Consider the following 56584-nt stretch of genomic DNA (forward strand, 5'->3'; position numbering starts at 1 on the left):
GACCTGGTGCGCCAGTTCGCCGGCCAGGCGACCGGAGCCGGCATCGCCCGCGACGCCTACTGGGGCGAGCTCATCACGAACAGCCTGCCGAAGGCGGTCATGGGCACGGTCGTCGATCGGCTGCGCAGCGTCTTCATCAAGCAGTTCGCGGTGCGCGGCGGTGCGGGAATCATCGGCAAGGCGATCCCGTTCGGCATCGGCGCCGCCATCGGCGGCATCGGCAACAACGTGCTCGGCCGGCGGGTGCTCGCCCAGTCGAGGCTCGCCTTCGGGCAGGCGCCGGCGGTGCTCCCGTTCGAGCTGGAGCCCGGGGATCGCGACACCATGTTGCGAGCGACGGGCGCACGGATGTCTCGAGCCGCTTCGGCCGTCGGACGTGCGGCACGTGCTCCGTTCAGGCGGGCGATCGGAGCCGGCCGCGGCCGCAACGGTTCCGAGGTCGTCGCCGAGGTCGACGTCGATGAGGTCGCTGCCGACGGGAACACCGCACGAGCCGAGAACGCGCGAGCGGATCGTGCCGACGCATCGGATCCCGACCGCCGCCTCGAATAGCGCCCCCGCCCGCCCGGAAAGTTTCGCTATATTCAGAATGTGCTGAAACTAGATCAGGCGCTCCCGCGCCCGGGAGCGACCCTGCGGTTCACGAGGATCGACGGCCCCCTCTGCCCGGTCGTGCTCGTGCATGGCGCGGGAATGGACCACTCCATGTTCGCCGCGCAGGCGACCGCCCTGATCGAGGCAGGCCACGCAGTGGTGACCTACGACCAGCGCGGGCACGGCGCCTCCCCGCTCGAATCGGGCACGCGATTCACGGCGACCGCCGCGCTCGATGACCTCGCAGCGCTCGTCGATCACCTCGAGCTCGACCAGCCGGCGCTGGTCGGGCATTCCCTCGGCGGCAACGTGGCCCAGGCACTCGTGCGCCGCGAACCGGAACGGATCGGCGCACTCGTCGTCATCGACTCGACCTGGAACACCGGACCACTCACCCGAGGTGAACGAATCGCGCTGCGCCTCGCCGCCCCGGCTCTCGCGGTCGTACCCGCCTCACGGCTCCCCGGGATGCTCGCTCGCGCCTCCGCCGTGACGCCCGACGCGATCACCGCGGCAGAGGCGGTCTTCGCGCGCATGCCGAAGCAGGTCTTCCTCGACGTCTGGCGCGCCACCGTGGCGTTCGTCGAGCCCGACCCGGGCTCTCGCGTGCCGATCCGCCTCTCACTCATCCGCGGTGAGCTCGATCGCACCGGCAACATCGCGACCGCCATGGCGGCCTGGGCCAATGCCGAAGGCATCCGAGAGCAGGTGATCCGCGGTGCCGGCCACCTGGTGACCCTCGACGCGCCCGAGGCCACGACCGCGGCACTCATCGACTTCCTCACGTCCGAACGCCATGACTGAGCACGACGAACAGGCTGAGCGCGACGAACGGGCCGCATTCATCGAGGCGGTCGGTGACGCACTCGCCGCCTGGAACCTCTCACGCGCCACCGGCCGGGTCTACGGGTTCCTACTGCTGCGATCCGAACCGGCGACCCTCGACACCATCGGAGCGGAGCTCTCGCTCAGCGCCGGCGGCGTCAGCACCGCCGCGCGCGAACTCGTGTCGTGGGGCCTCGCGCGCACGATCCCCCAGCCCGGCAGTCGGCGTCTCCGCGTCGAGGCCGTCGGCGGGTTCGAACAATTGCTGGCAGCGAGTCACGAGCGCACTCGTGCGTTCATCCGCACGCTGCGCTCCGGAACAGCGCTCACCGGCGACGTTCGGGCGAGCGAACGCCTCTCCGCCGTCACCCGGCTCTTCGAGAGTTATGTCGAAGCGGGCGACGAAATGCTCAGGCGGCACCGCGGCGACGACGGCGACCGCACGACGCAGGGTTGAACGCTCCGCGACATCCGAGCGCCGGCCGCCCGCCGGGCTAGCCGTCGAGCTCGTCCTCGTCCTGTTCGCCCGCGCGCACGTCGCGCTCGTCGATCTCCTCTTCGCCGGCATGCAGGGCGGCGAACCGCTCCCACTCGGCCATGAGGTGATCGACCGCAGCGTGGAACCGCGCCGTGGTGACGCCGGGCGTGGTGTCGCCGAAGTAGCGCTCGACCCAGACGCCGAGCCGCTCGAGCGCCGCCGCGTCGTGCGCCACGTCGTCGACGCGGGTGACCATCGCCGCGGACTCGGTCACCTCGAGCCACTCGCACGCCTGCAGGTAGCCCGAGGTGTCGATCTGCGCCTCGGGGTTGGCCGGACGGGTGATCAGCAGGGGCTTTCCGGCCGCCAGCCGGTCGTAGACCATCGCCGAGATGTCGACGATCGCGACATCCGCTGCCGCGAGCTGCCAGCCGAGCTTCGGACCGTCGTCGTAGACGTGCTCCGCGGTCGGGTCTGCGGCGTTCGCCGCCTCGATCGCGGCGATGATCGCGCGGTTCGCCGCGCCGTAGTCGTGGTCGACGACGCCCGATCGCGGGTGCGGCCGGTAGATCACGCGGTGGCGCCCGGTCGCGAGCAGGCCCTGCACGAGGGTGACGCCGTGCGTGGCGATCGACCCGTAGGCCGCGGCGCCGCGGTCGCCCTCCCACGTCGGCGCGTAGAGCACGACCTCGCGGCCGTCGGGCGTGTAGGGCAGGGCCGCGCCGTCGAGGTAGTGGTCGGCCTGGGGCCGGCCGATCGGAATGGCGCGCTTGTCGAAGTCGTAGTCCCAGAGCACCTTCTCGAGCCGCGCCCTGGCGGCGTCGCCCGCGATGAACGAGTAGTCGTAGGCCTTGAACTGGTTCGTCGTCATGTACATCTTGTCGGACTCGCCGTGGTTGATGAACACGTGCCAGCGGCGGCCGTACCGCATCATCTGGAAGTTCTTCGCGTTCTGGTTCACGTAGAAGACGACGTGCAGGTCCTGTTCGGCGATCACGCGTTCGAGGTCGGCGACGCGGCGCACGTAGGCGACCGGCACCGGCGACTCGTCGAGCAGGGTCAGCGCGGCACCCGACGCACGACTCAGGATGAGCACCGGATGGCGCTCGGCGAGCTCCGCGAGCGGGGCGTACCACTGGCGCAGCTGGTAGAGGTTGACCTTGCCGTCGGCGAAGTACACGCCGACCCGGAACCGGTGCGGCGACAGCGGCTCCTGCTCGGCGAGCTTCACGCCGAGCGAGCGCTGCGCACGTCTGGACCACATGATGTCCTTGGCCAGCTTGACGGCGCGTCTCGCGTCTTTCCTCAATCCCACTGTCCAAGGGTAGCGAGGTCGGTCTGAGCGGATGCCGCGTCGCCGGTGCCGCGGCAGCACTGAGAGCCGATCGTTACCGCGTGCAGTGAGCTCAGACCACTGGCGGGCGCCCGGCGAGCGTCATGCGCCAGATCGTGCGCCACCGCATCGGGCGCCGCTGCCCCGGGTGCTCGCTCCACCCGGCGCGCCATCCGGCGAACCAGGCCTTCAGCGCCGCCGGCTGCCGCGCCCAGCGCAGCGTCTGGATCGCGGTCCACGAGCCGACGTAGAACGGCACGAGCACGGCCGGGAGGTTGCGCCGCGCGAGCCAGACGCGGTTCCTGGCGTTCAGCCGGTAGTAGTACGCGTGACGGGCGGGGTCGATGACCGGATGCCCCGCCTCGAGGTCGCCGGCGTACCACGCGACGTGCCCGGTGTCCCAGACCCGCCAGGCGAGCTCGATGCCCTCGTGCGCGTAGAAGAACGGGTCAGCCCAGCCGCCGGTGGCGTCGAACACGGCTCGCGGCATGAGCACCGCGCCCTCCCAGCACGAGAAGACGTTGCTCGAGTGCGCCGGGTCGCCCTTGCGGATGCGCGGGATCCACCGCCGGGGCGACACCTCGCCGGTCGGGTCGACGACCCGGGGCTGGATCAACCCGATCTCGGGTCGCTCGGCGAGCATGCGGCATCCGTCGGCCAGGAAGGTCTCGCTCGGCAGGAACGCGTCGTCGTCGAGGAAGAAGATCGTCTCGCCCGTCACGAGCGGCACGCCGCGGTTGCGACCGGCGGGGATGCCGAGGTTCTCGGGCAGGTGCAGCGTCGTCACTCCCGCCGGGAGCGGCGGCTCGGCGGTCGCCGGGTCCCAGCCGTTGCCGACGCAGACGACGTCGGTGACGACGCCCTGTTGGGCGAGGATGCTGCGGAGGCCGCGGGCCAGGTCGTCGGGGCGTTTGCCCATGGTGAGCACGACCACGCCGACGCGCGGAGGTGCGACGGCTGCCTGATCAGGAACGGACACGACGGGAGGCCATGATCGCGACGAAGTGCCCGATCACGGAGAGCACCGCGAGCGGCAGGAGCACCACGAGCACGACGCGGTCGGTGATCGGCTGACCGGCGACGAGTCCGACGAGCGCTGCCGCGAGGGCGATGAGCGTGAGCTCGACCGAGTGGTAGAGGCGGTGGAACGGCAGGAACCGCGCGACCTTGCGGAGCTTGGCGATCAGGCCGCCGCGCGGGGCGGTCTCGCCGTGGGTGTCGGCGAGCTTCGCGAGGCCGGCGTTCGCACGCGCGACGTGCACCATGTCGTTCAGCGCCTTGTTGAGCACGATGACGAGGGCGAGGAGCGCCGCGATCGTCGTCCACAGGAAATCGGCCGGGAACTCGAGCGGGTACGCCGCGGCGCGGATGCCGAGCGCGAGCGGGATGAGCGCCTCGGTGGAGTAATGGCCCACCTTGTCGAGGAAGACGCCGGCGGGCGACGAGGTGCGGCGCCAGCGCGCGACCTCTCCGTCGCAGCAGTCGACGAGCATCTGCAGCTGGCCGAGCACCACCGCGAGCAGCGCACCCCAGATGCCGGGGATGAGGAGCGCCCCGGCCGTCGACCAGCCCACGAGGATCATGAGACCCGTGACGCCGTTCGCCGAGATCCTGGTCTTCAGCAGCATCCAGGTGAGGTACGGAGAGAGGTTGCGGAGGTACAGCGACGCCGTCCAGTGCTCGGCGTTGCGGCGACCGCGCACCTCGGGCGGCTGCGTCACCTCGCGGAGCTCGGCGATCGACGTGGGTCTCGTGGTGACCGGATCGGTCTGCGACATCCGTGTCACCTTCCCGTGTGCCTGGCGATGTTGCTCGTCAGCGACAGGTAGCCGAGCACGAAGCCCACCCCCCACGAGACGTGTATGCACGGCAACACTACGAGAAACCACGCCGCCGTGCGTGCGCCGCGCCCGCTGGCGTAGACCAGCGTGGCCGCGACGACGAAGAGCAGGTAGACGGCCGGCACGATGAAGCCGAGGAGCAGCCACGGCGCGGCTCCGAGCGCCGCCTGCACGAAGCCGGCGATGCCGACGATGAGCCCGAGCGCGACGCCGAGCACCATGACGGGCGGCACGAAGTAGCGGATGCCGTTCGCCGACGGGAACCGGCGTGCGAGTTCACCGCGCCAGAGACCGGTGGAGAACATCTGCCGGGCGAGGCGGTCGAGCGACGATCGCGGGCGGTACGTGACGCCGAGTCGCGGAGTGAACCACACGACGCCGCCCGTCTCGCGCAGGCGCCGGTTCAGCTCCCAGTCCTGGCCGCGCTTGATGGTCTCGTCGAACAGGCCGACGCGCAGGAGCGCGTCGCGGCGGAACACGCCGAGGTAGACGGTGTCGGCCGGGCCGGCTGAGCCGCCGACGTGGAACGCGGAGCCGCCGAGCCCGACCTTCGTCGTGTAGGCGAGGGCGACGGCCTGCTCGAAGGGGGTCTCGCCCTGCGCGTCCATGATGCCGCCGACGTTGTCGGCGCCCGTGCGCTCGAGCTCGTCGACCGCGATGCGCGCGTAGTCGGCGGGCAGCATCGAGTGCGAGTCGACCCGCACGACGACGGGGTACTGCGCCGCGCGGATGCCGATGTTCAGCCCGGCCGGCGTCGAGCCGACCTCGTTCTCGAGCACGCGCACACGGTCGTCACGAGCGGCGAGATCGGCGACCAGCTCGTTCGTGCCGTCGATCGACGGGCCGAGGGCGATGAGCACCTCGACAGGCCCCGAATAGTCCTGCGCGAGGATCGACTCGACGGCGGCCCGAACGTGTGTCGCATCGTTCAGCACCGGCATGACGTAGGAGACGCCGAGGAGCGATGCGGGCATCGCTTCAGGGTGGTTCTCGGGCATGTTCCTCACTCGTCGTTCGGGTCGATCGAGCCTAGCAGCAGCGCCCTCGAGCGACCGTCGGTGCACGAGAGCGGGCCCGGGCCCGTTGGGGCCCGGACCCGCCGGCCGGTCGATCGGTCGATCAGCCCTCGAACGTTCCGAGGGTCACGGTGACCGTCTGCGACTCGCCGTCGCGCGTGAAGGTCAGCTCGGCCTTCGCGCCGCCGGGCAGCGCCCGGACCTGCGCGGTGAGGTCGGTCTGGTCCGTGATCGGCACCCCGTTGAACTCGGTGACCACATCGCCGGCCTGAAGGCCCGCCGCGGCGGCCGCGCCGCCCTCGGGCGGCGCCTCGGCGATGAGCGCACCGACGGTGTCGCTCGATCCCTCGGCCTCGGCCGAGGTCACCGTGGCGCCGAGCAGGCCGTGCGTCGCGGAGCCGGTCTCGATGATCTCGTCGGCGATGCGCTTGGCCAGGTTCGACGGAACGGCGAAGCCGACGCCGATGTTGCCGGCGGTCTCGCCCTGCGCGGCGCCGCCCGTGGAGAGGATCGCGACGTTCACGCCGATGAGCTTGCCGTCGGAGTCGACGAGCGCGCCACCGGAATTGCCCGGGTTGATCGCGGCATCCGTCTGGATGACCGGGAGCGACACCTGACCCGTCGAGGCGTTGGGCTGCTGCGGGGTCTCGCCGCCCTCGGGGTCGGGCAGGTCGAAGAAGAAGTCGAACGGGCTGTCGGAGCCGTCGCCGCCCTCGCCGCCCTGGTCGCCCTCGCCCTGCGAGTCGTCGGGGGTGGCCGGCGCGGCCGAGGAGGCCACGTCGATCGAGCGGTTGAGCGCGCTGACGATGCCGTTCGTGACGGTGCCCGACAGGCCGAGCGGCGCGCCGATCGCGATCGCCGTGTCACCGACGTTGAGCTTGTCGGAATCGGCGAACTCGAGGGGCGTGAGACCCGAGGCGTCGGCCAGCTTGATGACCGCGAGGTCGGAGAGCGGGTCGGTGCCGACGAGCTCGGCCGCGTAGAGGTGGCCGTCGTTCGTCTTGACCTGGATCGCCGGGTCGCCCGTGGCACCGTCGAGCGTGACGACGTGGGTGTTGGTCAGCACGTAGCCGTCGTCGGAGAGGATGATGCCGGAGCCGGTGCCGCCCGACTGGGCGCCCGAGACCGAGATCGTGACGACGCTCGGGCTCGCCTTGGCGGCCACGGCGGTGATCTGGTTCACCGACTCGGTGTCGTTGACGACGATGTTCTGCGCGGAGCCTGCGCTCTCGCTCGTCGACGCGCCGTTGTCGTTCGTGAGCAGGGCGGTGATGCCGGCGCCCGATGCGCCGCCGATCAGGGCGGCGGCGACGATCGCCGCGGCGACACCGAGTCCGACGCGGCGCTGCTTGGGAGCGGCGGGAGCGGCGCCCTCGGCCGGGAGGCCGGTGAGCGGCACGGTCGGCTGCGTCTGGTTCTGGTGCTGCGCCTGCGCGGAGGGCGCGGAGGGGCCGCCGAAGGCCGGCGGCACCTGGCCGGGCTGCGCGGGGGCGGATGCCGCGGCGACGGGCTGGGTCGGCTGCTTCGTGTACTGCGGGGCCGTGTAGGGCTGGGGCTGCTGCCCGGGCTCGTAGACCGTACCGGTCGCGGCGGGGGCCGGGGCGGCAGGCGCCGCCGGGGCAGCGACAGGGGCTGCCGGCGCTGCGGCGGGAACTGCGGCCGGAGTGGCCGTCGTCTCGGGCTCGGCGGGCGCCGCGGCATCCGTCGACTGCGCTTCGGGGGCCGGAGTCTCGGTCGGCGCCGCGGTCTCGTTCGTCGCGGCGGAAGTCTCAGGGGCGACGGGCGCAGCGCTCTCGGCTGCCGCGGGCGTCGGCGTGACGTCGTCCTCGCGGGGCTCCCCCGCGGCTCCGTTCGTGGTGTCGGTCATGGTGTGCTCCTTCCAAGCAAAGCCAGCATCCCGAAGCAAGCTGTGCGCCCGATCGGCGGAGTCTATGACTCTGCTATCCCCGCGCCGGGATTTCTCCGAGTGCCGTCGCCGGGACCTTCGCTGCCTGCGCCAGCGTACTGGCCCTACCCTCGCGTACGGTGAGAACGTGAGCGACTTCTCCCCCGCACCGGGCCTCGCGCCGTGGCAGCGCACCGCGGCCGGCGCAGGCCTCCTCGCGGCCGACGGCTCGATCGCCCCCACGATCTTCGCCGAGATGAGCGCGCTGGCCGTGCGCACGGGGGCGATCAACCTCGGGCAGGGCTTCCCCGACGAAGACGGCCCGGCCGAGGTGCTCGAGGCCGCGCGGCAGGCGATCGCCGGTGGCGTGAACCAGTACCCGCCCGGCACGGGCATGCCCGTGCTGCGCGAGGCCATCGCCGACCATCAGCGGCGCTGGTACGGCATCGAGCTCGACGCGGCATCCGAGGTGCTCGTGACGGCGGGCGCGACCGAAGCGCTCGCGGCGACGCTGCTCGCCTTCGTCGACACCGGCGATGAGGTGGTGACCTTCGAGCCGTACTACGACGCGTACGCCGCGCTCATCGCTCGCGCAGGCGGCGTGCACCGCGCCGTGCCGCTGCACTGGAGCCGGGACGGCTCGCACTCCGGCTGGCGGCCCGACCACGACGAGCTGCGCGCGGCGGTGACCGACCGCACCCGGGTGATCCTCGTGAACTCGCCGCACAACCCGACGGGGGCCGTGCTCGACGCCGAGACGCTCGCGCTCGTCGTGGAGCTGGCCGAGCGTCACGACGCGCTGATCGTCACCGACGAGGTCTACGAGCACCTCGTGTTCGGTGCGGCGCACACGCCGATCGCAACCCTCCCGGGTGCCCGGGAGCGCACGATCTCGATCTCCTCGGGCGGCAAGACCTTCTCGACCACGGGGTGGAAGGTGGGGTGGCTGACGGCGCCCGCCCACCTCGTGACGGCCGTGCTCGCGGTGAAGCAGTACCTGACGTACGTCAACGGCGCCCCGTTCCAGCCGGCGATCGCGACGGGGCTCGGCCTTCCCGATGCCTTCTTCGCGGATGCCGCGGCGACCCTCTCGGCCAAGCGCGACCTGCTCGCCGCAGGTCTCGAGTCCGCGGGGTTCTCGCTCCCGCTCCCACAGGCCGGCTACTTCGTGATCGCGGATGCCGCGCCGCTCGGGTACGCCGACGGTGCCGAGCTGTGCCGGGCCCTGCCAGGGCTCGCGGGCGTGGTCGGGGTGCCGGTCACGGCGTTCGTGCACCCCGACCGGCAGAGCGACGTCGCGAGCCTCGTGCGCTTCGCCTTCTGCAAGCGGCGCGAGGTGCTCGAGGAGGCCTCGGCGAGGCTCGCGAGGCTCAGCGCGGGGTGACGGTGAAGCGGCGCAGGGCGAGTGCGGGGTTCACCGCGCGCACGGCGTCGATGCGGGCCTTCGAGATCCATGCGACCGCGACATCCGTCGTCTCGCCGATCGTGACGAGTTCGACGCCCATCGGGTCGACGACCATGCTGTTGCCGGCGCCGATCGGCGGCGCATGGTCGGCCGCGGCGACGTAGACCGTGTTCTCGAGCGCCCGCGCGGTCGTGAGCACGCGCCAGTGCGCCTCCTTCAGCGGGCCGCGCACCCACTCGGCGGGCATGCACACGACGTCGGCGCCGGCGTCGACGATGCGCCGGGTGACCTCGGGGAACCTCGCGTCGTAGCAGGTCTGCAGGCCGAAGCGGAGCCCTCCGGCCTCGAAGATCTCGGGCGCCTCGATCGCCCCCGGCGCGATCCAGGCCGATTCCTGCTGTCCGAACGCGTCGTACAGGTGGAGCTTGCGGTAGGTGGCGACGATGCCCGCCCCTGGTGCGACTGCGACGACGGTGTTCGCGACGCGGCGGTCGCCCTCGGCATCGCCCGCGCGATCGAGTCGTTCGATCATGCCGGCGACGAGGTGCACGCCGAGCCGGTCGGCGACCGCGGCGAGGTGCGACACGAACGCGCCGTCGAGCGATTCCGCAGCCGTCAGCCACCCGTCACCGGGTTCGGGCGTGAAGTGGCTCGAGTATTCGGGAAAGACCACAAGGCCCGCTCCGCGCGCTGCGGCGAGCGCGGCGAGCCGTTCGATCTCGGCGCGATTGCCGGCCGCATCGTCGCTCGGTGCGAACTGCGCAACGGCGATGCCGAAGCCCTCGGTCTCCCTCTGCATACCCACAGCCTATGGCGGTCTGCCCTGCGCCCACCGGTTCTCCGAAGCGGCTGGACTGATATCCTGAACCTCTGGCCAACCCCGAGGTTGGCGTGGTCGAGCGGCTGTGAGCGCGCAACGATCCGGGCTGGAAACCCCGGCAATCACGCGTTCTCCTCCGAAAGGTTCGGCTACGCCCATGTCCAATTCCTCCTCTCGGCGCTGGTGGGTCCTCGTGATCCTCGCGCTGACGCAACTCGTCGTGGTACTCGACGGCACGATCGTCAACATCGCGCTCCCCGAGGCCCAGCTCGCCCTCGGCCTCAGCGACTCCGAGCGTCAGTGGGTCGTCACCGCGTACGCGCTCGCGTTCGGAGCCCTGCTCCTGCTCGGCGGCCGGATCGCCGACTACTGGGGCCGCAAGCGCACCTACCTCGTCGGCATGGCCGGCTTCGGCGTGGCATCCGTCATCGGAGGCATCGCCCAGAGCGGTGCTGAACTGATCCTCGCCCGCGGCCTGCAGGGCGTGTTCGCCGCCCTCATGGCGCCGGCCGCCCTCGCATTGCTGACGGTGACGTTCCCCGGCGGTCGTGAGCGCAACACTGCGTTCGCCGTGTTCGGTTCGGTCGCCGGCGCTGGCGCCGGCGTCGGGCTCGTGCTCGGCGGCCTGCTCACTGAGTTCGTCGACTGGCGGTGGTGCCTGCTCGTCAACGTGCCCGTCGTGATCGTGGGAATCGTCGCGGGCGCGATGCTCCTCACGGAGAGTCGCGCGGAGGGCGACAATCGCTACGACTGGCTCGGTGTCGTCACCGTCGCGCTCGGCCTCGCGTCGCTCGTGTTCGGCTTCACGCTCGCCGAGCAGAGTTGGGTCTCGATCGGCACGATCGGCTTCATCGCCGTGGGCATCGCACTGCTCGCCCTCTTCGTGTGGGTCGAATCGCGGGTCGCCCAGCCGCTGCTCCCGCTCCGCATCGTGCTCGACCGTGTGCGCGGCGGCGCCTTCCTGCTGCAGGCGATCGCCGGCAGTGTCATGATCGGCGCCACCGTCTACCTGACGTTCCACCTGCAGATCGTGCTGGGATTCTCGCCGTTGCAGGCGGGCCTTGCGAGCCTGCCGCTGACGATCGTCATCGCGCTCGTCGCTCCCCTCGCGACGCGGTTCCTGTCGAGGTTCGGTGCGCGCCCGCTCATGATCGCAGGCCCGCTCATCGCAGCAGCCGGACTCTTCGTGCTCAGTCTCATCACCGTGGGCGGCGACTACCTCGTGCAGGTGCTCCCCGCCCTCGTGCTCCTCGGCATCGGCATGTCGATGCTCTTCGTGCCCATGCAGAACCTCGCGCTCGCCGGCGTCGCCGGGCACGATGCCGGAGCGGCGAGCGCGACCGTGAACGCCGCCATGCAGATCGGCGGTTCGCTCGGGCTGTCGATCTTCACGACCGCCTATGCAGCAGCGTCGGGCGGTGTCGTCGTCGCAGGTGCATCGAGTCGGCTCGACGCCTTCGTCAGCGGCTACTCGGCCGCGTTCGTCGCCGCCGGCATCGCGATGCTCGTCGGCTGCGTGCTCGCGATCGTGCTGATCAGGCCGAAGCGCACGGACGCTGCGGCGCACGTCGAGACGGCGCCGACGGATGCTGCGGAGCAGGTGCCGACCGTTCGGTGACGCGACCCGGCGTCAGTGCCGCACGACGCCGACCGCGCATGGCCGCAGGCACTGGACCCCCCGGTTCCAGTGCCTGCGGCAGTCTCGAGTTCGTCGGGCGGCTAGCCGTTCGACTGGGCGAGCTCCCGGCCGTGGGCCGTGATCGCGTAGATGACGAGGATGTCGATACCGATGACGATGATCGACCACCACGGCTGCGCCGGGATCAGCAGGAGCTGGCCGAGTGCGCTCAACGAGACGATGATGATCGCGAGGACCCTCGCCCACGTCGCGCCGGAGAGCAGGGCGACACCGGTGAGCACGAGCAGGAGGCCGATGATGAGGTTCCACCATCCCCAGCCCGTGATGTCGAAGAGGAAGAGGCCCTCTTCGGTGACCGTGTAGTAGGTGTTGGAGCCGAGTAGCGCGACGAACGCCTGCAGTGCGCTGAACGCACCGTTCAGGATGAGGATGATGGCCGCGAAGCCGATCCATCCGATCCACCCGGTCTGCTGTGGAACCGTGCTCATTTGAGTGCCCTCCTGCTCGGCGCCGCGACGAGGAAGTCGGCCGGCGTTTCGGTTGAACATTCGCCAGCGTGGCCCTGATCGCCGCACGGGACATCATTCAGATCGCATGAATGCTCGTTTTCGCGCTGGCCGGCGTCGAGCGCGGGCATCCGCAGCCCCGACGCCGCGACCGACACACCCGATCTGGGCGTTGTTGCCCGGCGCCTCGGTCAATATGCTTCGACCGTGCGCGGTGATGTCCCGACGGCGGAGACGCCGGATGTCGAGCTCGATCAGCAGTTGCTCGACGCCAAACTTTCGGCTCCGGAGCAACCGGCCGGTGGGCGCGTCAGTCGCGCGGTTCAGATCGACGCCGCCCGCTCGAGCGGCCGACGATTCGTCGGCGTGACGGCTCCGGCCGGGTATGGCAAGTCGACCTTGCTCGCCGAGTGGGCGCGCCGTGACGATCGGCCGGTCGCGTGGGTCTCGCTCGATCGATTCGACGACGACCCGGCAGCGCTCCTGACCCTGCTCGCCGAGGCCTTCGCGCGCATCGAGCCGAGTGCTGCGCGACTGCCGCGGCGGGTGACGGGCCATGCCACAGCCGTGCTCGGCCGCGGGGCGCCGTTGCTCGCCGCAGCGCTGAGCCGCAGCGCGCATGCCTTCGTGCTCATGCTCGACGACCTGCAGGAGCTCAGGGACCCCGCCTGCCACGACGCGCTGAGTGTCGTCTTCGCGGGAATTCCGGCCGGATCGCAACTCGTCGTGGCGAGCCGCAGCGAATCGCAGCACCTGCCCCGAGCCCGCGCCGCGGGCGATGCGCACACCATCACGGTGAGCGACCTCGCGCTCGACGCGGCCGGGGTCCGAACCATCTTCGCGGGCACGCAGGTGCCGCTCTCCCCCGAGGAGGCGGTCGAACTCGTGGAGCGCACCGAGGGCTGGCCGGTCGGCGTCGTGCTCGCCGCGGCGATCGCGGAGGACGGCGGCGAGGCGCCTGAGACCGTCTCGGGAGACGACCGCTACGTCGCCGACTACCTCTATCGGGAGTCGCTCGTCACGCTGCCGGAGCATCTGCAGCAGTTCCTCCGTCGGACGGCCGTGCTCGACGCCTTCTCCGCGCCTCTCTGCGACGCGATCCTCGACACGCATGACGCCCAGTCGATGCTGCGACAACTCGACGAGTCAAACGTCTTCATCGTGCCGCTCGACCGCAGCAGGAGCTTGTACCGCTACCACGCGCTGTACCGGGAGTTCCTGCTGGGCGAACTGCGCCGCCTCGAACCCGAGATGCTGCCGGAACTCCGCGGCCGTGCGGCGACCTGGTTCGAGCAGCAGGGGTCCCCCGCGATGGCGATCGAGTTCCTCCTCGACCAGCACGACCAACGTGCACGAACTGCTCGGCTGGTCGCCGCGACCGCGTTGCCGAGCTACCAGTCGGGCCAGATCGCGACCGTGCAGCGCTGGATGACGGCGATCGGCGACCCGGCGATCGAGGCGTATCCGCCGCTCGCCGTGCTCGCCGGGTGGGTCACGGCGCTCTCAGGACAACCCACGGAGGCGGCGCGCTGGGCCGCCGTCGTCGACCGCGCCTCATACGAGGGGCCGCCCGACGACGGCACGGCGTCGTTCGCGTCCGCACGCGCGATGCTCCGCTCCGTCATGTGCCGGTCGGGCCCCGCCCAGGCGCTCGCGGACGCCGAGTTCGCATGGGCGGCGGAACCGGACTGGAGCCCCTGGCGCGATCAGGCCCTCCTGCTGCTCGGCGAGGCCCGGCTGCTCGTCGGCGACGTCGTGGGTGCCGCCGCGGCGCTCGACGAGAGCGTCTTGGTCGCCGCCTCCCTGGGCAACGCGGAGGGACTGATCCTGTCCGCTGCCGAACTCGCGCTGCTGGCGATGGACGCCGGGCGATGGGACGAGGCGGCGGCCCAGGTGACGGCGGCCATCGACGCCATCGACGAACGGCGCATGGACGACTATGCCACCGCGGTGCTGGCGTTCACCCAGGCGGCTCGTCTCTCACTCCACCGCGGTGACCTCGTCGCCGTGCGCCGAGAACTCACGCGCGCGATGCGCGCCCGACCCGCCTGCACCGACGCCATCCCCTACCTCGCCGTGCGGGCCCGACTGCAGCTCGCCAAGGTGCACTGGGCGATCGCCGATCACTCGACCGCCCACCACCTGCTTCGCGAGATCGACGACGTGCTGCTCATCCGTCCCGACCTCGGCACGCTCGTCGACCAGGTCGCCGACTTCCGTCGCTTCATGGCCGCGAGCGAGCAGCAGGGCGAGCAAGGCGGTCCGCCGCTCTCGCCGGCGGAACTTCGACTGCTGCCGTACCTGCAGACCCATCTCTCGGTTCGGGAGATCGGCGAACGGCTCTTCGTCTCGCGAAACACGGTGAGCTCGGAACTCGGATCGATCTACCGCAAGCTCGGCGTCTCGGCACGGAGCGACGCCGTGCTTCGTGCTACGCAGCTCGGTCTGCTCGGCTCCGGGCTCTGAGTTCCGGGCCGGAGCACTGGGCTCTGGGCCGGCTACCGCGGCTCTTCGGCTCCGAACTCCACGACGTCGATCTCGAGGTCGTGGCCGAGCGCCAGCGCGACCTTCGGGGCCGCTGCGACGACGCGGGGCAGCCCGACCACGGGGATGATGCCGACGAGCACGTCGACGACCTGTGCCGCCGTCGAACCGGCGCTGATCGCCGCGTCGATCTGCGCCCCGAACGACGGTTCGGCACCGCCGACCGCCACGAGCGCGGCGACCCTGGCGAGCGCCAGCGCCTTGGGGTCGAGTCGACCGGAGGCGCTCGGGTCGTCGAACTCGACTACGGCGAGCCGCTCGTCATTGATCGCGAGCCGTCGCAGCCGGTCGGTGTAATCCATGAGACGGTTCCCCCTCAGCTCGGCGTTCGAATCGCCCTGACGACAGACAACCCCCGTCTGTTTCCCTCCGCATCACCTACAAGGGATGATTCGTCGACGCGATCAGCGTGAAAGCAGGCACCCTGAACGCAAGCAACGTGAATGCAAGCACTGCGCCGGTGACACGGAAAAGGAGAGCCCCCATGCTCTCCACTCTCAGGATATCGCGAGGAGGGGGGCTTGCGGCAAGGGCCCCTCCGCGGCGCATACTGGTCGGCCGAGCCGGAGACATCCGCTCACGACCCGAGGAGCCGCACTGGATTCGCACGTGTTCGACCTGCCCGAAACCCTCGCCGCCAAGGCCGACCCATCGCTCATCGCCGACGACGAGGCGCACTTCGCCGCCATCGCAGAGGCGCTTCGGACTTCCATCGCCGAGGTGTCCGGCCGACTGGCGGCCGAGCTGAGATCGCCCGGCGGAACCGGCCAGGCGGCGCTCGACCGCGACCTGGAAGTGCACCGCCTCACCGGGCGGCTGCGCCTCCTCCGCCGCTTCGGCCTCGACCTGTGTCTCGGCCGGATGGTCGCCGCCGACGGTGCCGCCGGCGCCGACGCCGACCCCGTCTACATCGGGCGACTCGGCCTCACGGCGCCCGACGGCCGACGGCTGCTCATCGACTGGCGCTCCCCCGCCGCCGAACCCTTCTTCGGCGCGACGCACGGCGACCCGATGGGCCTGACGAGCCGTCGCCGGTACCGCTGGAGCCGCGGCCGCATCACCGACTACTGGGACGAGGTGTTCACCCCCGACGCCCTCGCCGGGCACGCGGCTCTCGACGACCGGTCCGCGTTCATCGCGAGCCTCGGCCGCTCCCGATCGGCGCGGATGCAGGACGTGCTCGGCACCATCCAGGCCGATCAGGATGCCATCATCCGTGCGGGCTCCCGCGGTGCGCTCGTCGTCGACGGCGGACCGGGCACCGGCAAGACCGTCGTGGCGCTGCACCGCACGGCGTACCTGCTCTACTCCGACCCGCGGCTCGGTCACCGGCGCGGCGGCGTGCTGTTCATCGGGCCCCATCAGCCCTACCTCGACTACGTCGCCGACGTCCTCCCGGGGCTCGGCGAGGAGGGCGTCCAGACCTGCACCATCCGCGACCTCGTGCCCGAGGGTGCCGCCGCCTCGGTCGAGACCGATCCCGATGTCGCCCGGGCGAAGTCATCGGCCGAGCTCGTGCGGGCCGTCGAACGCGCCGTCGACCACTACGAACGACCACCACGTGCAGCCATGATGGTCGAGACTCCCTGGGTCGACGTGCCGGTCGATGCCGGCGCCTGGGCCGAGGCGTTCGACGCTCCCGAACCGGGCACCCCGCACAACGAGGCGCGCCTGCAGGTCTGGGAGGAACTGCTCGACGTAGTGACCGAGCGGCACGGCGACGACGCCGAACCGGAAGAGCTCCGCGCCGCACTCGCCGACAGCCGCGAACTGCGCACGACCTTCAACCGGGCGTGGCCGGTGCTCGACCCGGCCGGGGTGATCGCCGACCTGTGGTCGGTGCCCGCGTACCTGCGGCGGTGCGCGCCGTGGCTCGCCGACGAGGAGGTGGACCTGCTGCAGCGCGCAGACCCTCGTGCGTGGACCGTCGCCGACCTCCCCTTCCTCGACGCGGCCCGGCAGCGCATCGGCGACCCCGAGGCATCCCGCGACCGGCGACGGCGCGAGGCCGCGGCGGCCGCCCAGCGCGAGGAGATGTCGCGCGTCATCGACAACCTGCTCGAGGCGCAGGTGCACGACGACGGCGAGGGCGTCATGACGATGCTGCGTGGTGAGGACGTGCAGCGCTCGCTCGTCGACGAGGCCGAGCTGCCGAGTCGCGACGCCGACGAGCTCGCCGGTCCGTTCGCCCACATCGTCGTCGACGAGGCCCAGGAGCTGACGGATGCCGAGTGGCGGATGGTGCTCGCCCGGTGCCCGTCGCGCAGCCTCACGATCGTCGGCGACCGCGCCCAGGCCAGGCACGGGTTCACCGGCTCCTGGCAGGAGCGCCTCGCGCGCATCGGGCTGGAGCACGTCGCCATCGCGCACCTCACGATCAACTACCGCACGCCCGAGGAGGTCATGGCCGAGGCCGAGCCCGTCATCAGGGCGGCGATTCCCGACGCCAATGTGCCGGCGTCGGTGCGCAGCACCGGCATCCCGGTCGTGCACGGCGGGGTCGCCGAACTCGACGGGATCCTCGAGGCCTGGCTCGCCGAGCATGCCGAGGGCACCGCGTGCGTGATCTCACGAGACGGCGGCGGTAGCGGTACCGGCTTCGGCTCAGGCGGCGGCGCGGATGCATCCGGTCGTTCTCCGCGCGTCAGGTCGCTGACGCCCGAACTCGCGAAGGGCCTGGAGTTCGACCTCGTCGTGCTCATCGACCCCGAGTCGTACGGCACGGGACTCGAGGGGGCGGTCGACCGCTATGTCGCGATGACGCGGGCGACAGAGCGACTCGTGATCCTCACGAGCGGATGAACCGCCCGCGGGTCAGTCGATCTCGAACGGCTCGGACGACTCGGGCTCTGCCACGAGGTGCAACCCGGCGGTGCTGCTGGCGGAGAGGATCAGCTCCTCGATCCAGATCCGGTTGAGCTTCGGAGCCCGGTTGCCGCTGAAGACGAACAGCACGGGAATCGACTCGTGCATCCACATCGTCGTTCGGCCGCTCCCGCGCTCGACGCCGTGCTCCCAGGTGAAGGCGAAGCTCTCGGCGCGGCGCAGCTTGGTCAGGATTGCGACCCTGAGGTGGGCGAGCGCACGGTCATCGATATCGAACTCGCGCAATGACGTGCTGTAGATGAGCTTGCCCATGCTCCGATCATAGGGCGCAGGGCGCGCGACGGCTCATTCCTGCGCCCTCACTACAGTGGGCGTCCGCCCGTGACGGGCAGGATCGCGCCCGAGACGTACGAGGCGTCCTCCGACGCGAGATACACGTACGCCCCGGCGAGTTCCGCCGGCTGGCCGGCCCGGCCGAGCGGAGTGTCCCGACCGAATTCGGGGATCTTGTCCGGCCATCCGGTCGCAGGGATCAGCGGTGTCCAGATCGGCCCGGGAGCCACGGCGTTCACACGGATGCCGCGGGGTCCGAGCTCCTCGGCGAGCGCCTTCGTGAACGCGACGAGTGCGGCCTTCGTCATCGCGTAGTCGACCAGGCGGGAGGAGGGGTCGAAGCCCTGGATCGAGGTCGTCGTGATGATGCTGGCCCCCGCCGACATGTGCGGCACTGCCGCGCGCGCCAGGAAGACGGGCGCGAACAGGTTCACGCGCATCACGGACTCGAAGTCGTCGGTGGGGATCTCGTCGATGCCGCCCCGGTCGCGCTGGTGCGCAGCGTTCAGCACCAGCAGATCGAGCCCGCCGAACGTCGAACGTGCTCGCTCGATCACCTGCTCGCAGTGCGCCTCGGACCGCAGGTCGCCCGGGAGGAGGAGTGGCATGCGCCCGGCGTCCTCGATCCAGCGCGCCGTCTCCTCGGCATCGCTCGCCTCGCTCGCGAGATAGGAGATCGCCACGTCGGCGCCCTCGCGGGCGAACGCGATGGCGACCGCACGACCGATGCCGGAGTCGCCGCCGGTGATGAGCGCCTTGCGCCCGACGAGACGATGGGCGCCGCGGTAGCTCTCCTCGCCGTGATCGGGCGTCGGAGCCATCTCCTCGGTTCGTCCCGGCGGTTCCTGCTGCTGGCGTGGGAAGGGGCCCGACGGATGCTTCGTGGTGGGGTCGATCAGGGACTCGGATCGCGACATGGTCGTCCTCCTGTTTGTCGTGCTGTTCAGTGGAATTTCACGGTACGAACGATCTGCTGCACCCGGTAGGGGGTTGACAGGCGTTCCGGTGTGATCGGGCCTCTCGGCTCAGCCGACCCGAGTTCGTCTCACTCGGCCCGCGGAAATGGGGCGTCGACGAGCAGTCGCGCCAGGTGGGCGGCGTTCGCCGCGGCCGTCGCCGTGGCGGAGGCCGTCTTCTCCGGAGTCTTCGGGAGGTCGAGGTAGTCGGTGGTCTGCATGGCCTCGCCGTTCCAGTAGGTCGAACCCTGGGCGGGGATCGTGAAGCCCACGTCGCCGAGGCCCTGCTGCACGTCGGCGACGACCGCGTGGGCACCGTCTTCATTGCCGACGACGGCGACGATCGCGACCTTGCCGAACATGGTCGGTCGGCCCTCCTCGTCGACCTCGGCGAGTTCCGCGTCCAACCGTTCGAGCACCCGCTGGGCGACGGAGGACGGATGACCGAGCCAGGTGGGGCTCGCGAGCACGACGATCTGCGAGTCGAGGATGCGGCGCCGGATCTCTGGCCATTGATCGCCGTGGCCCTCGTCGGTGCCGACGCCGGGCCGGATGTCGTAGTCGACGATTCGAAGGGTCTCTCCGACGACCCCGTGCCTTGCGAGTTCGGTCATCGTCTCCGTTGCGAGCTTCGCGCTGCTCGACGGCGCGGGGCCGGGCTTCAGCGTGCAGACGAGCGCCACGGCCCGAAGGGTTGAGGCTTCCATGGCCGCCATGGTGCCGGGTCGGTACGGCGGCGGCGAGAGGGTTGACAAGACAGGTGCCGACCGTCGCCCGCTCGGGCCCCGCTCGACGCCGGCCGAGTAACACCGGGCTGCGGACCGGTCAACCCCTTCCGGCGGGGCCGCAGCGACGGTCACACTCGACGCACCAGCGAAGGGACGTCGAAATGCTGCGATTCGGCATCGAGGAGGAGTTCATGCTGGTGGATCCGCGTCGCCTCGTGCCGATCGCCCGGGGCCGCGACATCCTCGACCGGCTCGCAGCCCGTCAGGATCTGGCGCCGCAGCTCAGAGGTGAGTTCCTCGCGGCCCAGATCGAGTACGCGACGACGGTCCACAGCGAGATCGGAGCGGCCTGCTGGGAGCTCGCCGCGTTCCGCACGGCGCTCCGCGACGCGGCCGGCGACCTGAGCGTCGCCCCGCTCTCGGCGGGCACCCCCTTCGACGTCGCCGAGCCTGCGACGATCGTGCCGACGGACCGCTACCTGCGCATCGCCGCAGAATTCGGCGAGATGCTCGTCGAGCACCAGGTGAACGGCTTGCACGTCCACGTCGAGGTGATCGACCCCGATGCTCGCGTGCGCGCCCTGAACGGAGTCCGCGAATGGCTGCCCTTCCTTCTCGCGATCACGGGCGATTCGCCGTACTGGCACGGTCGCGACACCGGTTTCGAGAGCTGGCGCAATGTCATCCTCCGCCGGATGCCGACGGCCGGATGCCCGCCGGAGTTCGCAGATGCGGCGGACTACCGTCGACGCACCGAGCTCCTGGTGGACATGGGGGCGGTGCTCGACCCGGGCTCGATCGCGTGGGCGGCTCGCCTGTCGGAGCGGTATCCCACCGTCGAGGTGCGGGTGTTCGATGCGCAGCTCTCCCTCGACGACACGCTGACGGCTGCCGCGCTCACGCGTGCCGTCGTCGACGCCTCGGTGCGGAGCCCGGCCCGCCACGGCGCACCGGCCGAACTCGTCGACGCCGCACTGTGGGAGGCAGGACGCCGGGGCGCGGCCGCGCGCCTGCCCGATCCCCGCTCCGGCACGCTGCGCCCCGTCTGGACCCTCGCCGAGACGCTCGTCGAGTGGCTCCGTCCGTCGCTCGAGGCAGCAGGCGACCTCGAGGTCGTGATCGAAGGACTCGAGCGGATACGCCGCGATGGAACCGGCGCTGCACGGCAACGCGAGCGGTACGGGAGCGCGGGAGTTGCCGGTCTCCGCGAACTGTGCGCCGAGTCCTGCGACGGCCCGCTGCGGCGAGCACCGGCACCGGCGGCGATCGACGAGGTCGCCGTGCTCGTGTCAAGCCCCTTTCCTCCCGCCGCCCGTCGGGGCAGCGTGGCCTCATGACGAATGACGCCGGAGGACTGCCTGCAGATCCACGCGATCCCGTGCAGGACGAACCGATCATGGCCGACAACGACGCGTCGACCCGCGCGAAGTGGGAGGGCATCATCACGCAGACCCGCGCGGACCTCGGCCACCACAACGCGGACGAGATCCGCCGAGCGCTCGCCCAGCGCGTCAGCGATGCGCAGCTCGCCGTTCCCGCCGGCGAGCTCGACCGGGTGGCGCGGGAACTCGCGGCGACCATCGACGACCGGGATCGATTCGACCGCACTATCGAGCACGGCGGCGAGTGATGCGCGGGGGCGCCCGTCAGGTCCAGTCGACCGAGTGCATCCACCCGGCGATGTAGGCGCGCTCGTTCTCTCCAAGTCGAACGCCGAGACGCGGCGCGCGACCGGGGTCGAGATCGCAGAGTTCGAAGATGCGCCGAACGACGACGGCCCGCAACGGCGCGTCGACGTTCTCCAGCACCTCGCGTCGGAGCGGGCGCTCGAGCATCGGCCACCACAACCCGATCGGGGGAAGGCCGCCCACTCGAGCAGCGCGTTCGTCGTGTGGGTGTTCATCGAGTACGGAACTCATTGTGCAGGCTCCTCGCTCGTCGGTGTCGTCTGCAGTGCGCACGGTCACGACGGCGGGACCGGCATGTCGAAGCTACGCGCGACCGCTCGCCGCGGATAGGGATTGACTTTCCGGCGTCGAGCACTCCCGGGGCGGATTCGTTCCCGCGGCCGGCCCGAACCTCCCGCGATGCATACGCAGCACCGGCGGGGCAACCCCTTTTCGCCCCCGACGCCGCTGGAACACCATGGTCGGAACACGAGCAGGACCGGCCCGTCTTCACCGGCCGCCCTGCGCGACGACGAAGGAGAACTCTGATGGTCCGACAGACGCTCGACACCCCGACGGAGCTGTTCCACTTCCAGCTGCGAACGGCCCTGACCATGGAGAACGATTCGCTGGCCGCGCTCGAGGAACTGGCGAAGGCGGCCAAGAGCGCCGAGGTGAAGAAGTTGTTCCGCCACCATCTCGGCGAGACCAAGGAGCAGGTCGCCAATCTGCGGAAGGCGTTCGACGCCGTCGACCTCAAGGTCTCGACTGCGCCCTCGCCGAGCACGAAGGGCATCTCGAAGCAGGCCGCCTCGACGCTGGAGCGCAGCGCGCCGAAGCTCCGGGATCAGGTCGCGCTCTCCTGCGCCCTCGGCAACGAGCACTACGAGATCGCGGCCTACCAGTCGCTCATCGTGCCGGCGCAGACGTTGGGGCTCTCCGACGTGACCGCGTTGCTCCAGGCGAACCTCGACCAGGAGGTCCACACCAGCGAGGAACTGCGCACCACGCTGCAGAAGATCCTCGCCTAGCCCTCCTACGGCGCCCGGGCGGGCGGCGCCTCCCGGCGACATCCGCATGCTCCGGCCGCCTGTCAAGCCCTCGACGGGGAAGGCGGCCGCAGCCTAGCCTTGCGGCACAGTATGGCCCCCGTGCCCTCGGGCAGGGGCCGTTGAAAGGAGTCTCCCATGAACATCCTGCTGATCATCGTCGTCGTCATCGCCGTGATCCTCGCGATCACCGGTGGCCTCGTGCAGTCCCTGAACTTCCTGCTCTGGGTCGGACTCGTCCTCCTCGCGATCGCCGTGATCGCGTGGCTCATCCGGATGATCGCCGGTCGCAACACCGTGTGACGCAGCACCGTGTGAGCGGACGACCCGACATACGCGGGCGAGCGTCCGACGTGCCGGCGGACTTCAGGGCCGTCATCCTCGTGAATCCCGATCGGAACGATCTGGACCACGTGCGGCGACGCTTCGGGCTCCACCCGCTCGTGGTGACCGACCTCATCGCGGGCCGTCAGCATCCCAGATTCGAATCGTTCGACGACCACCGCTACCTCACGGTGTGGGATCTCAACCCGAGGAGTGACGGCTCGACGCGCGCGGAGACCGACATCGCCATGGTCCTCCATGACGATGGCGGTCTCCTCGTCGTGCAGCGAGGGCCCGATGAGGGTCGGCGCAACCTCGAGGCGCTCCTCTCCGAAGGGGGCGGGAGCGACGACGGAAGCCGGCCGGCGGTGACCTCGGCGCTCTCCGCCGCGTACCGCATCCTCGATGCCGTCGTCCGCGACTTCGTCGAACTCGGCGCCGGTGTCGAGAGCGACCTCGACGAGGTCGAGGCCGAGGTCTTCGACAGCGGCGTCCGCGAGGACTACCGCCGCATCTATCGCTTGCGGCAACGCATCGGCAGGATCGACCGGGCGGCGTCGGGACTCGCCGCGGCGCTTCGCGCCGGCAAGTCCGAGTTTGAGAAGCTCGCTGCGGCCGAACCCACGCTACGGCCGTACCTCGAGCACCTCGAGCATGCCGCAGAGGGCGTGGCGAGCCTCGCGTCGGCCGAGCACGCCGCCCTCGACGCCGTCGTCTCCAGCCACGAGAGCAACGTCGCCACGCGCCAGAACCAGGACATGCGCACGATCTCCGCGTTCGCGGCGCTGCTCGCGATCCCGACCGTCGTCGCAGGTCTCTACGGCATGAACTTCAAGAACCTGCCGCTCATCCAGTGGGAGTTCGGCTGGGTCGTGGTCGGCGCCGCACTACTCGTGCTCGACCTCGCCGTCTACTTCGCATTCCGTCGACGGGGATGGCTCGGCAGGAGCCCGGCGAACGACGAGACGGCGGCAGGAGCCGGGTCCTCCGAGAACGGGGGCGACGAATCATCCGAATCGCATGATGTGGCCCGGAAAGCGAAGTCATAGCCTCTCGGCAGTCGCAGTGAATCTGCGTGAGACGAAACGAAAGGCCGTCCGGCATGAACAGCTTCTGGGACTTCATCATCTGGCTCTTCTGGTTCTACGTGGTGATCGCGTGCATCTGGGTGTTCATCACGGTGATCGTCGACATCTTCAGGGACCACACGCTCAACGGGTGGGCGAAGGCGCTCTGGGTGCTCTTCCTGGTGTTCGTGCCGTTCCTCGCCGCGTTCATCTACCTGATCGCACGCGGCCGCGGCATGGCCGAGCGCAACGCCGCACGGGTCGCAGAAGCACAGGCTGCGAGCGCCGACTACATCCGGAACGTCGCGGGCTCGTCCGCGTCGTCATCGGCGTCGGAGATCGAGAAGGGCAAGCAGCTGCTCGACAGCGGCGCGATCACTCCGGCCGAGTTCGACGCGCTCAAGGCGAAGGCCCTGCAGTCCGCGTAGAGCGTTCGCGGGCGGGCGCCCGCCGACCGTGAGATCCCGGCCTCGCTCGAGGCCGGGATCTCCGTCGTTTCCGGCTCCGCCATCTTTCAGACTCCATCTTCAGAACGGCCCGATTCGCGAGCTTGTCAAGTCCTTGGAACGCCCGCGATCCGTTCCGATAATCGAATGAGTCGGTGTTCCGAGAACCGACGGAAGGGCCGTACGCAGACGCGAGATCGACGCACCCCCGGCTCAGGTTCCCCCCAGGGCCGGGAGCGTGCGGCCCTTCACCGAAGATTGGAGGTCACGGATGCTTCGAGCAGTCAGCAGCGAGAAGGTCGACCTCACGCCCTTGAGCGACACGATGTGGCGGGTCTGCGACAGCCGCTTCGAAGAAGGGGCCCTGCGCATCATCGGGTACGTCCAGCAGGTCGGCGGCGAGTACGAGATGATGTGGATGCGCCCGCGACTCGGCGTCGTCCGCCGCTACGGCAGCTTGGATGAGGCCCTCCGCGCGATCCGCGAGACGATCGACTGAGCCGTTGCCCATGAGGGCGCGAGTCACCCGGCGGCGCGGTACCGCTCGAGCGCGCTCAGTCCGGAGGCGATGGCCCCGAACAGCACGGCCGCGATCGGCCAGATCACCCAGGAGACGCCCCAGGCGCTGCCGATGAAGCTCCAGGCGAGGAAGATCGCGACGACGAGCGGCCAGTAGAACGCCGCGACCACGCCGACGATGCTGCGGCGTTCAGTGCCGACGAGCCCGTCGTCATCGGTCTTCGTGAGCGTCTCGGCGACCGACTGCGCCCAGTTGGCGGGGATGAAGACGAGGAGCCCGGTCGCGACCATGAGGAGCGTGCCGGCGACGGCGACGCCGATCCAGCTGTTCGTCACCGCGGGCGGCGCGAGCAGGCTGATCGCGAGCACCGGGGATGCGGCGAGGATCCAGAGCCCGATGGCGACCTGCAATGCGGTCGCCCGCTTGGTCGCGACCTCCGCCGCGAGCGCTTCAGCCCACCGATCGACACCGGGAACGGTTGTGAAGTCGCCCGCCGCGAGCCGGCGGAACGGCGCGAGCTCATGATCACGACGCACCACCATGAGCACGCCCGTGACGACGACGACGAAGAGGCACGCGAGTCCGATCAGCACGGCAGGGTCCTGGTCGAGCCCGATCGCTCCGCCCGAGCTGAGCGTCACGAGCGCGACGAGTGGCGCAGGCGAGACGACGAACATCGCCACCGCGAGCGCCAGCCGCGGCTCGGTGCGGCGGCGCACGTCGGCGTATCGCTCAGCCTCCTCGCGAGTGACGGGTGCCGGCGCGGGGCGCTTCGCAGCGCCGGAGACGTCGGTCGCTGGAGGCACCGTCGTGGCCGACAGGGCAGGGGCGCTCGCGGCCGATCCCGGCGCGATCTCGGCCGAGATTCCGAGCTGCGGCGCGAGCTCGTCGAGGTTGCCGAATTCGGTGATGACCCGGCCGACGGCCTCGTTCTCGCTCAGACCCGCGGCGAGGTAGCCCGTGTAGGCGTCCTCCATCATGGCGTGAAGTTCGGCCTTGGCCTCGAGCAGGCGCGGGGTCTGCGGGTAAGCACTGAACATCGTCTCGAGGTAGGCGGTGATGACGTTCATGCTTCTGCTCCTTCGATGAACCGGTCGACGACCGACTTCGTGTCGCGCCATTCGGCGACCTTCTGCTCGAGATGCTCGAGCCCGTTCGCCGTGATCTGGTAGTAGGTGCGCGGCTTGCCCGACGCCGAGGCACCTGCGTACGAGGTGACCAGGTTCGCGCCTTCGAGCCGTTTGACCGCCGTGTAGAGGGTGGTCTGCTTGATCGTGTACTCCGTGCCGGTCACGGCGTGGATCTGCTGCGCGAGCTCGTAGGCGTACGACGGCCGCCGGCGCAGCAGCGAGAGCACCATGAGGTCGACGTAGCCGCGGATCGCATCGGCGCTGATCATGCTGACCTCCATTCGAACTCCTGTATACCGCACTGAACGTACTATGTGTGCCGTAGTACGTCAAGCGGTGAGTCATGGTCGGCAGGCGCGGTCGATCGAGCCTGGCGAAGGGAGGCCCGGGCTTGGATCGCGGGAGACCGCTGGGCGCGACTGCCGATTGCGCGGCATCGACCAGGCCGAGAGATCGGCGTGTTAACGAAGAAATCCCGGCCTCTTTCGAGACCGGGATTTCTTCGTCTTGGTTGCGGGGGCAGGATTTGAACCTACGACCTCTGGGTTATGAGCCCAGCGAGCTACCGAACTGCTCCACCCCGCGGCACAAGAAGAAACACTATCACGACATTTCGGTTCCGTCGAATCGAGGCGAGCCGGGTGATGAACCGGCGACGAAGCCGGGCGACGGATGCCGCGACATCCGCTGCTCGCAACCGCGATGCCCGAGCACTTGCTGCACGCGACGCACGATTCGATGGAGGAATCCGCAACGATCTCGCCACACAACGCAGTTGATCCTCCATTCTTTGTTAAGACTCTTTCCAAACTCCATCCGACCTTGCTACGGTCGCCGCAACCGTTCACCCAGTACGGCCCCGACGACGATCGATGAGGATTCAATGTCACCACGCCATCTGCTCCGCGGAGCGGCGATCGCGGCCGCCGCCACCGCACTCATCGCCGCCTCGGCGGCCACCCCCGCACTCGCGCACGGCAACGGCCCGCACGGCGACCACGACCACGCCGATTCCGCCGGCCCGACCGAGATCAACGGCTACCGCTCGGTCGGCTACCTCATGTCCGACACCCCGGTCACCCGCGACTACCAGATCGAAGACCTGCTGCGCACCGGGGCGATCGACGACGTCACCCACATCAATTACGCCTTCGGCAACGTCACGACGAACCTGAAGTGCGAGATCACAGACGAACCGGGCGAGGGCGACGCCCAGAACGACTACCTCCGGCTCGTCTCCGCCGAGGACTCCGTCGACGGCAAGAAGGACAAGGCGAACAAGCACCAGCGCCTCGCGGGCAACTTCAACCAGCTGCGGAAGCTGAAGGAGGTGAGCCCCGACACGAAGGTGCTCATCTCGCTCGGCGGCTGGACCTGGTCGGACAACTTCTCCGAGGCGGCATCCACCCCCGAGAGCCGCGCCGCGCTCGTCTCCTCGTGCATCGACGTCTACCTCAAGGGCGACCTGCCGAAGGTCGGCAACCTCGGCGGCCCGGGCGCCGCGGCCGGCATCTTCGACGGCATCGACGTCGACTGGGAGTGGCCCGTCAACGGCGGCGAGACGGCGAACGCGAAGCCTGAAGACAAGGAGAACTTCCTCGCGCTCATGGAGGAGTTCCGCGCGCAGCTCGACGTCTACGGCGCCGAGACCGGCGAGCGCTACCTGCTCACCGCGTTCGGCCCCGCCGGCGGCTGGAACACGAATGCCGGCGGCTGGAACACCGCTCGCCTCTTCGACTCGATCGACTGGCTGAACGTGCAGGGCTACGACTACGCCGGCGGATGGACCGGCAACACCGGCCACCAGGGCAACCTTCACCCCGACGGCGCCAACAACTGGGGCCTCGCGATCGACAACGCCATCGCGCTCTACACCGCCGGAGGCGCCCGGCCCGACCAGCTCAACGTCGGCCTCGCGGCCTACGGGCAGGGCTGGACCGGCGTGACCGTCGGCGATCGCGCCGGGTGGACGCCCGACCCAGCGGTCACCGCGATCGGCACGAAGCCGTACTACGAGATCCGCGACATCGGCGAGGGCTACTTCGACCCCGCGCTCGGCGCCTCCTGGCGCTTCGACGCCGCGAGCGGCCAGTGGTGGAGCCTCGACGACCCGAAGTCGGTCACCGCGAAGGCGGAATGGCTCGCCGAGCAGGGCTACGGCGGAGCGATGTGGTGGGACCTCTCGGGCGACTACCGCAACGAGCTGGGCAACGCGCTCGGCGACACGCTGCGCTCGGCCGACGAGGGCCCGCTCGACTGATCTCCCCCAGAAGGCCGGATGCCTCGGAGCGTGCTCGCTCCGAGGCATCCGTGCCGCTCAGGGCCGTGGTCTCGATACGCGCTTCGCGCTACTCGACCGACGGAGTGACGGTTCGCGCTACTCGACCGACGGGGTGCGCGGCGACGCGACGAGCTCGTACGAGAGCGGCAGCCACTGCTCGGCAGGCCAGCCCCACATGCCGTCGCCGACGTCGACCGTCGCCGGGAAGATACGCCACGGCACCCGATAGTGCTCGGTGAACGTCTCGACGTCGAGACCGGCGTCGCGGAGCGCGCCCAAGACCTCCCCGAGCGGATGCATCCACTCCCACGTGCGCGCATTGGCGAGGGATGCCTCAGGGTCGGCGTAGTCGCTCGGGTCATCGATCACGTCGGGCGACTCGTTCACATACGGATATGTGAACACCGGCAGGCCTCCGGGCCCGCCGTCGCCGTCGAACACGAACGCCGCGGGGTGCCCGTCGGCGAAGTAGAAGCGGCCGCCCGGCTTCACGAACCACGACACGATGCGCGCCCACTCCGCGACATCCGGAAGCCAGCCGATCGTGCCCCACGAGGTGAACACGAGGTCGAACGACTCGGGCTCTGGCAGCATGTGGCGGGCGTCGTAGACGTTCGCCTCGATGAACCGGGCGCGATGCGAGAGGCCGAGCTCATCGGCCATGCGACGCGCCTCGGCGACCGCCTGCGGCGAGAAGTCGATGCCGACGACGGTGGCACCGAGGTTCGCGAGTGACAGTGTGTCGGAGCCGAAGTGGCACTGCAGGTGCAGCACCCGCACGCCCTCGAGCCTGTTCGGGTAGAGGCGGGTGAGCGCCTCGCGCACGATCGGATCGAGCACGTCGCCGCCCTCGCGAAGCCTCGTTCGGTCGTACATATCGGATGCGACGTGCACCGCGACGCGTTCGTCCCAGTTCGCGAGGTTGTCGTCGAGCCACTCGCCGTCACGCAGATCGACGACCACGTCACTCCTCCTTGGTGGCCTCGAGCAGCTGGGCGATGATCTGCGCGAGCTTCGCGTCTGCTGCACCGTATGCCGCCCAGTCGCCCTCGGCGAGAGCGGCCTGCTTGTTCTTCAGCGCCACCGATGCCTCGTTCAAGAGGGCCTGCACCTCGTCGCTCGGAGCGACCGGCGTCTCACCGCCGTCGCCGCCCTCCTCGGGCGGAGTCGGCGTGGCGCCCGGGTCCACCTCGTTGTCGCCCGCGTCGGCACCCGAGTCGCCGCCGAAGAGCACGTCGAGCGCGAGGTCGAGCGTGTCCTGGAAGGCGATCTGGTCGCCGAAGGCGACGAGCACCTTCTGCAGCAGCGGGTAGCTCGTGCTTCCCGTCGACTCGACGTAGACCGGTTGCACGTAGAGCAGGCCGCCGCCGACCGGCACGGTGAGCAGGTTGCCGTTGATCACGTTCGACTGGCCCTGCTTCAAGAGGTTCAGCGATTGGGAGACCGTCGGGTCGGAGTTGAACTTCGCCTGCACCTGGCCTGGGCCCGGCACGTTGTCGTCTTCGGGCAGCGTCAGGAGTCTCAGCTTGCCGTAGCCGTCGGCACGCTCGCCGTCGGTCGCTCCGGCATCGGCGTCGACCGCGAGGTAGCCGCGCAGCACGTTGCGGCTCTGCTCGCCGCGTGCCTCGGGGATGAAGGTCGAGTAGAGCGAGTAGCTCGGCTCGTCTTGACCGGGCATCTGCATCGTCAGGTAGTACGGCGGCTGCAGCAGCTGGCTGGCGGCGTCGGCCGTCGGGTCCTTCGGCGTCGTCCACGCATCTTCACGCGAGTAGAACGGGATGGCGTCGGTGACGTGGTAGCGGCCGAGCACTTCGCGCTGCACCTTGAACAGGTCTGACGGGTAGCGCACGTGGCTCATCAGGTCGCCCGACATCTCGCTCATCGGCTCGAGCGTCGTCGGGAACACCTTCTGCCAGGTCTGCAGGATCGGGTCCTTCTCGTCCCAGGCGTAGAGCGTCACCGTGCCGTCGTAGGCGTCGACGGTGGCCTTCACCGAGTTGCGGATGTAGTTGACCTCGTCGAAGGCGAGCGCCGGTGCCTGGGTCTCGCTGTCGGCGATGGCCTCGCTCATGCTGACCTTGTTGGAGTACGGGTACTGGTCGGAGAGCGTGTAGCCGTCGACGATCCAGACGATCTTGCCGTCGACGACCGACGGGTAGGTGTCCGTGTCGAGCGTCAGGTACGGCGCGACCTTCTGCACGCGCTGCACGGGGTCGCGGTCGTAGAGGATCTGCGAATCGGTCGTGACCTGGTCGGAGAGGAAGATCTGCTCGGACTGGAACTTCAGCGCGTACACGAGCTTCGTGAAGGCGTTGTCGAGCTTCGGTCCACCGTCGCCCTCGAACGTCGTCTGCGTCTGGTCGGCGCCCTCGGAGCCCGACGGGTAGTCGAGCTCGATCGGCTTCGCATCCTTCGGCGCACCGACGATCGAGTACTGCGGCGAGGACTCGCCGAAGTACACGCGCGGCTGGAAGTCGCCGAGCACGCCCGACGACGGGATGCCCGACTGCAAGAACACGGGCTGGCCGTCGACCGAGCGCTGGTTGCCCGCTGCAGCGACGAGGCCGTAGCCGTGCGTGTAGACGAGGTGCGAGTTGAACCAGGTCTCGGCGTCGCCGAGGCCCGAGAGGTCGACGTCGCGCACGGCGACGACGGTGTCTTGCGAGGCTCCGTCGATCTCGTAGCGGTCGACGTCGAGGGCCGACGGGAACTGGTAGTACTGACGGAACTGCTCGAGCTGCTGGAACGCCGGGCCGATCACGAGCGGGTCCATGAGGCGGATGCTCGCGGTCGTTGCTGCGTCTTCGCGCAGCGCGCCCTGCTCGGCGTCGGTCTTCGCCTCGAACGGGATCTCCTCGACCTCGGCGATGCCGTAGGCATCGCGCGTGAGGTCGATGTTGCGCTGGATGTAGGGCTCCTCGAGCGAACGGGCGCTCGGGTCGACCTGGAAGCGCTGCACGACCCACGGGTAGAGCGAGCCGATCAGGAGGCTCGAAACCACGAGCAGCGCGGTGCCGACGAGCGGCAGGCGCCAACGACCGATCATCGCAGTGATGAAGAAGAGCACCGCGACGACCGCCGCGATGGCCGCGAGGATGCCCCGGCCGGGGATCGTCGCGTTGACGTCGGTGTACGAGGCGCCCGTGATGAGCGAGCCCGTCTCGGTGACGGTCGCGTACTGGTCGAGCCAGATGCTGACCGCCTGCAGGAGCAGGTAGATGCCGGCGGTCACGGCGATCTGGATGCGGGCCGACTTCGAGATGACGACCTCGCGGCCGCTCACCCGGAGTGCACCGTAGAGGTAGTTCGTGGCGATCACGAGGAGCAGCGACAGTAGCACGACCGCAGAGGCGAAGCCGACGACGGAGCGGTAGAACGGCAGCTCGAACACGTAGAAGCCGACGTCGAACCCGAACTGCGGGTCGGTCGTGCCGAACGGCGTGCGGTTCAGCCACGCGAGCGTGCCCTCCCAGCGCGTCGAGGCCGAGACGCCCGCGAAGATGCCGAGCACGACCGGCACGCCGTACATCGCGAGGCGGCGGAGCGGCTCGAAGACCTCTTGATACCGGTCGAGCTGCGAGTTCAGCTTCGCGTAGACGGGCCGCGACCGATAGGCGATCTGGATCGAGCCCCACACGGGCAGCGCCATCGCCACGAAGCCGATGAGGAACAGCACGATGCGCGCGATCCACTCGGTGGTGAGCACCGAGAGGAAACCGAGCTGGTCGTACCAGAGCACATCGGCGTAGATTCCTGCGAAGGCGAAGAACGCGACGACGAGCGCGGCGACGACGCCGATCGTGATCGCGATCGGGGCGCGCCTGCGCTGGATCCTCGGTTCTTGCGACTGTGCTGACACTCTCGGCCTCGTGTTCGGTCGGGATGGGATCGGGATTCCATCCTAGAGTTGCGTTCCTTGGAATCGCCTGTTCAGGCGGGACAGGAGGGGTAGGACCCCGTGACCTCGCCGTCGGCGACGTCTTCGACGATCTCGCGGGCCTCGTCGAGGGTCTTCACGGCGAAGACCTCGACCCCGTCGGGCACGTTGCCGGTCACCTCGTCACAGTTCGACTCGGGGGCGAGGAACCAGTCGGCACCGGCGCGCTCGGCGCCCCAGAGCTTCTGGCGGATGCCGCCGATGGGCCCGACCCGGCCCGCCGAGTCGATGGTGCCCGTGCCCGCGATGATCTCGCCGCCGGTCATTGGCCCCGGCGTGAGCTTGTCGACGATGCCGAGCGCGAACATCATGCCGGCGCTCGGGCCACCGACGTCGTCGAGCTGCAGCTCGACGTCGATGGGGAACTCGTAGACCATCCGAACGCCGACGCCGATGACGGGAGTGCCGTCGCGATCGGCCGGGGTCACCTCGACGGTCAGCGGGTCGCCGTCGCGGACGATCTCCACCTGCGCCGGGGCATCCGTGCCGTGCTCGCGAACCGCCGTCTGCAGTTCGTTGATCGAATGCACCGGCGTGCCCGCGAAGGAGACGATGACGTCGTCGGTTTCGAGGATGCCGTCGGCGGGCGAGTCCTCGAGGAGCCCGGCGACCGTGACCTCGCGCGGGAAGTCGTAGTCGAGCTCGACGAGCGCCGCCGCGATCGCGTCCTGCTGCGAGTCGACCATGGCGGCCTGGTTCTGAGCGTCGCGGTCTTCGCTGCTGATGCCGGGCGGGAAGATCGCCTCGACGGGAATGACCGAGCGTGTGCGGTCGAACCAGGCGGCGACGACCTCGAGCCAGTTCGGCGTCTGCCCCGGCCGGCCGACGACCGAGACCGTGAGCAGGTTGAGCTCACCCTCGGTGGGGTAGGTCGTCTCATCGGGGATCGCGATGAGCGGCACTTCTTCTTCATCGCCGTTCTCGGCGACGCCGAGGGTGTCGTAGACGGGCCCGGGCTGCTCGATCACGTACGGCGATGGCATGAACGCGAAGACCACGCCGATGACGATCGCGACCGTGACCGCGATCCATCCGATGCGCTCGCGCAGTGGGCGACGCCCCTCGCTCGTCTCGGCGTTCCAGCGGGACCCGTCGGACGCTGACGTCTGGTTCTGCGCTGGGGACTGATTCGACAGTGGGGTCTCGTCGTCGAAGAGGCTCAACCGAGATCCTTCCGGGCGGTGTTCGAACTCGCGTGCCGGCCCTGTTCGCGAAGGGCGGACACCCGGAACGACCAGCCTAGGCCATTTCCCAGACTCTCCGCCGTGCGCCCGCGTTACGGTGGAACCAGACGCACTGGGAGGTGGCGAAAGTGGCCGATCGGCAAGATGAGCCCGACGACCGGAGCCCCGAAGACGAGTTCCGCGAGATGCTCCGCGAGATGCTCTCGGGCGGAGGCGGCATCGATCCGTCGAGCCTCGTCGGTGCTGCAGGGCTGCCCAACGACCCGGCGAGCCTCGCCGCGCTGTTCTCGCAGTTGCAGCAGGCGATGAACAAGGCCGACGACGGCATCGACTGGAGCGTCGCGGTCAAGCAGGGCGAAGAGCGCGCGGCGACCGGTCAGCGCCAGATCGAGGGCGACGAGCGGGCGCGGTTCGACCAGGCCTTCCAGGTCGCCTCGCTGTGGCTCGACGAGGCCGTCGACTTCGGCGCGCTGCCGAGCACTCCCGAACTGCTGACCCGGCGCGCCTGGGTCGCGGCCACGATGGCCATCTGGTCGCAACTGGCCGAGCCCGTCGCCCTCTCCATCTCCGACGCCCTCACCCGGGTGATGAGCGAGCAGGCCCCCGAAGAGATGCGCTCGATGATCGAGGGCGCGAGCCGCATGATGCGCGGCATCGGCGGGGCGCTCTTCGCGATGCAGCTCGGGCAGGTCGTCGGCCAGCTCGCCACCGAGGTCGTCTCAGGCGGCGACATCGGCATTCCGCTCCTCGACGACGGCAAGGCGGCGATCCTGCCGCAGAACGTCGCCGAGTTCGGCAACGACCTCGACATCCCGACCGACCAGATCGAGCTCTACCTCGCAGTGCGCGAACTCGCCCACGCACGGCTGTTCCGGCACGCACGCTGGCTGCGCCTGCACCTCATCACGGCGATCACCGCCTTCGCGCGCGGCATCGACATCGACACCGAGCGACTCGAAGAGCTGGCAGCGGGATTCGACCCGTCGAACACGGAAGAGCTGCGCAACGCCGTCGTCAACGGCGCCCTCATCCGCCCGAAGAGCGAGCCGCAGCAGGCGGCTCTCGCGCGCCTCGAGACGATGCTCGCCCTCGTCGAGGGCTGGGTCGACGCGGCGACCGCCGATGCCACGGCCAGGCTGCCGAAGTCCGTCGCCATCGCCGAGACGATCCGTCGCCGTCGTGCGTCGGGCGGCCCGGCGGAGTCCGCGTTCGCCACCCTCGTCGGTCTCGAGCTCCGCCCCCGCCGCCTTCGCGAGGCCACCGCCATGTGGCGCGCGGTCACCGAGGCCGTCGGCGTCGAGGCTCGTGACGCGCTCTGGTCGCACCCCGACCTGCTGCCGACCGCCGAAGACCTCGACGACCCGGCACGCATCGTCGCCCGCCTCACCGGCACCGACACCGCGGAGGCCGAGGCCGACGACGAGTTCGACCAGGCGCTCGAGCAGCTGCTGCGCGGCGAGACGCCGGCGGCACCCGGAGAAGACGGCGAGGAGCCCGCGAGCTGATCGCGCGGTGAGCACGCCCTCGCCTGTGGAAGGATTCCGCGGGCCGGGGCGCGATTCCGGCATGCTCACGGCATGTCCCCGCGCATCGACCCGGTCCTTCCCATCGTGTGGCGCTCCCCCACCGAACTGCAGTTCGGCGCGGCCCCTCGAGTCGTGCTGCACGATCCGGGCGCGCTCGAGACCGGGCTCATCTCGGCACTGCGCCACGGCGCCTCGGCGTCGACCCTCGAGACCATCGGCCTCGCACTCGGCGGCACGCACGAGGGCGTCGCGGCGCTCCTCGAGCTGCTCGAGCCGGCATTCGAGCAGGCGGCCGAGCCGGCCTTCGGGCCGACCTTCGAGCCTGCGCGCGAGCGGGCGACGGATGCCGCGGCATCCGCTGGTTCGCGACACCGCGTCGCCGTCGACGCACCTCGAGAAATCGGCGATCGCCTCGGCGAGCACCTCTCCATGCTCGGCTACGAACCGGTGCCGGCCGCCGACGCCGAGCCCGAGGGCACGTCGCTCGCGGTCGTCGCCGCGACGTGGGTGATCTCCCCCGCGCGGCACCTGCCGTGGCTCCGCGCCGACGTGCCGCACCTCGCGGTCGTGTTCGACGACGAGGGCACGCGGGTCGGGCCGCTCATCGAGCCCGGCGACGGACCGTGCCTGCGCTGCCTCGAACTTTCGCGGCGCGACGAAGACCCCGCGTGGCCGGTGATCGCCGCCCAGCTCGCCGGTCGCACAGCTGCGAGCTGCACGCCGAGGGCCGTGCACGACGCCGCGGCACTCGTGGCGTCGCTCGTCGACGACCGCCTCACGCAGTCGCGAAACCCCCTGCGGGGCGCCTCGATCAGGCTCGGGAGCCCGGGCGAGTCCGCGACGCCGACGCGGCACCCGTGGCATCCCGAGTGCGGGTGCCGAGCTCCTGCAGGAAGCGCGACGGCTCCCGTTCGCCTCGATACCCGCCGCCCTGCCGCGGCCAGCTCAGCTCGAGGCGCCGCCGTGCCCGCGTGATGCCGACGTAGAGCAGTCGCCGCTCCTCGTCGATCGCGTCGAAGCTCTTCGCGTAGGCGATCGGCAGCATGCCCTCGGTCAGTCCGACGATGTAGACGTGGTCCCACTCGAGGCCCTTGGCCGAGTGCATCGTCGCGAGGGTCACGGCGGCGACGGTCGGCTCGTGCTGTGCCTCTGCCCGAGCACGGAGCTCGTCGGCGAACACGCGGAACGTCGTGCCGGGCGGCGCATCGTCGACGAGCCGGGCGATCGCGTTCAGCGACTCCCAGCGAGCTCGAACGGCGCCGGGGCCGTCGGGCGCCTGCGCGGTCCAGCCGAGCGCGCGCAGCACGTCGCTGACCGACTTGAAGAGCGGCTCGCCCACGACCGTGAGCGCGGCGGCTCGCAGCGCATGCACCGCCTCGCGCACCTCGGGCTGGTCGAAGAAGCGCGACGCACCGCGCACCCGGGAGGCCACCCCGACCTCGTCGAGCGCCCGCTCGAGGATGGCCGTCTGCGAGTTCACGCGCATCAGCACGGCGATCGACTCGGGCGCGGCGCCCGCGTCGATGCTCGCGCGGATGCGGGTCGCCACCCCGCGCGCCTCGGCGAGGTCGTCGGCGTACTCGGTGATGGAGGGCTCGCCGGCTGGCTTCGGAGCGTTCTGCGGCTTCCGCGCACCCGGCGACGTGGCGGGCGACGACGACGGCGGCGGCCCCGCGGCATCCGGAGCCTCGGTCGCGGTGACCGCCTCGAGCCGCAGCGCACCCGCGCGACCGCGCATGAGGCGGTTGGCGGTGTCGACGATCTCGCGGCTCGAGCGGTAGTTGCGCTCGAGGCGCACGACGGTCGCCCCCTCGTAGCGGCGCTCGAAGTCGAGCAGGTAATCGGCGCTCGCGCCCGCGAACGAGTAGATGGTCTGGCTCGCGTCGCCGACGACGCAGAGGTCGCGGCGACCGCCAAGCCAGAGGTCGAGCAACTGCTGCTGCGCGGGCGAGACGTCTTGGTATTCGTCGACGATGAAGTGCCGATAGCTCTCGCGCACATGCATGGCGACGGATGCCTCGGACTCGATCATGCCCGCCATCGCGAGCAGCACGTCTTCGAAGTCGAGCATGCGGCGCTCGTCTTTCAGCGACTCGTAGGCGTCGACGACCGCGAGGAACTGCTCTGCGGTGAGGTTGCCCGGCGCACCGCGGGTGGCGAGCCGCGTGGCGTAGCTCTCGGGGCCGGCCCCCGAGACCTTGCGCCACTCGATCTCGGCCGCGACGTCGCGCAGCGTCGCCGTGTCGACGCGCACCCGGGCGCGCTCGGCGGCCTGCCCGAGCAGGCGCCCCTTGAATTCGAGTACCCGAGGCGCGCCGCCGCCGACGACGATCGGCCAGAAGTGGTTGAGCTGCGCGAGGGCGGCCGCGTGGAAGGTGCGCGCCTGCACGGCACCCGCGCCGAGCGCCCGGAGGCGCGCCCGCAGCTCGGCGGCCGAGCGCGAGGTGAAGGTCAAGGCCATCACCCTGGCGGGGTCGTAGGTGCCCGACGCCACCCCGTAGGCGATGCGGTGGGTGATCGCCCTGGTCTTGCCGGTGCCGGCGCCCGCGAGCACGCAGACGGGCCCGAGCAGCGCTTCGGCGGCGACGCGCTGCTCGTCGTCGAGCGCGTCGAGCAGGGGGTCGGAGGCGGTCACGACGTCGACCATGCGAGCCCAGCCCCCTCGGTATCGAGGGGGGCGCCGTACCAGCGCTCGAGCAGCCAGCGCGCGATCGAGATGCCTCCCGGCAGCCCGATCTCGGCCTGGGCCGCGACGATCTCGTCGCGTGAGAACCAGCGCAGCTCGAGGATCTCTTCGCCGTCGGGCACCGCCGACGAAGGTACCGTGCCCTCGGCAATGCGCGCCGTGAACCCCAGCATGAGGCTCGCCGGGAACGGCCACGGCTGCGAGGCGACGTACTCGACCCGGTCGACGAGCACGCCCGCCTCCTCGGCGATCTCTCGCACCACGGCGGCCTCGAGCGCCTCGCCCGGCTCGACGAAGCCCGCGAGCAGCGAATAACGGTTCTGCGCCCAGAGGGCGTTCGATCCGAGCAGCACGCGATCGTCGTCGTCGGTCACGAGCACGATGACGGCAGGGTCGGTGCGCGGGAAGTGCAGGCCGTCATCGGCGATGCAGCGCCTCGCCCAGCCGGCCTGCACGACCGTCGTCTCGGCTCCGCACCGCGGGCAGCGACCGTGGCGCTCGTGCCAGTTCGCGAGTGCGACAGCCTCGACGAGGAGGCCCGCGTCGCGATCGCCGAGCGTTGCCGCCGCCTCGCGGAGCCCCTGCCACCTGGCCGCCTCGGGTTCGATGCGCCCCGCGGCATCCGCGTCGAAGACCCTCAGCTCGAAGCGAGCGCCGGCGTCACGACCGAGATAGCAGCGCAGCACCGGCTCGGGGAGCTGCTGCGGTCGGGCGAGCAGCAGTGCGGGCGCCGAACCGTCGACGCGCTCGGCGAGCAGCGCCTGCCCGCGATGCACCACGACGACCCGCGTCTCGGGGTCGGCGTCGAGCGACGCCGCGAGTTCGGGGTCGGCGCGCGACGCGGCATCCCGGTCGATCGTCGAACGCGCGAACACCGGTGATGTCGGTTCGATCACGTGCCACCCCTCGATGCCGGGTCGGAGTCGGAGTCGGCCGGAAGGCGTGGCGGTCGCCCGCAGCCGCGAGTTGCCTGCTTAAGCTGAATGCCATGGCCAGACCTCCTCTCACTCTAGCCGCGTTGGCCACGGCGGCGGTGCCCGGACTCGAGGTGCGAGCCGTGCGTGCCCACTCCCGCAAGAGCCACGGCGCGTACGACGCGGTGCTGCTGCGCACCACCGACGATCGCATGCTCGTGGTGCGCGTGCCCCGCTCGCAGGCCGCCGAATCCGAGCAGTCCGCCGACCTCGTGGCGCTCCGTGCGCTCACCGCCGGCATCCGTTCCCGCCTGCCCTTCGCGATCCCCGAGGTCGTCGGCCAGGCCCCCATCGACGGCACCCGCGCCGTCGTCACGACCTTCGTTCCCGGTGCCGTGCGCTCCGCCGACGAGCTCACCGAACACGACGGCATCGCGACCTCCGTCGGCCTCGCCCTCGCCGCCGTGCACGCGCTGCCGACGGGTTTCATCACCGACGCGGGCCTGCCCCGCCAGACCGCCGACGAGGCGCACGACGCCGTCGTCGAGCTCATCGGACGCGCCGCCGACACCGGTCACCTGCCCGCCGCGCTGCTCCGGCGCTGGGAGGAGGCGACCGACGACTCCGCACTCTGGCGGTTCCGCCCGACCGTCGTCAACGGGGCGCTGGCCGCCGACTCGCTGCTCGTCGACGGCGAGACCGTGACGGGCCTGATCGGCTGGTCGGCGCTCGCGCAGGGCGACCCCGCCCGCGACCTGCACTGGCTGCTCACTTCGAGGGGTGCCGCCGCCGAGCGTGCCCTCGACGCGTACTTCGGTGCTCGCGCCGGCGAGGCCGACGGCCACCTGCCGCAGCGCGCGCTGCTCTACGGCGAGCTCGAACTCGCCAAGTGGCTGCTGCACGGCGTCGAGGCCCGCGACGACGCGATCATCGCCGATGCCGTCGGACTGCTCGACGGTCTCGTCGAGAGCGTGCACGACCGCTCGAGCGAGCCCCTCTCCCCCGAGACCGGGCCGATTCTCACCGTCGGCGACGTCGAGCGCATGCTCGACGAGACCCCGCGCGACGGCCTGTCGCGCGAGGCGGGCGGGAGCCTGCTCACCGACAGCTACGACTTCTCCGAGCTCGAGCGGCGCGAGGCAGGTGAGCGCGACACCGCGCCGTTCGACGCGACCGCGCCCATTCCGCTCGACCTGTCGGACTGGGGCGACGCCTCACCCGCGTCGACATCGGCAGAACCCTCCGACGGTCAGCGCGACGCCGCCGCCGCCGACACCGACGCGGATGCCGCGACCGACGCCCAGGCCCGTCGCAACGCCGCCTCGTCGTAGATGGCGTCGGGTCTGATGACCTGATCGTCTTCGACGAAGTAGAAGACCGCGTCGATCGCGTCGGGGTCGACGCCCGCCCAGTTCGCGTAGGCGAGCCGGTAGAGCGCGAGCTGCGTCTGCTTCAGTTCGAGGTCGTGCGCGTCACGCGGTGCCTTGCCGGTCTTCCAGTCGACGACCTGGTGACGGATGCCGCGGCGCCCGAGTTCGCTCGAGGGATCGACCTCGAACACGGCGTCGAGCTTGCACACGAAGACGTTGTCGCCGATAGGCAGATGCAGCTCGATCTCGACGGCCGAGGGCTTGCGCCCGCCCCACTCCGAGGCCTCGAACGTGGCCTGCAGTTGCCGGAGCCGTTCGGCGGTCGGATCGGCGACCCGTTCGTCGATCGGGATGTCGAGCTCGGCGTACACCTCGAGACCGTCGAGAGCATCGATGGCGGCGGCCTCGAGTTCACCCGTCGAGCGCTGCTCGACCCACTGGTGGAACAGCGTGCCGATGCGGGTCGCCCGGTAGGGCCGCTGCGGCATCGGCCGGCGCAACTGCGCGGCGACGGCTGCGGGGTCGTCGACGTAGTCCTTGAACCGTGAGGCGGGCACGCGCACTGGCACCTCGGCGGTGCCCGGCCCCTCGGCACGACGGCGGCGTTCTTCGAGCAGCAGCCGGATGCGGTCGGCGAGCACCGGCCCGATGCCCTCGCCGCTCGGCCGCGCCGCGGCGGATCGCACGGCCTCCGCCGCCGCGGTCACGGCGTGGTGCCGTGCGCCGAGCGGGTCGAGCGGCCAGCGCACGCGTTCGGTCGAGCCCGCCCTCGGATTCTCGTCGTGCTCGGGCGCCCCGGGCAGCACGCCGGGCTCGATCACGCCGGCCGTCACGAGTTCGCGCAGGAACGGGCTCGGCTTGCGCGGCGCCTTCTGGCTCGCCCACCACGACCCGGTCAGCAGCAGGTCGCTGCGCGTCCGCGTGAGCGCGACGTACGCGAGACGCCGCTCCTCTTCGGCATGGCGCTGCTTGTTCTCTTCGGCGAAGTCCCCGACGGCGCGGTCGAAGTCGGCCTGGCTCTGCACGCCTCGCCACTGGAGCTCGGGCAGCTCGTCGGCATCGCCCTTGAACTCGTTGGGGAGCTCCCCGAACGACAGCCATCCCTTCGACGAGCGCGGCTTCGACGGCAGCTCGTCGTCGACCATGCGCGGAATGGCCACGACGTCCCACTCGAGGCCCTTCGACCCGTGGATCGAGAGCACCTGCACCGCGCCCGGCTCGGGTTCGTCTTGGCGGGGTGCGAGGCGGTCGCGCTGCTCGGCCTCGGTGAGCCAGCCGAGGAAGGCACCGAGCGTGGCGTGCTCCGACACCTCGGCGAAGCCCGCGAGCAGCTCGTCGAACGCCTCGAGGCTCGGCGCACCGAGCGGTTGCGAGGAGTTCGCGGCGACCTCGATGTCGAGCAGCAGCTCTTGCTGCACGAGGCTGACGAAGTCGACGAGGCCGAGCCCGGCCCGGCGACGCAGCGACTGCAATTGCGCGCCGGCACGCCGCATGCGGGCGAGCCCGACCTCGCTGAACGCGGCGAGCGCCGAGTGCGAGTCGGGCGCGACGAGCAGGAAGTCGAGGGCGTCGACGATCGAGGGCGACTCGTCGGGAGCGATCGAGGCACGAAGACCTGCGCGCACCTCATCACCGAGTCGCCTCGTCGAGAGATCGCGATCGGCGAGCCATTTCGCGAGCGAGTGCAGCGCGGCGAGATCGGCCGGGCCGATGCGCCAGCGTGCGCCGCCGAGCACCCGCACGAGCTCGGAGCCTGCTGTCGGGTCGTTCAGCACCCGCAGCACGCAGACGAGGTCGGCGATCACCGGCTGGTCGAGCAGGCCCGCCATACCGAGCACGTGCACTGGCACGCCTCGGGCTCGCAGCGCCGCGGTGAAGATGCCGACGTTCGCGAACGTGCGGCAGAGCAGCGCACCGCTTCGGGCGCCCGACTCGGGCGCCGCGCCCCGCTCCGCCCGACCGAGACGTTCGGCGAACCATGAGGCCACGAGGTCGGCCTCCTGCTCGATCGTCTCAGCCCACGCGGCTTCGAGTCGGCCGGGCTGGGCGAACGGCGATGCGCCGAGCGGTGCCTTCGGAATGCCGGCGTCGAGCGGCAGGATCAGCGTGTTGGCACCCTCGAGCACGATCTTCGGATTGCGCCAGCTCGTCGAGAGGTCGTAGACGGCGGCGTCGCCCCCGGGTGCGAAGTCCCGGCCGAAGCGTGCGAGGTTCGCGGCACTCGCGCCGCGCCATCCGTAGATCGACTGGTCGGGGTCGCCGACCGCCATGACCGACTGCTCGCCGAACAGGGCAGAGAGCAGGCGGGTCTGCACGACGCTCGTGTCTTGGTACTCGTCGAGCAGCACGGTGCGGTAGCGCTCGCGATGCGCGGCGACGACCTCGGGATGGCGTTCGCAGATCGCGAGGGCGAGGGCGACCTGGTCGGAGAACTCGACGAAGCCCTGCTGCTGCTTCGCGTCGGCGTATGCATCGGCGAGCTCGAGGAGCGGCGGCAGCGCCCCGACGATGCCGAGGGCGTCGATGAACGACGCGAAGTCCGTGCGCTTGCGCGGAGCCTCGATGGGCAGCCCCTCCATGGCGAGGAAGTCGCGGGTCATGGCACGCACGTCGCGGCTGTCGGCGACGTTCTCGGCGAGCGCGCGGCTGAGCGAGAGCACGGCGCCCGTGACCTTGTCGAGCGAGGCGTCGAGCTCGACGAGCCGCGGGTCGGCTGAGGCCGCCACGACCGAGCGCGCGAGCTGCCAGGCGGATGCCTCGCCGAGCACGGCCGCGTCGGGCTCACGGCCGATGAGCATCGCGTGCTCGCGGTAGATGGCGCTCGCGAAGGCGTTGTAGGTGCCGACCGACGCCGACTCGAGTGGGTCGAGCGAGACGTCGGCGATGCCGAGCGAGACGAGCTGGGCGATGCGCTCGCGGATGCGCTCGGCGAGTTCGCCCGCGGCCTTGCGGGTGAAGGTGAGCCCGAGCACCTCGGGCACGGCGACGTGACCGTTCGCGAGCAGCCAGACCACGCGGTTGGCCATCGTCTCGGTCTTGCCGCTGCCTGCGCCGGCGACGACGATGCTCTGGCCGCGCGGGTCGGCCTCGATGACGGCTCGCTGCTCGGCGGTCGGCGCATGCAGGCCGAGGCGCGCGGCGATGTCGGCGGCGGCGATGCCGGCTGCCGCCGCACCCACGGGAGCCGTCGTGCCCGCCGCGGTCACTCCGTCCGCCGCGCTCATGCCGACACCGCCGGCACGAGGTGCACGCGGTACTGCCAGCCGCCGAACCTCGAGCGGTACCCGAGCTCGGCGGGCCCCTCGAACTCGCTGCCTGACATCGTGCGGGCCACCTCGCCGAGTCGCTCGCGGAACGCCGCCGCGGCCTCGTCGTCGAAGGGCTGTTGGGCGCGCTCGGTGAAGGCGTTGCCGCGCGTGGGTTTGGCGAGGTAGACGAGCTTCGCACCGCCCAGGGTGCCCTCGTTCGGCACCTCGCCCGCTCGAGCGGCCAGCTGGTAGGCGGCGAGCTGCGGGTGAGCGGCCGTCTCGGCGGCCGAGGGCGGCGTTCGCCCCGTCTTCAGGTCGACGATCACGGTCGTGCCGTCGGACGAGGCCTCCACCCGGTCGATCGTGCCCGAGATGCGCACGCGATCGACGATGAGCGTGAAGCGCCCCTCGGCTCCCAGCAGCACCTTGCCGTCGTCGACGAAGTTCGCGAGGTAGTCGGATGCCCCTTCGGCCATGCGCCGCGTGCCGCGACGCTCGCGTTCGGCCACCCAGCCGGCTTCGAAGCGAAGCTCGCGCCAGCGCTCCTCGACGGCGGCCCACAGCGTCTCGATGCTCGTGTCGCCGTCATCGCGGGCGCCCGCCTCTTCGACCACGGCGTGCACGATGGTGCCGATCGAGGCGGCGAGACCCGACGGCGGCGAGGCGACGTGGTCGATGAACCAGCCGAGCGGCGACTCCTCGGCCCGGTCGATCTGCGATGGCGAGACCGAGACGAGCGCCTCGGGGTCGCCGTCGAGGTCGACGAGCGGCGCGGTGGTCGACGGCTCGGCGAGCCCGTACCAGTCGTCGGGGTGGGCGCCGGGCACCCCTTGCTCGGCGAGCAGCGCGAGGGCGGCCGGAGCCTCGCCGCCACCGGAGCTCGTGGCCTCCTCGCGGAGCGCTCCGACGAGACCTCGCAGGTGCAGCGGGCGACGCCTGGTGGTCTTGATGCGCTCGCTCGCGTACCCCATGAGCATCGACGGCTGCTCGTCGTCATTCGCCGTGCAGCTCAGCACGAGCTGCCGGCTCGCCCGGGATGCGGCGAGCACGAAGAGGCGCAACTCGTCGCCGCGCACGGAGGCGCGTGCCTCGGCGACCGACTCGGGCGCGGGAAGCGGCGCACCTGCGCGTGCCGCCCCGACGACGCGCGGCAGCAGCGCCGCGTGCAGCAGGGTGCCGCGGGGCCGCAGGTTCGGCCAGACGCCGTCTTGCAGGCCTGCGATCACGACGACCTCGAACTCGCGGCCGATGACGGCGGGCGGCGTGGTCACCACGACGGTCTCGGCCGAACGCTGCGGCGCGAGGGAGTCTTCGGGCAGCTCGCTCGCGAGCACCTCGTCGACGAATCGGGCAGCCGGCGCATCGGGCTCACGTTCGACGAAGCGCTGCGCGGCGGCGAAGAGGGCCACCGCGGCGTCGAGGGCGCGGTTGGCCTCTTCGGCCAGTACGCCCGTGCCGGCGGCCTGCGCGGCCCACTCGGCGGCGAGCCCGCTGCCCTCCCAGATCGACCAGAGCACCTCTTCGATCGTGCCGCCGCGCACGGCGACGCCTCGCGCCGTCGCGAGCAGCTTCGCGAGCCTGGCCGCGCGGCGTGCGGGCGCGGCGTCGATCGTCTCGAACCCGCCGGGTGCGCCGAGCGCCTCGACGAGCAGTTCGTCGGCCGTGCGCGAGCCCTCGTTCGCGAGCTCCTCGTGCCGCAGCGCGAGTCGCAGCCGTCGAAGGCCGACGCTGTCGAGACGGCCGATCGGCCCGGTCAGCACGGTCACGGCGAGCTCGGGCGTGAGCGGTTCGCGGTCGAGCACGAGCGAGGCGACCGCGAGCAGCGCTGCGGCGGCCGGAGCGTCGCGCAGAGCGGTGCGCGCGGCGTTGCCCGTGGTGGGCACGTCGGCGAGCGCGAGACCCCGCTCGAAGGCGGGCACGTCGCCGCCCGAGCGCAGCACGACGGCCATCGACGACCACGGCACTCCGTCGAGCAAGTGGCGTTCGCGCAGCACGGCCGCGACCGCCTGGCACTCGGCCGCGTGCGACGGCGCCTCGATACCGAGCACCGGTGAGAGCGGGTCGGCCCCGGCGTCCGTCGGCGGCGGCGACGCGACGGCCGAGCGGTGCGTGCCGCCGAGGGCGGTGCCGATGTGCCCGCTCACCGACTGCACGATCGCTCGCAGCTCGGGCCGGCCGCGGTGCACGACGGGCAGCTCGACGCGCTGCACTGAGCCCGTGCCGAGCACCGAGCCGAGGGAGCCGAGCAGCTCGGCGCGACCGCCGCGGAATCCGTTGGAGGCGACATCGGGGTCGCCGAGCGCGATCACCGTGACGCCGCGCGCCGCGAACGCCCCGAGGAGCGCGGCGGTCGACTCGGTCGCCTCCTGCGCGTCGTCGACGACGATGAGTCGCACCCGTGCGAGCAGCCCGAGGGCCGCCTCGGCCGAGGCATCCGTCGTGCTTCGTCGCACGATCGCCGCCGCGAACGCGCCGAGTTCGGAGGAGTCGTACTGGTTGGGTCGCAACTGCGCCTTGACCTCGTCGTACTCCTCGAGGAAGGCCGCCGCGGCGACCCACTCGGGCCGGCCGGTGCGCTCGCCGAGCGCGGCAAGCGCGGGCCCGTCGACCCCGTGCTCGACGGCCCGCATGAGCAGGTCGCGAAGCTCGGAGCGGAACCCCCGCAGCACGCGCACCTCGGGCGTCAGCGGGTCGGGCCAGACGGGCCCGAACCCGTCGCGGATGCCGCCCTCGAGCAGCTCGCCGATGATCTGGTCGTGCTCGGCACCGGTGAGCAGGGTCACGGGCGCACCAGTGAACGCGCGCACGAGCTGGAAGGCGAGCGAATTCGCGGTGCGGGCGAGCGGCCCCCGTGTCGTGACACCGAGCCGCACGGCGAGCCGGTCGCGCAGCGCGGTCGCTGCGACACGCGTCGCCGAGAGCACGAGCACCTCGTCGGTGGCGTGGCCGAGGCGCTCGATGCGGTCGGCCACGAGCTCGATCGCGAAGGTCGTCTTGCCGCTGCCCGGGGCTCCGAAGACGGCCACGTGCTCGTCTGCCGCGAGCCTCGAGACTGGGGCGTCGGATGTCGCGGTGACCTGCATGCCGGCAACGCTAACGGGTTCCGCCGACAGTGAACCTGCACCGGCCCCGCGAGCCGGTGTCGTAGGGTTGGCGAAAGAGCAGAAAGGCGTACCGTGGACGTTCGCATCGGCATTCAGAACTCCCCCCGTGAACTCGGTTTCGAGACTTCGCAGTCAGCTGCGGAGGTCGAGCAGGCGGTCGCCGCGGCCCTCGCCGGCCAGTCGCCGCTGCTGACCCTCACCGACGACAAGGGCACCCGCTACGTCGTGCCGTCGGCCGCGCTCGCCTACGTCGAGATCGGTTCAGAAGAGTCGCGTCGCGTCGGATTCGTCGCCTGACATGGAGCTCATCTTCGTCGTCGTCGGCGGCGCCATCCTGGGCCTCGCAACGCAGTTCGTGGTGCCGCTCCGGCACCTCCGCGGCGTGGCCGTGGGTTCGGCGATCGGTGCCGGCGTCGCCGCCGTCGTGTGGGTCGTGCTGACCTGGCTCGGCTGGCCGTGGGACGGCGGTTGGATCTGGGTCGTCTCGCTCGTCGCCTCGGCACTCGTGCCGGCAGCGGTGCTGTACCTCATCTCGCCGCGACGTGAGCGAGCGGATGCCGCGCTCTTCGAGCGCCTCTCCCGCCCGGGCGCGGGCGCAGCGAGCGCCTGACGCGACCGGGCCACTGCGCTGCTCGGCCGTGAGTCCGAGCACGCTCAGGCCCTGAGGCGCTGCGCGCTCAGGCCGTGAGGCCGAGCGCGTCCATGCGACGCGTGTGCGCGGCGATGAGCTCGGTGAAGACGGGCTCGACGTCGGCTCCGCGATCACGAGAGTCCGACGCGCGCAGCGCCGACCGGGCGATCAGCAACGTGTCGCCGACGAGGCTGCGCCCCCAGAGGGCGAGCCGGTCGGCGAGGCCGGGCTCCGCCGCGATCGCGGCGAACAACTCGTCGTGGAGCACCCCGGCCGAGGCCTCGTCTTCGGCGAGGATGGCGCGCACGCGCGTCGCGAGTTCGCCGGGCAGGCCCTCCGCGAGCCTCGAGAAGTAGTCGTCGAGCATTCCCGCGGTGACGTGGATGCCGAGCAGCAGCTCGTACCAGTCGGCCCCGGCGCTCGCCTGGCGGAATCGCTCGGCCGCCGGCGCGAACGGCGCCATGACCTCGACGGGTTCGGCATCGAGCCGGCGAAGCTCGGCGATCAGCGCATGGTGCTGCCGCAGCGCCCCGCCCGCGGCGCGACTGAGCCCCTCTTTCGCCGAGAGGGTCGGCGCCGTCGCGACGGAGCGTGCGAGCGACTCGAAGAACTCGAGCTGGATGTACGCGGCCTGACCGAGGAACGGCACGGGCTCGGGCACGAGCTCGGTGAAATCCACCTTCGCGAGGTCGGTCGGAGCGACACGCGGGCGCAGCCGAGGCATCTCGGGGCGCGGAAGGCGCCGATTCGACCAGAAGACCACGCGCACAGCCTATCCGAGGCGTACCGGGGGTCGCGGCTCCAGAAGACCGCGCAGACGACCCATCCGAGGCGTTCAGGGAGTCTCGGATAGGGTAGAGGGTGCATGCGGGCGATGGATCCGCAGCCGTGCGCCTGGAGTTGAGAACGGGGCGCGCATCCGACCGCCACCTCGAGCAACACGAACAGGCAGACTTTTGACCACATTCACCGACCTCGGCATCGCGTCCGACATCGTCGACGCCCTCGCCGGGAAGGGCATCATCGATGCCTTCCCCATCCAGGAACAGACCATCCCCCTCGCCCTCGCCGGCCAGGACATCATCGGCCAGGCCAAGACCGGCACCGGCAAGACCTTCGGATTCGGCCTGCCGATCATTCAGCGCCTCGGCGACGACCCCGAGGGCGGCGTCAAGGCGCTCGTCGTCGTGCCGACCCGCGAACTCTGCGTGCAGGTCACCGAAGACCTCGAGCTCGCGACATCCAATCGCCCGACCAAGATCGTGTCGATCTACGGCGGCAAGGCCTACGAAGGTCAGATCGAGCAGCTGAAGGCCGGCGCGCAGATCGTCGTCGGCACCCCCGGCCGTCTCCTCGACCTCGCCTCGCAGCGCCTCCTCTCGTTGAAGAACGTGCAGGAGATGGTGCTCGACGAGGCCGACAAGATGCTCGACCTCGGCTTCCTCGCCGACATCGAGAAGCTCATGGCGCAGACGCCCGCGACTCGCCACACGATGCTCTTCTCGGCCACCATGCCGGGCCCGATCGTGGCACTCGCGCGCCGCTTCATGGTGCGCCCCATCCACATCCGCGCTACCGACCCCGACGAGGGCCTCACGCAGGCGAACATCAAGCACCTTGTCTACCGCGCGCACTCGCTCGATAAAGACGAGGTCATCTCGCGCATCCTGCAGGCTGAGGGTCGCGGCAAGACCGTCATCTTCACCCGCACGAAGCGTGCGGCGGCCAAGCTCGTCGAGGAGCTCAACGATCGCGGCTTCAACGCCGCCGCCGTGCACGGCGACCTCAACCAAGACCAGCGCGAGCGCGCCATGGCCGCCTTCAAGGCCGGCAAGAAAGACGTGCTCATCGCCACGGATGTCGCGGCGCGCGGCATCGACGTCGACGACGTGACCCACGTCATCAACCACACGATCCCCGACGACGACAAGGCGTACCTGCACCGTGTCGGCCGCACCGGCCGCGCGGGCAAGACCGGCATCGCCGTGACGTTCGTCGACTGGGACGACCTGCACAAGTGGGCGCTCATCAACCGCGCCCTCGAGTTCGGCCAGCCCGAACCCACCGAGACGTACTCGTCGAGCCCGCACCTCTTCAGCGACCTCGACATCCCCGCGGGCACCAAGGGCCGCCTGAAGCCGTCGTCCGCGGTCGCCGCGCCGACGCGCTCCGCCACGGCCGGTCGCAGCGAGGGCCGCTCGGGCGGTCGCTCCGAGGGTCGATCCGGCGGCCGCTCCGAAGGCGGTTCCGAGCGAGCGGATGCCGGCGCGGACCGCGCCCCCCGCACCCGCAGCCGCAACCGCACGCGCGGCGGCAAGCCGGCCGGCGAGACCGCGGGCGTCGTCTCCGAGTCCGCGCCGACCGAGGCCGCCGCGGCGCCTGCCACCCACGCTGCTCCCGCCGAGGCCGTCGCCGTCAAGGAGCCCGGCACGGGCACCCACGACGGCAAGGGCCACGAGCACCACGACGGCAACGCCGCTCCCCCGCGTCGCCGTCGTCGCCGCGGCCCGCGCACCGGTGGCACCACGCCCCAGGTGTAGTTCCGGCAGCTACGTTTCAGCGCCCGCTCGGCTTCGGCCGGGCGGGCGCTGTGCGTTTCGGTTCAGGAGTCTCAGGACACCGATGCCGAGGTCGGCGACTCGGTTCGCGCATGGTCGTCGCGCGTGCGCGCGTCGGTCGTGGCGGCCTCGGCCGGCTGATACCGCAACGCCCACGCGGCCAGAGCGGCGGCGAGGAGGATCGTGATCACCGCGAGCGGCACGTGCAGCGAGGTCAACGAGCGGAACCCGGCGAACGCCAGCAGCGACATGAGCGCGAGCAGCCCGGTGGTCGCCCAGATCGGCCACAGCGGCGACTGCCCGAGGCGTCGTGCGAGGATCGCGGCGACGATGCTGACCATCAAGGCGATGCCCGCGACCGTCGCCATCTCGCGATGCCACCCGAATGCCGACGACTGCCCGCCCATGAACAGGCCGGCGAGCACCGCCTGGCCGAACATGAGGAGTGCGGTCACCGTCAGGGAGATCCGCAGGAACCGCATCGGCCACCGGCGCGTTCCGCGGGCCGTTTGATTGATCGAGGACATGATCGGAGCCTATCGAATAGATCCAAATGGATCAATTGCAATTGGATCGAATTTGGGAGAATCGAACCATGAGCGATGACAGCGGGCAGGTATCGATCGAGGTGGGACTGCTGCTCCACCAGGTCTACACACTGGCGACGCAACGACTGAACGACGCGTTGCGGCCGATGAACCTGACCAGCCGCCACGTCACAGTGATGTTCCTGATCCGAGATGGCGTGCAGACCCAACGCGACCTCGTCGCGCGGCTGAACACCGACAAGACCGGCATGGTGCGTGTGGTCGACGACCTCGAACGGCTCGGCTACGTCACCCGAACGCCCTCGACACTCGACCGCCGGGTGACGATCCTCACGCTCACGAGCGACGGAGCAGACGCACTCCGAACGGCGCAGCAGCACACGAAGCGCGTCTCAGCAGAGCTCTTCCACGCCGTCAGCCCCGACGAACTCGGCACGCTGAAGTCGATCCTGCAGCGCACGCTGGCTCCAAGCCCTGCGCCTCAATCCGTCGGGGGTCCCCACCCTGCCTGACTGGCGAGAGTGGGCTGCCTCTCAGGTTCGTCATCGCCACGGCTTGGAACACCACCACTGCACCGATCACGATCGCCCCGATCCCTGGGCCGACCATGTGGCGAGGCGTTCCAGCCTCCGCGAACGCCTTGCCGACCTCGCCAACGTTCTGTCGGAGGTGCTTCGGGCATGCGCTCACCACGGTCGATGAAGGCGAAGACGCCGAGCCCGATCCATGCCCACGATGCGGCGGTCCACCCGATGGAATGCCTACTCGGGAGGCGGCCCCACGTCCATCGACGACCACTCTGCTTCGTCGGGCAGGCCGGTTGAAGCCAACCCGAACAGCAGGATGTCGAGGCAACGCCGAGTCTCCGTGATGAACTGCTGGAGCATTGGCATCACGTCGTGAGTCGCATCTCGGTGAGTGAGTTGGGCCTTCATGCCCGGGCGGAGGATCATCTGGCCGTGCAGTCGGATCGGCGCTCCTGTGTGGATCGTCCCGAGTACGACGCCATCCCCGAACTTGACGTCTGTGCGCATGTCCACGCGCGGCACCGCCTGCACATCGTGGTCGTCGTACTCGAAGGTCCCGCCGAGATTGATTTCGTGCAGGTCGGCCGAGACCGTCAGGATGTCGCGGTGCTTGTCCTGGATGTCGAGATCGTGGAGCATCGAAAGCACCGAAACGCTCCCAGCTGGCACGTAGGTGAACGGTTGCATGATCCGGAGCCGCTGCTGGAACTCGGGGTGAATCTCGCCGACCCAAGCCTTCACCGCTTCCTTCCACTGCTTCTCGTCCTCACATACTGGGAAAGTCACTTTCCTGGGGTTTGTTGGGCTCGCATCGTCGAACGTCGCCATTCCCCACGCTACGGCGTCGAATGAACTTCGGAGATTGTGCAGGGCGTCGCCGAGATCCAGCGACCATTCGTGCTTCGGTATCCCGCGCGGGACGCGGGCAACAAGGTCGATCCCTCGGCGGTCTTCGCGCAACACGGCGTCGACGGACACGGGCGCACTGGCGTGCCATTCGCCGAACTTGGACTGCAGAGCGGAGACGTGTGAGTTCCCTCGACTCCATTTGAGGTCAGGCCATGTCGTGAAGTTGACACCGCCGACGAGCCGGATCGGCTGTGCAAACGGCGGTTGGTTGTCTTCGGAAGGAGCATCAGTGGACACGGGACCAGCATGGCAGTCGGCACAGACGCTCGTCCTGATGAGCGCCTGGCCGGAGCACCTGCGCGCGGCCTCCGGCGCGGTCTTCCATGACTTCGGATCGCGGACTACTCCAAGCCGAGGAAGCGGAAGCGATGTTCCGTTGTCCTCATCTTGGCGAGCGGAACCCACGACAGCTCCGAGTCGCGAATGAGGGGTCGGAGAACGAATCTCAGGAGAAACACCATGAGGTTGAGGTCGAACCAGCCCACGCAGGCGCCGAGCGAGGCCGCGGTGAGTGGGCCGAGCACGATCCATGAAAGCGCAGCGATCGGAATCACAGCCCAAAGAAGGAAGCCCCGAAGTACGAGCATCAGGAACATTCCGACGTCATTCACTTCGGGCCTCCGATCGAGTCGGTTCAGAGTAACCGCCGCCGGGCGAGTACCCCGTACTTCTTGACTCATCCGCTCACTTCAGCGGCCCACTATGGCAGCACAGGCGCAGACCCGCGCCCCTCGGCGATGATCGCCTCGACGACGTCGGGCGCCGTGCGGCACTCGCCGAGCCGGTTCGGCTTGCCGGTGCCGTGGTAGTCGCTCGAGCCCGTGGTGCGCAGCCCGAAGCGGTTGGCGAGCGCCCGCAACCGCGGCTTCGCGTCGTCGCGGTTCTCGGGGTGGTCGATCTCGAGCCCGAAGAGGCCGGCCTCGACGAGTTGCCGGAGGCGCGCGGGCGGGATGACCCGCTCCGCTCCCCGAGTGCCGGGGTGCGCGAGCACCGGCACTCCGCCGGCCTCACGGATGAGCCGCACGCCGGTGAGCGGGTCGGGCGCGTAGTGCGGCTGCGCGTAGCCCGCGCGCGGGTGCAGGATGCCGTCGAAGGCCGCCGAGCGTGTGGCGGCGTGGCCGCGGGCCACGAGCGCGTCGGCGATGTGCGGGCGTCCGATCGTCGTGCCTTCGACGGTCTGGGCGAGCACGTCGTCCCAGGTGAGCGGGTAGTCGCGGCCGATGCTGCGCACGATCGCCTCGGCGCGGGTGAATCGCGACTCGCGGATCTGCGCCGTCTCGGCGATGAGCGCCTCGTCGAGCGGATCGATCAGGTAGGCGAGCATGTGCACGCTCGTGTAGCCCTCGCGGGTCGAGAGCTCCATGCCCGGGATGAGCGCGACACCCGTCTCGGGCACGGCGGCGGCGGCTTCGGCCCATCCGCTCGTCGAGTCGTGGTCGGTGAGCGCGACGCCCCAGAGGCCGGCACGCGCCGCCTGCCGCATGAGCTCGGCCGGAGCCTCGGTGCCGTCGGAGACCGTCGAGTGCGTGTGCAGGTCGGCTTCGCCCGCGACGACGGTGGCTTCTGGCATCCTGCAATGCTATCCGGGGCCACCGCGACCACCGCGCCCGAGCGACTCACCGGCGACTCCCAGCCGATCGGCAGCGACCGAGCGGCATCCGCTCGACCCCCTCGCCTAGGGTTGGTGGAATGCTCCCCCGCATCCTCGGCTGGGCCACCGTGCTCGGCACCGCTGCCGTCGCGCTCGTGCTCGTGTGGCCGCAGGCGTTCGGCCTGCAGAACCAGTGGGTGGCGGCGCACGTCGTGGCGTTGCGGGGAACCGCGGCGGCGGGCGGCGTCCTGGCGCTGGCCCTCTTCCTGCTGCTCGCCCTCGCCCGCCCCGCCCGTGTCTTCGCCTTCGGGATGGCCGCCGTCTTCGCGCTCTTCGCCGTCGGCAACGTTGCCGTGCTCACGGCCCGCGGGTTCGGGGCATCCGCTGCGGAGTCCGGACCCGATTCCGTCACGGTGCTCTCGTGGAACACGCTCGGCGAGGTGCCCGCGGCCTCGACGATCGCCGATCTCGCGATCGAACGCGGCGCCGACATCGTGGTGCTGCCCGAAACCACCGAGCCGCTCGGCGAGGAGGTCGCGATCGCGATGCGCGAGGGCGGCAGCCCGATGTGGGTGCACACCGCCGCCTACGACGACATCGCGAAGGCCCGGTCGACGACGATCCTCATCAGCCCCGACCTCGGCGACTACGACGTGATCACGCCCGAGGTTCCGGGCCCGCCCGGCAACACGAACACCGTGCCGAGTGTCGTCGCCGACCCGTCCGACGGCGACGGCCCGCGCATCGTCGCCGTGCACGCCGTCGCGCCGATCCGCTGGGAGTTGCGCAACTGGCGCAGCGACCTCGACTGGCTGGTCGAGCAGTGCACCGGCGACGACGTCATCATGGCGGGCGACTTCAACGCCACGGTCGATCACTTCGCCGGTCACGGCATCGACGGCGGCGATCTGGGCCAGTGCACGGATGCCGCAGCGCAGGCCGGTGCCGCGGGCCTCGGCACCTGGCCGGCCGACGTTCCGCCCTTCTTCGGCAGCCCGATCGACCACGTGATGGCGACCCCGAACTGGAGCGTCGAGGCGTTCGAGGTGCTCGAGGGCTACGACGACGCCGGCAGCGATCACCGCCCGATCGTGTCGACCCTCGTCGAGGCGGGCTGACCTCTTCGCGCCTCTCATCCGCCCAGACTCCTGGTCATGAGAGCGCGCAAAGCGTGTCGCATTCCCTGCATGACTGCCCTGCAGATTGTCACCGTGGCGGTGCGAGAATGGTCGCATGGCCAACACCAGCGACACTTCCACGACCGAGACGACGTCGTCCGTCACGACCGCGAGCGAGGAGGGCGGCCGCAACGCGAACCGTTCGACGACGCCCGGCTCGGAGGGTTTCAAGAACTTCATCGGCAGCGGCTGGGCTGAGCGCGACGAGGCGCTGCCGCAGGCCCGGGCGCAGGCACCATTCGCCGCCGCCCGACGCGCGAAGGTCTCAGCGGCCTTCACCGGTCAGCGACTCATCGTGCCGGCGGGCGACGTGAAGCAGCGCGCCAACGACACCGACTACCCGTTCCGTGCGCACTCGGCGTTCGCGCACCTGACCGGGTGGGGTTCCGACTCCGAGCCCGGCGCCGTGCTCGTCTTCGAGCCGACGACCGACGGCCACGAGGCGACCATCTACTTCCGTGAGCGCGCGGGGCGCGACTCCGAGGAGTTCTACGCGAACCCCGCGATCGGCGAGTTCTGGATCGGCGCGCGCCCCTCGCTCGCCCACGTCGCGGCCGACCTCGACGTGGCGACCCGCGGACTCGAGGAGTTCGACCGGGTCATCGACGCCGTCGACACGGCGACGCTCGTGCTGCGCGAGGCAGATGCATCCGTCACGGAGCGCGTCGACCACGCTCGCATCCGCTTCGCGGCCGAGCAGGCGCTGTCGACGAACGCCTCCGACGCCCCGTTCTCGCTCGAGGTCAACGGCTCGCACGAGCCCGACGCCGAGCTCGCCCGTGTGCTCTCCGAGATGCGCCTCGTGAAAGACGAGTTCGAGATCGCCGAGATGCGTGCCGCGATCGATGCGACGCAGCGCGGCTTCACCGAGGTCATCGGCGAGCTGCCGCGCATCACGGCCGAGGTGCGCGGCGAGCGCGTCATCGAGGGCGTCTTCGCGACGCGCGCCCGCCTCGACGGCAATGACGTCGGCTACGACTCGATCGCCGCCGCCGGCCCGCACGCCACGTACTTGCACTGGACCCGCAACGACGGCCCAGTCGTGCCCGGCGACCTCGTGCTGCTCGACGCCGGCGTCGAGATGGACTCCTACTACACCGCCGACATCACGCGCACGTTCCCGGTGAACGGCACGTTCTCCGAGGTGCAGCGCAAGATCTACGAGGCCGTGCGAGAGGCCGCCGACGCGGCGTTCGCGATCGTGAAGCCCGGCATCGTGTTCCGCGAGGTGCACGCCGCGGCGATGCAGGTCATCGCTCGCAAGACCGCGGAGTGGGGCTTCCTGCCGGTCTCGGCTGAGGAGTCGCTCGAGCCCGAGAACCAGTTCCACCGTCGCTACATGGTGCACGGCACGAGCCACCACCTGGGCCTCGACGTGCACGACTGCGCGCAGGCTCGTCGCGAGATGTACATGGACGGCGTGCTCGAAGCCGGCATGGTCTTCACGATCGAGCCGGGCCTCTACTTCCAGGCCGACGACCTCACCGTGCCCGTGGAGTTCCGCGGTATCGGCGTGCGCATCGAAGACGACATCCTCGTCACCGAGGGCGGCGCCGAGAACCTCTCGGCCGGCATCCCCCGCACGGCCGACGAGGTCGAGGCGTGGGTGCGGGGCGGCGCTCGGTAGCGTTCGACGGGGTGGTCAGGCCGCCGACTTCGACAGTCGGCGAGCCTGCCACCACGCCCAGAACCGGGCGAGCTGGCGTTTGGTGAAGGCGGCGGCGCGCTTCGCCCATGCGAACTCGGTGCCGAGAATCGCGAGGCCGAGGAAGACGATGAGCCACCCCGGGCCGGGCAGCGGCACGAGCAGCAGGCCGACGGTCGCGATCAGGCCGCCGAGCACGCCGACGGCCACTCGGTAGGCGCGGCGCAGGCCTGGCCGGCGTTCGATGCGGCGACGGATGGCGCGGAGCATCCGCCTGATCGGTCGATCGGGTCGTTCACCCTCGGCGATCTCGTTCGCGATCTCGTTCTGCGTCACCATGCGGTCACGATATATCGCGAGTCTGGGAGAAGCCCCGACCTCGAAAGTTGTGCGGCCTGCGCGCCCAGCGCAGTCCGGCTCAGCGCTCCGGCGCGGGCGGCTCCTCGGCCGTCGATGCTTCGGCCTCGCTGCCGTCACCGCCGGGCTGCGGCGGCGCGGATGCCGCGTCGCCGCCGTCGTTCGTCGGCGCGAGCTCCCCGTAGCGCGGGCGCACAGGGGCCTGCGCACCGCGGGACGCTTCGGTGGCGGCGCGCTTCGCGGCATCCGTCGCCTCGCCGTAGCTCAGCGGTCGCCCGCCGTTCTCGACCGGCAGGTTCGCCGCCGGACGCTCGGGGGTCGGGGCATCGACGCCGAGCACGCTGCGGGCGCGGTCGACATGCGCGCTCTCGGCGATGATCGCGTACTTCGTCGCGAGCACCTGCCCGACCGAGGTGAAGTCGCGACGGCGGCGGTTCATCGAGTACGAGACCACGCTG

51 protein-coding genes and 1 tRNA gene (2 of these 52 running past the window's edge) are annotated in these 56584 nt (G+C 70.5%); 23 read left to right on the plus strand and 29 right to left on the minus strand.

From position 1 onward, the window contains the following. The 3 genes in view from VPH61_RS11870 to VPH61_RS11880 are tightly spaced (at most 39 nt apart) and all read left to right on the plus strand, a layout consistent with a single transcriptional unit that may run on beyond the window. Nucleotides 1–552, plus strand: the 3' portion of a protein-coding gene (locus tag VPH61_RS11870; RefSeq protein WP_332063690.1) for a hypothetical protein. 483 nt of this gene lie to the left of the window's left edge; 552 of the gene's 1035 nt are visible here — the last part of the coding sequence; its start codon lies off the left edge, out of view; it ends in the stop codon at nt 550–552. A gap of 39 nt (nt 553–591) precedes the next feature. Next, nucleotides 592–1398, plus strand: a complete 807-nt coding sequence (locus tag VPH61_RS11875; protein ID WP_332063691.1) for an alpha/beta fold hydrolase — start codon at nt 592–594, stop codon at nt 1396–1398. Further along, nucleotides 1391–1876: a GbsR/MarR family transcriptional regulator gene (locus VPH61_RS11880; RefSeq protein ID WP_332063692.1), complete on the plus strand. Its 486-nt coding sequence runs from the start codon at nt 1391–1393 to the stop codon at nt 1874–1876. The genes VPH61_RS11875 and VPH61_RS11880 overlap by 8 nt, the downstream gene beginning before the upstream one ends. Before the next feature lie 37 nt (nt 1877–1913). Here VPH61_RS11880 and VPH61_RS11885 read toward each other — a convergent pair whose 3' ends face one another. The 5 genes from VPH61_RS11885 to VPH61_RS11905 form a co-directional block, all read right to left on the minus strand. Further along, the gene (locus VPH61_RS11885; RefSeq protein ID WP_332063693.1) at nt 1914–3212 is read right to left on the minus strand and encodes a CDP-glycerol glycerophosphotransferase family protein; all 1299 of its coding nucleotides are present in this window, start codon (nt 3210–3212) and stop codon (nt 1914–1916) included. A gap of 91 nt (nt 3213–3303) precedes the next feature. After that, entirely contained in the window at nt 3304–4149 is an 846-nt protein-coding gene (locus tag VPH61_RS11890) for a glycosyltransferase family 2 protein (protein ID WP_442879097.1), read from the minus strand. A 46-nt stretch (nt 4150–4195) separates the two neighbouring features. Then, nucleotides 4196–5008 carry a CDP-alcohol phosphatidyltransferase family protein gene (locus tag VPH61_RS11895; protein ID WP_332063695.1) on the minus strand — a complete coding sequence of 271 codons (813 nt, stop codon included), beginning with the start codon at nt 5006–5008 and terminating at the stop codon, nt 4196–4198. A gap of 5 nt (nt 5009–5013) precedes the next feature. Then, a complete protein-coding gene (locus tag VPH61_RS11900; RefSeq protein ID WP_332063696.1) occupies nt 5014–6045 on the minus strand; it encodes a glycosyltransferase family 2 protein in 1032 nt (343 codons plus the stop codon). Nucleotides 6046–6190: 145 nt separating this feature from the next. After that, nucleotides 6191–7954 (minus strand): S1C family serine protease, encoded by a 1764-nt coding sequence (locus tag VPH61_RS11905; protein ID WP_332063697.1) that lies wholly within the window; start codon nt 7952–7954, stop codon nt 6191–6193. 166 nt (nt 7955–8120) lie between these two features. On the opposite strand from VPH61_RS11905, the gene VPH61_RS11910 reads away from it, so the two are divergent. Continuing rightward, complete coding sequence (locus VPH61_RS11910) at nt 8121–9356, plus strand: aminotransferase class I/II-fold pyridoxal phosphate-dependent enzyme (protein WP_332063698.1); 1236 nt, start codon at nt 8121–8123, stop codon at nt 9354–9356. Here VPH61_RS11910 and VPH61_RS11915 read toward each other — a convergent pair. Then, nucleotides 9343–10176 (minus strand): carbon-nitrogen hydrolase family protein, encoded by an 834-nt coding sequence (locus tag VPH61_RS11915; protein WP_332063699.1) that lies wholly within the window; start codon nt 10174–10176, stop codon nt 9343–9345. The two genes, VPH61_RS11910 and VPH61_RS11915, sit on opposite strands and share 14 nt — an antisense overlap. A 178-nt stretch (nt 10177–10354) precedes the next feature. On the opposite strand from VPH61_RS11915, the gene VPH61_RS11920 reads away from it, so the two are divergent. Further along, nucleotides 10355–11815 (plus strand): MFS transporter, encoded by a 1461-nt coding sequence (locus VPH61_RS11920; protein WP_332063700.1) that lies wholly within the window; start codon nt 10355–10357, stop codon nt 11813–11815. 101 nt (nt 11816–11916) lie between these two features. On the opposite strand, the gene VPH61_RS11925 is transcribed toward VPH61_RS11920, so the two are convergent. Then, on the minus strand, nt 11917–12324 hold the full coding sequence (locus VPH61_RS11925) for a DUF7144 family membrane protein (protein ID WP_332063701.1): 408 nt from the start codon (nt 12322–12324) through the stop codon (nt 11917–11919). 225 nt (nt 12325–12549) lie between these two features. Between VPH61_RS11925 and VPH61_RS11930 the strand changes: the two genes are divergently transcribed. Next, nucleotides 12550–14808 (plus strand): LuxR C-terminal-related transcriptional regulator, encoded by a 2259-nt coding sequence (locus VPH61_RS11930; protein WP_332063702.1) that lies wholly within the window; start codon nt 12550–12552, stop codon nt 14806–14808. Between the two features lie 32 nt (nt 14809–14840). On the opposite strand, the gene VPH61_RS11935 is transcribed toward VPH61_RS11930, so the two are convergent. Continuing rightward, on the minus strand, nt 14841–15188 hold the full coding sequence (locus VPH61_RS11935; RefSeq protein ID WP_332063703.1) for a carboxymuconolactone decarboxylase family protein: 348 nt from the start codon (nt 15186–15188) through the stop codon (nt 14841–14843). Between the two features lie 307 nt (nt 15189–15495). On the opposite strand from VPH61_RS11935, the gene helR reads away from it, so the two are divergent. Next, nucleotides 15496–17688, plus strand: coding sequence for an RNA polymerase recycling motor ATPase HelR (helR, locus tag VPH61_RS11940; RefSeq protein ID WP_332063704.1), 2193 nt, complete (start codon nt 15496–15498; stop codon nt 17686–17688). Nucleotides 17689–17700: 12 nt separating this feature from the next. Here helR and VPH61_RS11945 read toward each other — a convergent pair whose 3' ends face one another. The 3 genes from VPH61_RS11945 to VPH61_RS11955 all read right to left on the minus strand — a co-directional run bounded on the left by VPH61_RS11945 (nt 17701) and on the right by VPH61_RS11955 (nt 19708). Continuing rightward, nucleotides 17701–18024, minus strand: coding sequence for a DUF7882 family protein (locus VPH61_RS11945; protein ID WP_332063705.1), 324 nt, complete (start codon nt 18022–18024; stop codon nt 17701–17703). Nucleotides 18025–18074: 50 nt separating this feature from the next. Next, nucleotides 18075–18962, minus strand: a complete 888-nt coding sequence (locus tag VPH61_RS11950; protein ID WP_332063706.1) for an SDR family oxidoreductase — start codon at nt 18960–18962, stop codon at nt 18075–18077. Nucleotides 18963–19090: 128 nt separating this feature from the next. After that, entirely contained in the window at nt 19091–19708 is a 618-nt protein-coding gene (locus VPH61_RS11955; protein WP_332063707.1) for a flavodoxin family protein, read from the minus strand. A gap of 182 nt (nt 19709–19890) precedes the next feature. Here VPH61_RS11955 and VPH61_RS11960 point away from each other — a divergent pair, with 182 nt between their 5' ends. Next, nucleotides 19891–21066: a carboxylate-amine ligase gene (locus tag VPH61_RS11960; protein ID WP_332063708.1), complete on the plus strand. Its 1176-nt coding sequence runs from the start codon at nt 19891–19893 to the stop codon at nt 21064–21066. Further along, on the plus strand, nt 21063–21359 hold the full coding sequence (locus VPH61_RS11965) for a hypothetical protein (RefSeq protein WP_332063709.1): 297 nt from the start codon (nt 21063–21065) through the stop codon (nt 21357–21359). Before VPH61_RS11960 ends, VPH61_RS11965 begins: the two co-directional genes overlap by 4 nt. 16 nt (nt 21360–21375) lie before the next feature. Here VPH61_RS11965 and VPH61_RS11970 read toward each other — a convergent pair whose 3' ends face one another. Next, nucleotides 21376–21648, minus strand: coding sequence for a hypothetical protein (locus VPH61_RS11970; RefSeq protein ID WP_332063710.1), 273 nt, complete (start codon nt 21646–21648; stop codon nt 21376–21378). A gap of 296 nt (nt 21649–21944) precedes the next feature. Here VPH61_RS11970 and VPH61_RS11975 point away from each other — a divergent pair, with 296 nt between their 5' ends. From VPH61_RS11975 to VPH61_RS11995, 5 genes are all read left to right on the plus strand, one after another. Continuing rightward, a complete protein-coding gene (locus VPH61_RS11975; RefSeq protein ID WP_332063711.1) occupies nt 21945–22427 on the plus strand; it encodes a YciE/YciF ferroxidase family protein in 483 nt (160 codons plus the stop codon). 156 nt (nt 22428–22583) lie between these two features. Then, on the plus strand, nt 22584–22748 hold the full coding sequence (locus tag VPH61_RS11980) for a hypothetical protein (protein WP_332063712.1): 165 nt from the start codon (nt 22584–22586) through the stop codon (nt 22746–22748). 80 nt (nt 22749–22828) lie between these two features. After that, nucleotides 22829–23818 carry a CorA family divalent cation transporter gene (locus VPH61_RS11985; RefSeq protein WP_332063761.1) on the plus strand — a complete coding sequence of 330 codons (990 nt, stop codon included), beginning with the start codon at nt 22829–22831 and terminating at the stop codon, nt 23816–23818. Between the two features lie 53 nt (nt 23819–23871). After that, nucleotides 23872–24264, plus strand: a complete 393-nt coding sequence (locus VPH61_RS11990; RefSeq protein ID WP_332063713.1) for an SHOCT domain-containing protein — start codon at nt 23872–23874, stop codon at nt 24262–24264. A 289-nt stretch (nt 24265–24553) separates the two neighbouring features. After that, nucleotides 24554–24781, plus strand: a complete 228-nt coding sequence (locus VPH61_RS11995) for a hypothetical protein (protein ID WP_332063714.1) — start codon at nt 24554–24556, stop codon at nt 24779–24781. A 23-nt stretch (nt 24782–24804) separates the two neighbouring features. Here VPH61_RS11995 and VPH61_RS12000 read toward each other — a convergent pair whose 3' ends face one another. The 3 genes from VPH61_RS12000 to VPH61_RS12010 form a co-directional block, all read right to left on the minus strand. Further along, nucleotides 24805–25872 carry a permease prefix domain 1-containing protein gene (locus VPH61_RS12000; RefSeq protein WP_332063715.1) on the minus strand — a complete coding sequence of 356 codons (1068 nt, stop codon included), beginning with the start codon at nt 25870–25872 and terminating at the stop codon, nt 24805–24807. Then, nucleotides 25869–26201: a PadR family transcriptional regulator gene (locus tag VPH61_RS12005; RefSeq protein WP_332063716.1), complete on the minus strand. Its 333-nt coding sequence runs from the start codon at nt 26199–26201 to the stop codon at nt 25869–25871. Before VPH61_RS12005 ends, VPH61_RS12000 begins: the two co-directional genes overlap by 4 nt. Before the next feature lie 239 nt (nt 26202–26440). Further along, nucleotides 26441–26517, minus strand: a tRNA-Met gene (locus VPH61_RS12010). A gap of 298 nt (nt 26518–26815) precedes the next feature. On the opposite strand from VPH61_RS12010, the gene VPH61_RS12015 reads away from it, so the two are divergent. Beyond that, nucleotides 26816–28192, plus strand: coding sequence for a glycoside hydrolase family 18 protein (locus VPH61_RS12015; protein WP_332063717.1), 1377 nt, complete (start codon nt 26816–26818; stop codon nt 28190–28192). A gap of 117 nt (nt 28193–28309) precedes the next feature. On the opposite strand, the gene VPH61_RS12020 is transcribed toward VPH61_RS12015, so the two are convergent. From VPH61_RS12020 to VPH61_RS12030, 3 genes are all read right to left on the minus strand, one after another. Next, nucleotides 28310–29176: a class I SAM-dependent methyltransferase gene (locus VPH61_RS12020; protein WP_332063718.1), complete on the minus strand. Its 867-nt coding sequence runs from the start codon at nt 29174–29176 to the stop codon at nt 28310–28312. 1 nt (nt 29177) lies between these two features. After that, a complete protein-coding gene (locus tag VPH61_RS12025) occupies nt 29178–32072 on the minus strand; it encodes a UPF0182 family membrane protein (RefSeq protein ID WP_332063719.1) in 2895 nt (964 codons plus the stop codon). A 71-nt stretch (nt 32073–32143) separates the two neighbouring features. Continuing rightward, nucleotides 32144–33313: a YlbL family protein gene (locus tag VPH61_RS12030; RefSeq protein ID WP_332063720.1), complete on the minus strand. Its 1170-nt coding sequence runs from the start codon at nt 33311–33313 to the stop codon at nt 32144–32146. A gap of 149 nt (nt 33314–33462) precedes the next feature. On the opposite strand from VPH61_RS12030, the gene VPH61_RS12035 reads away from it, so the two are divergent. Beyond that, nucleotides 33463–34839, plus strand: a complete 1377-nt coding sequence (locus tag VPH61_RS12035; RefSeq protein ID WP_332063721.1) for a zinc-dependent metalloprotease — start codon at nt 33463–33465, stop codon at nt 34837–34839. An 832-nt stretch (nt 34840–35671) separates the two neighbouring features. Here VPH61_RS12035 and VPH61_RS12040 read toward each other — a convergent pair. Next, nucleotides 35672–37507 carry an ATP-dependent helicase gene (locus VPH61_RS12040; protein ID WP_332063722.1) on the minus strand — a complete coding sequence of 612 codons (1836 nt, stop codon included), beginning with the start codon at nt 37505–37507 and terminating at the stop codon, nt 35672–35674. After that, nucleotides 37492–38442, minus strand: coding sequence for an NAD(+) diphosphatase (gene nudC, locus VPH61_RS12045; protein WP_332063723.1), 951 nt, complete (start codon nt 38440–38442; stop codon nt 37492–37494). Before nudC ends, VPH61_RS12040 begins: the two co-directional genes overlap by 16 nt. Nucleotides 38443–38603: 161 nt before the next feature. Between nudC and VPH61_RS12050 the strand changes: the two genes are divergently transcribed. Continuing rightward, nucleotides 38604–39791: a phosphotransferase gene (locus tag VPH61_RS12050; protein ID WP_332063724.1), complete on the plus strand. Its 1188-nt coding sequence runs from the start codon at nt 38604–38606 to the stop codon at nt 39789–39791. On the opposite strand, the gene VPH61_RS12055 is transcribed toward VPH61_RS12050, so the two are convergent. Both VPH61_RS12055 and VPH61_RS12060 read right to left on the minus strand, forming a co-directional pair. Further along, entirely contained in the window at nt 39710–43054 is a 3345-nt protein-coding gene (locus tag VPH61_RS12055; RefSeq protein ID WP_332063725.1) for an ATP-dependent DNA helicase, read from the minus strand. The two genes, VPH61_RS12050 and VPH61_RS12055, sit on opposite strands and share 82 nt — an antisense overlap. After that, on the minus strand, nt 43051–46161 hold the full coding sequence (locus VPH61_RS12060; RefSeq protein WP_332063726.1) for a PD-(D/E)XK nuclease family protein: 3111 nt from the start codon (nt 46159–46161) through the stop codon (nt 43051–43053). Before VPH61_RS12060 ends, VPH61_RS12055 begins: the two co-directional genes overlap by 4 nt. 93 nt (nt 46162–46254) lie before the next feature. On the opposite strand from VPH61_RS12060, the gene VPH61_RS12065 reads away from it, so the two are divergent. Next, nucleotides 46255–46479 (plus strand): DUF3107 domain-containing protein, encoded by a 225-nt coding sequence (locus VPH61_RS12065; RefSeq protein ID WP_056014418.1) that lies wholly within the window; start codon nt 46255–46257, stop codon nt 46477–46479. A gap of 1 nt (nt 46480) precedes the next feature. Next, on the plus strand, nt 46481–46792 hold the full coding sequence (locus tag VPH61_RS12070; protein WP_332063727.1) for a hypothetical protein: 312 nt from the start codon (nt 46481–46483) through the stop codon (nt 46790–46792). A gap of 67 nt (nt 46793–46859) precedes the next feature. On the opposite strand, the gene VPH61_RS12075 is transcribed toward VPH61_RS12070, so the two are convergent. Continuing rightward, on the minus strand, nt 46860–47576 hold the full coding sequence (locus VPH61_RS12075) for a ferritin-like fold-containing protein (protein ID WP_332063728.1): 717 nt from the start codon (nt 47574–47576) through the stop codon (nt 46860–46862). A 193-nt stretch (nt 47577–47769) separates the two neighbouring features. On the opposite strand from VPH61_RS12075, the gene VPH61_RS12080 reads away from it, so the two are divergent. After that, complete coding sequence (locus VPH61_RS12080) at nt 47770–49353, plus strand: DEAD/DEAH box helicase (RefSeq protein ID WP_332063729.1); 1584 nt, start codon at nt 47770–47772, stop codon at nt 49351–49353. 71 nt (nt 49354–49424) lie between these two features. Here the strand turns inward: VPH61_RS12080 and VPH61_RS12085 are convergent, their stop codons facing one another. Then, nucleotides 49425–49898: a hypothetical protein gene (locus VPH61_RS12085; RefSeq protein WP_332063730.1), complete on the minus strand. Its 474-nt coding sequence runs from the start codon at nt 49896–49898 to the stop codon at nt 49425–49427. Between the two features lie 68 nt (nt 49899–49966). Here VPH61_RS12085 and VPH61_RS12090 point away from each other — a divergent pair, with 68 nt between their 5' ends. Next, on the plus strand, nt 49967–50431 hold the full coding sequence (locus VPH61_RS12090) for a MarR family winged helix-turn-helix transcriptional regulator (RefSeq protein WP_332063731.1): 465 nt from the start codon (nt 49967–49969) through the stop codon (nt 50429–50431). 249 nt (nt 50432–50680) lie between these two features. On the opposite strand, the gene VPH61_RS12095 is transcribed toward VPH61_RS12090, so the two are convergent. The 3 genes from VPH61_RS12095 to VPH61_RS12105 form a co-directional block, all read right to left on the minus strand. Further along, on the minus strand, nt 50681–51592 hold the full coding sequence (locus VPH61_RS12095) for a hypothetical protein (protein WP_332063732.1): 912 nt from the start codon (nt 51590–51592) through the stop codon (nt 50681–50683). 104 nt (nt 51593–51696) lie between these two features. Next, a complete protein-coding gene (locus tag VPH61_RS12100; RefSeq protein WP_332063733.1) occupies nt 51697–51966 on the minus strand; it encodes a hypothetical protein in 270 nt (89 codons plus the stop codon). 89 nt (nt 51967–52055) lie between these two features. Next, nucleotides 52056–52925: a PHP domain-containing protein gene (locus VPH61_RS12105; RefSeq protein WP_332063734.1), complete on the minus strand. Its 870-nt coding sequence runs from the start codon at nt 52923–52925 to the stop codon at nt 52056–52058. Between the two features lie 119 nt (nt 52926–53044). Here VPH61_RS12105 and VPH61_RS12110 point away from each other — a divergent pair, with 119 nt between their 5' ends. Then, nucleotides 53045–54064 carry an endonuclease/exonuclease/phosphatase family protein gene (locus VPH61_RS12110; protein WP_332063735.1) on the plus strand — a complete coding sequence of 340 codons (1020 nt, stop codon included), beginning with the start codon at nt 53045–53047 and terminating at the stop codon, nt 54062–54064. 115 nt (nt 54065–54179) lie between these two features. After that, entirely contained in the window at nt 54180–55751 is a 1572-nt protein-coding gene (locus VPH61_RS12115; RefSeq protein ID WP_332063736.1) for an aminopeptidase P family protein, read from the plus strand. A 15-nt stretch (nt 55752–55766) separates the two neighbouring features. Here VPH61_RS12115 and VPH61_RS12120 read toward each other — a convergent pair whose 3' ends face one another. After that, nucleotides 55767–56108 (minus strand): TIGR02611 family protein, encoded by a 342-nt coding sequence (locus VPH61_RS12120; protein ID WP_332063737.1) that lies wholly within the window; start codon nt 56106–56108, stop codon nt 55767–55769. Between the two features lie 79 nt (nt 56109–56187). Next, nucleotides 56188–56584: the 3' portion of a general stress protein gene (locus VPH61_RS12125; protein WP_332063738.1), read on the minus strand. Its footprint extends 353 nt past the window's final position; 397 of the gene's 750 nt are visible here — the last part of the coding sequence; its start codon lies off the right edge, out of view; the stop codon is at nt 56188–56190.

Origin of the sequence: Agromyces sp. CCNWLW203, assembly GCF_036576125.1 — a bacterium.
Classification (GTDB): domain Bacteria; phylum Actinomycetota; class Actinomycetes; order Actinomycetales; family Microbacteriaceae; genus Agromyces.

What these genes read in the sequence shown, in the direction of transcription:
- VPH61_RS11975 (WP_332063711.1), top strand. Translation starts at nt 21,945, where the DNA reads ATGGTCCGACAGACGCTCGACACCCCGACGGAGCTGTTCCACTTCCAG.
- VPH61_RS11880 (WP_332063692.1), top strand. Translation starts at nt 1,391, where the DNA reads ATGACTGAGCACGACGAACAGGCTGAGCGCGACGAACGGGCCGCATTC.
- VPH61_RS11980 (WP_332063712.1), top strand. Translation starts at nt 22,584, where the DNA reads ATGAACATCCTGCTGATCATCGTCGTCGTCATCGCCGTGATCCTCGCG.
- VPH61_RS11960 (WP_332063708.1), top strand. Translation starts at nt 19,891, where the DNA reads ATGCTGCGATTCGGCATCGAGGAGGAGTTCATGCTGGTGGATCCGCGT.
- VPH61_RS12055 (WP_332063725.1), bottom strand. Translation starts at nt 43,054, where the DNA reads ATGAGCGCGGCGGACGGAGTGACCGCGGCGGGCACGACGGCTCCCGTG.
- VPH61_RS11895 (WP_332063695.1), bottom strand. Translation starts at nt 5,008, where the DNA reads ATGTCGCAGACCGATCCGGTCACCACGAGACCCACGTCGATCGCCGAG.
- VPH61_RS12060 (WP_332063726.1), bottom strand. Translation starts at nt 46,161, where the DNA reads ATGCAGGTCACCGCGACATCCGACGCCCCAGTCTCGAGGCTCGCGGCA.
- VPH61_RS12070 (WP_332063727.1), top strand. Translation starts at nt 46,481, where the DNA reads ATGGAGCTCATCTTCGTCGTCGTCGGCGGCGCCATCCTGGGCCTCGCA.
- VPH61_RS11965 (WP_332063709.1), top strand. Translation starts at nt 21,063, where the DNA reads ATGACGAATGACGCCGGAGGACTGCCTGCAGATCCACGCGATCCCGTG.
- VPH61_RS12015 (WP_332063717.1), top strand. Translation starts at nt 26,816, where the DNA reads ATGTCACCACGCCATCTGCTCCGCGGAGCGGCGATCGCGGCCGCCGCC.
- VPH61_RS11955 (WP_332063707.1), bottom strand. Translation starts at nt 19,708, where the DNA reads ATGGAAGCCTCAACCCTTCGGGCCGTGGCGCTCGTCTGCACGCTGAAG.
- VPH61_RS12105 (WP_332063734.1), bottom strand. Translation starts at nt 52,925, where the DNA reads ATGCCAGAAGCCACCGTCGTCGCGGGCGAAGCCGACCTGCACACGCAC.
- VPH61_RS11905 (WP_332063697.1), bottom strand. Translation starts at nt 7,954, where the DNA reads ATGACCGACACCACGAACGGAGCCGCGGGGGAGCCCCGCGAGGACGAC.
- VPH61_RS12085 (WP_332063730.1), bottom strand. Translation starts at nt 49,898, where the DNA reads ATGTCCTCGATCAATCAAACGGCCCGCGGAACGCGCCGGTGGCCGATG.
- VPH61_RS12005 (WP_332063716.1), bottom strand. Translation starts at nt 26,201, where the DNA reads ATGATCAGCGCCGATGCGATCCGCGGCTACGTCGACCTCATGGTGCTC.
- VPH61_RS12040 (WP_332063722.1), bottom strand. Translation starts at nt 37,507, where the DNA reads ATGGTCGACGTCGTGACCGCCTCCGACCCCCTGCTCGACGCGCTCGAC.
- VPH61_RS11925 (WP_332063701.1), bottom strand. Translation starts at nt 12,324, where the DNA reads ATGAGCACGGTTCCACAGCAGACCGGGTGGATCGGATGGATCGGCTTC.
- VPH61_RS12115 (WP_332063736.1), top strand. Translation starts at nt 54,180, where the DNA reads ATGGCCAACACCAGCGACACTTCCACGACCGAGACGACGTCGTCCGTC.
- VPH61_RS11900 (WP_332063696.1), bottom strand. Translation starts at nt 6,045, where the DNA reads ATGCCCGCATCGCTCCTCGGCGTCTCCTACGTCATGCCGGTGCTGAAC.
- VPH61_RS11990 (WP_332063713.1), top strand. Translation starts at nt 23,872, where the DNA reads ATGAACAGCTTCTGGGACTTCATCATCTGGCTCTTCTGGTTCTACGTG.
- VPH61_RS11890 (WP_442879097.1), bottom strand. Translation starts at nt 4,149, where the DNA reads ATGGGCAAACGCCCCGACGACCTGGCCCGCGGCCTCCGCAGCATCCTC.
- VPH61_RS12120 (WP_332063737.1), bottom strand. Translation starts at nt 56,108, where the DNA reads ATGGTGACGCAGAACGAGATCGCGAACGAGATCGCCGAGGGTGAACGA.
- VPH61_RS12000 (WP_332063715.1), bottom strand. Translation starts at nt 25,872, where the DNA reads ATGAACGTCATCACCGCCTACCTCGAGACGATGTTCAGTGCTTACCCG.
- VPH61_RS12110 (WP_332063735.1), top strand. Translation starts at nt 53,045, where the DNA reads ATGCTCCCCCGCATCCTCGGCTGGGCCACCGTGCTCGGCACCGCTGCC.
- VPH61_RS11935 (WP_332063703.1), bottom strand. Translation starts at nt 15,188, where the DNA reads ATGGATTACACCGACCGGCTGCGACGGCTCGCGATCAATGACGAGCGG.
- VPH61_RS11995 (WP_332063714.1), top strand. Translation starts at nt 24,554, where the DNA reads ATGCTTCGAGCAGTCAGCAGCGAGAAGGTCGACCTCACGCCCTTGAGC.
- VPH61_RS11970 (WP_332063710.1), bottom strand. Translation starts at nt 21,648, where the DNA reads ATGAGTTCCGTACTCGATGAACACCCACACGACGAACGCGCTGCTCGA.
- VPH61_RS11915 (WP_332063699.1), bottom strand. Translation starts at nt 10,176, where the DNA reads ATGCAGAGGGAGACCGAGGGCTTCGGCATCGCCGTTGCGCAGTTCGCA.
- VPH61_RS12090 (WP_332063731.1), top strand. Translation starts at nt 49,967, where the DNA reads ATGAGCGATGACAGCGGGCAGGTATCGATCGAGGTGGGACTGCTGCTC.
- VPH61_RS11945 (WP_332063705.1), bottom strand. Translation starts at nt 18,024, where the DNA reads ATGGGCAAGCTCATCTACAGCACGTCATTGCGCGAGTTCGATATCGAT.
- VPH61_RS11920 (WP_332063700.1), top strand. Translation starts at nt 10,355, where the DNA reads ATGTCCAATTCCTCCTCTCGGCGCTGGTGGGTCCTCGTGATCCTCGCG.
- VPH61_RS11950 (WP_332063706.1), bottom strand. Translation starts at nt 18,962, where the DNA reads ATGTCGCGATCCGAGTCCCTGATCGACCCCACCACGAAGCATCCGTCG.